This is a genomic window from Streptomyces sp. NPDC030838, from assembly GCF_055572035.1.
Genome location: NZ_JBVIED010000012.1, coordinates 57,672 through 115,342, shown reverse-complemented (window position 1 = coordinate 115,342; position 57,671 = coordinate 57,672). Strand labels below are relative to the sequence as shown.

53 protein-coding genes and 1 pseudogene (2 of these 54 cut by a window edge) are annotated in these 57,671 nt (G+C 70.2%); 14 read left to right on the top strand and 40 right to left on the bottom strand.

Features of this window, described 5'->3' with window-relative positions:
• The 3 genes from ACZ42A_RS27645 to ACZ42A_RS27635 all read right to left on the bottom strand — a co-directional run.
• A protein-coding gene (locus tag ACZ42A_RS27645; protein ID WP_468530101.1) for an amidohydrolase family protein crosses the window boundary here: on the bottom strand, window positions 1-256 show its beginning. Its footprint begins 2,957 nt before the window's first position; only the first 256 of its 3,213 coding nucleotides appear in the window; it begins with the start codon at window positions 254-256; the stop codon falls past the left edge of the window.
• Between the two features lie 115 nt (window positions 257-371).
• Complete coding sequence (locus ACZ42A_RS27640; protein WP_468529978.1) at window positions 372-1,013, bottom strand: Rid family hydrolase; 642 nt, start codon at window positions 1,011-1,013, stop codon at window positions 372-374.
• Window positions 1,010-2,617, bottom strand: a complete 1,608-nt coding sequence (locus tag ACZ42A_RS27635; RefSeq protein ID WP_468529977.1) for a flavin monoamine oxidase family protein — start codon at window positions 2,615-2,617, stop codon at window positions 1,010-1,012. Before ACZ42A_RS27635 ends, ACZ42A_RS27640 begins: the two co-directional genes overlap by 4 nt.
• A 217-nt stretch (window positions 2,618-2,834) precedes the next feature.
• On the opposite strand from ACZ42A_RS27635, the gene ACZ42A_RS27630 reads away from it, so the two are divergent.
• From ACZ42A_RS27630 to ACZ42A_RS27600, 7 genes are all read left to right on the top strand, one after another.
• Complete coding sequence (locus tag ACZ42A_RS27630; protein WP_468529976.1) at window positions 2,835-3,008, top strand: DUF397 domain-containing protein; 174 nt, start codon at window positions 2,835-2,837, stop codon at window positions 3,006-3,008.
• Window positions 3,009-3,330: 322 nt separating this feature from the next.
• Window positions 3,331-3,750, top strand: a complete 420-nt coding sequence (locus ACZ42A_RS27625; protein WP_468529975.1) for a hypothetical protein — start codon at window positions 3,331-3,333, stop codon at window positions 3,748-3,750.
• Window positions 3,743-4,396, top strand: a complete 654-nt coding sequence (locus ACZ42A_RS27620; RefSeq protein ID WP_468529974.1) for a hypothetical protein — start codon at window positions 3,743-3,745, stop codon at window positions 4,394-4,396. The genes ACZ42A_RS27625 and ACZ42A_RS27620 overlap by 8 nt, the downstream gene beginning before the upstream one ends.
• A gap of 2 nt (window positions 4,397-4,398) precedes the next feature.
• Window positions 4,399-9,111, top strand: a complete 4,713-nt coding sequence (locus ACZ42A_RS27615; protein ID WP_468529973.1) for a putative T7SS-secreted protein — start codon at window positions 4,399-4,401, stop codon at window positions 9,109-9,111.
• Entirely contained in the window at window positions 9,108-9,665 is a 558-nt protein-coding gene (locus ACZ42A_RS27610) for a hypothetical protein (protein ID WP_468529972.1), read from the top strand. Before ACZ42A_RS27615 ends, ACZ42A_RS27610 begins: the two co-directional genes overlap by 4 nt.
• A 131-nt stretch (window positions 9,666-9,796) precedes the next feature.
• Complete coding sequence (locus tag ACZ42A_RS27605; RefSeq protein ID WP_468529971.1) at window positions 9,797-10,549, top strand: hypothetical protein; 753 nt, start codon at window positions 9,797-9,799, stop codon at window positions 10,547-10,549.
• A gap of 1,140 nt (window positions 10,550-11,689) precedes the next feature.
• Window positions 11,690-12,919 (top strand): PIN domain-containing protein, encoded by a 1,230-nt coding sequence (locus tag ACZ42A_RS27600; RefSeq protein WP_468529970.1) that lies wholly within the window; start codon window positions 11,690-11,692, stop codon window positions 12,917-12,919.
• Between the two features lie 795 nt (window positions 12,920-13,714).
• On the opposite strand, the gene ACZ42A_RS27595 is transcribed toward ACZ42A_RS27600, so the two are convergent.
• The 21 genes and pseudogenes from ACZ42A_RS27595 to ACZ42A_RS27495 all read right to left on the bottom strand — a co-directional run bounded on the left by ACZ42A_RS27595 (window position 13,715) and on the right by ACZ42A_RS27495 (window position 34,516).
• The gene (locus ACZ42A_RS27595) at window positions 13,715-15,343 is read right to left on the bottom strand and encodes a DUF4189 domain-containing protein (RefSeq protein ID WP_468529969.1); all 1,629 of its coding nucleotides are present in this window, start codon (window positions 15,341-15,343) and stop codon (window positions 13,715-13,717) included.
• Complete coding sequence (locus ACZ42A_RS27590; protein WP_468529968.1) at window positions 15,340-16,419, bottom strand: protein phosphatase 2C domain-containing protein; 1,080 nt, start codon at window positions 16,417-16,419, stop codon at window positions 15,340-15,342. Before ACZ42A_RS27590 ends, ACZ42A_RS27595 begins: the two co-directional genes overlap by 4 nt.
• An 85-nt stretch (window positions 16,420-16,504) precedes the next feature.
• Window positions 16,505-17,185: a vWA domain-containing protein gene (locus ACZ42A_RS27585; RefSeq protein WP_468529967.1), complete on the bottom strand. Its 681-nt coding sequence runs from the start codon at window positions 17,183-17,185 to the stop codon at window positions 16,505-16,507.
• A gap of 226 nt (window positions 17,186-17,411) precedes the next feature.
• A complete protein-coding gene (locus ACZ42A_RS27580) occupies window positions 17,412-20,663 on the bottom strand; it encodes a CHAT domain-containing protein (protein WP_468529966.1) in 3,252 nt (1,083 codons plus the stop codon).
• Between the two features lie 349 nt (window positions 20,664-21,012).
• Window positions 21,013-21,276, bottom strand: a complete 264-nt coding sequence (locus ACZ42A_RS27575) for a hypothetical protein (protein ID WP_468529965.1) — start codon at window positions 21,274-21,276, stop codon at window positions 21,013-21,015.
• Window positions 21,277-21,658: 382 nt separating this feature from the next.
• Window positions 21,659-22,621 carry a PDR/VanB family oxidoreductase gene (locus ACZ42A_RS27570; protein ID WP_468529964.1) on the bottom strand — a complete coding sequence of 321 codons (963 nt, stop codon included), beginning with the start codon at window positions 22,619-22,621 and terminating at the stop codon, window positions 21,659-21,661.
• Window positions 22,622-22,680: 59 nt separating this feature from the next.
• On the bottom strand, window positions 22,681-24,030 hold the full coding sequence (locus ACZ42A_RS27565) for an SCP2 sterol-binding domain-containing protein (RefSeq protein WP_468529963.1): 1,350 nt from the start codon (window positions 24,028-24,030) through the stop codon (window positions 22,681-22,683).
• Between the two features lie 20 nt (window positions 24,031-24,050).
• On the bottom strand, window positions 24,051-24,734 hold the full coding sequence (gene lipB / locus ACZ42A_RS27560; protein WP_468529962.1) for a lipoyl(octanoyl) transferase LipB: 684 nt from the start codon (window positions 24,732-24,734) through the stop codon (window positions 24,051-24,053).
• Between the two features lie 47 nt (window positions 24,735-24,781).
• Window positions 24,782-25,915 carry an NmrA family NAD(P)-binding protein gene (locus ACZ42A_RS27555; RefSeq protein ID WP_468529961.1) on the bottom strand — a complete coding sequence of 378 codons (1,134 nt, stop codon included), beginning with the start codon at window positions 25,913-25,915 and terminating at the stop codon, window positions 24,782-24,784.
• 114 nt (window positions 25,916-26,029) lie between these two features.
• A complete protein-coding gene (locus ACZ42A_RS27550) occupies window positions 26,030-27,064 on the bottom strand; it encodes an alpha/beta fold hydrolase (protein ID WP_468529960.1) in 1,035 nt (344 codons plus the stop codon).
• 30 nt (window positions 27,065-27,094) lie between these two features.
• Window positions 27,095-27,796 carry an SDR family oxidoreductase gene (locus tag ACZ42A_RS27545; protein WP_468529959.1) on the bottom strand — a complete coding sequence of 234 codons (702 nt, stop codon included), beginning with the start codon at window positions 27,794-27,796 and terminating at the stop codon, window positions 27,095-27,097.
• Between the two features lie 346 nt (window positions 27,797-28,142).
• Window positions 28,143-28,319 (bottom strand): hypothetical protein, encoded by a 177-nt coding sequence (locus ACZ42A_RS27540; RefSeq protein WP_468529958.1) that lies wholly within the window; start codon window positions 28,317-28,319, stop codon window positions 28,143-28,145.
• Entirely contained in the window at window positions 28,309-28,644 is a 336-nt protein-coding gene (locus tag ACZ42A_RS27535; protein ID WP_468529957.1) for a hypothetical protein, read from the bottom strand. Before ACZ42A_RS27535 ends, ACZ42A_RS27540 begins: the two co-directional genes overlap by 11 nt.
• A 32-nt stretch (window positions 28,645-28,676) precedes the next feature.
• Window positions 28,677-29,036, bottom strand: a complete 360-nt coding sequence (locus ACZ42A_RS27530) for a CocE/NonD family hydrolase (RefSeq protein WP_468529956.1) — start codon at window positions 29,034-29,036, stop codon at window positions 28,677-28,679.
• Between the two features lie 30 nt (window positions 29,037-29,066).
• A complete protein-coding gene (locus tag ACZ42A_RS27525) occupies window positions 29,067-29,882 on the bottom strand; it encodes an oxidoreductase (protein WP_468529955.1) in 816 nt (271 codons plus the stop codon).
• The gene (locus ACZ42A_RS27520) at window positions 29,882-30,364 is read right to left on the bottom strand and encodes a hypothetical protein (protein WP_468529954.1); all 483 of its coding nucleotides are present in this window, start codon (window positions 30,362-30,364) and stop codon (window positions 29,882-29,884) included. Before ACZ42A_RS27520 ends, ACZ42A_RS27525 begins: the two co-directional genes overlap by 1 nt.
• Window positions 30,365-30,516: 152 nt before the next feature.
• On the bottom strand, window positions 30,517-31,086 hold the full coding sequence (locus ACZ42A_RS27515; RefSeq protein WP_468529953.1) for a TetR/AcrR family transcriptional regulator: 570 nt from the start codon (window positions 31,084-31,086) through the stop codon (window positions 30,517-30,519).
• Between the two features lie 170 nt (window positions 31,087-31,256).
• Window positions 31,257-31,457, bottom strand: a pseudogene (locus tag ACZ42A_RS27510) (ABC transporter); the annotation flags it as partial.
• A gap of 128 nt (window positions 31,458-31,585) precedes the next feature.
• Window positions 31,586-32,068 (bottom strand): hypothetical protein, encoded by a 483-nt coding sequence (locus ACZ42A_RS27505; RefSeq protein WP_468529952.1) that lies wholly within the window; start codon window positions 32,066-32,068, stop codon window positions 31,586-31,588.
• Window positions 32,065-33,924, bottom strand: coding sequence for a glycoside hydrolase family 15 protein (locus tag ACZ42A_RS27500; RefSeq protein WP_468529951.1), 1,860 nt, complete (start codon window positions 33,922-33,924; stop codon window positions 32,065-32,067). Before ACZ42A_RS27500 ends, ACZ42A_RS27505 begins: the two co-directional genes overlap by 4 nt.
• Before the next feature lie 154 nt (window positions 33,925-34,078).
• A complete protein-coding gene (locus ACZ42A_RS27495) occupies window positions 34,079-34,516 on the bottom strand; it encodes a hypothetical protein (protein WP_468529950.1) in 438 nt (145 codons plus the stop codon).
• Between the two features lie 85 nt (window positions 34,517-34,601).
• Between ACZ42A_RS27495 and ACZ42A_RS27490 the strand changes: the two genes are divergently transcribed.
• Window positions 34,602-35,309 carry a helix-turn-helix transcriptional regulator gene (locus ACZ42A_RS27490; RefSeq protein WP_468530100.1) on the top strand — a complete coding sequence of 236 codons (708 nt, stop codon included), beginning with the start codon at window positions 34,602-34,604 and terminating at the stop codon, window positions 35,307-35,309.
• A gap of 728 nt (window positions 35,310-36,037) precedes the next feature.
• Here the strand turns inward: ACZ42A_RS27490 and ACZ42A_RS27485 are convergent.
• Together ACZ42A_RS27485 and ACZ42A_RS27480 are read right to left on the bottom strand one after the other, a co-directional pair.
• A complete protein-coding gene (locus ACZ42A_RS27485) occupies window positions 36,038-37,378 on the bottom strand; it encodes a class I SAM-dependent RNA methyltransferase (protein WP_468529949.1) in 1,341 nt (446 codons plus the stop codon).
• 96 nt (window positions 37,379-37,474) lie between these two features.
• Window positions 37,475-39,532: an APC family permease gene (locus tag ACZ42A_RS27480; protein WP_468529948.1), complete on the bottom strand. Its 2,058-nt coding sequence runs from the start codon at window positions 39,530-39,532 to the stop codon at window positions 37,475-37,477.
• Between the two features lie 373 nt (window positions 39,533-39,905).
• Between ACZ42A_RS27480 and ACZ42A_RS27475 the strand changes: the two genes are divergently transcribed.
• The gene (locus tag ACZ42A_RS27475) at window positions 39,906-40,577 is read left to right on the top strand and encodes a potassium channel family protein (protein ID WP_468529947.1); all 672 of its coding nucleotides are present in this window, start codon (window positions 39,906-39,908) and stop codon (window positions 40,575-40,577) included.
• Window positions 40,577-41,254 carry a potassium channel family protein gene (locus ACZ42A_RS27470; protein ID WP_468529946.1) on the top strand — a complete coding sequence of 226 codons (678 nt, stop codon included), beginning with the start codon at window positions 40,577-40,579 and terminating at the stop codon, window positions 41,252-41,254. The genes ACZ42A_RS27475 and ACZ42A_RS27470 overlap by 1 nt, the downstream gene beginning before the upstream one ends.
• A 126-nt stretch (window positions 41,255-41,380) precedes the next feature.
• Here the strand turns inward: ACZ42A_RS27470 and ACZ42A_RS27465 are convergent, their stop codons facing one another.
• The 7 genes from ACZ42A_RS27465 to ACZ42A_RS27435 form a co-directional block, all read right to left on the bottom strand.
• Window positions 41,381-42,106 (bottom strand): DUF3159 domain-containing protein, encoded by a 726-nt coding sequence (locus ACZ42A_RS27465; RefSeq protein ID WP_468529945.1) that lies wholly within the window; start codon window positions 42,104-42,106, stop codon window positions 41,381-41,383.
• Window positions 42,107-42,109: 3 nt separating this feature from the next.
• Entirely contained in the window at window positions 42,110-42,508 is a 399-nt protein-coding gene (locus ACZ42A_RS27460) for an OB-fold nucleic acid binding domain-containing protein (RefSeq protein WP_086741644.1), read from the bottom strand.
• 79 nt (window positions 42,509-42,587) lie between these two features.
• Window positions 42,588-43,304, bottom strand: a complete 717-nt coding sequence (locus ACZ42A_RS27455; RefSeq protein WP_468529944.1) for a response regulator — start codon at window positions 43,302-43,304, stop codon at window positions 42,588-42,590.
• Window positions 43,298-45,856 (bottom strand): DUF4118 domain-containing protein, encoded by a 2,559-nt coding sequence (locus ACZ42A_RS27450; RefSeq protein ID WP_468529943.1) that lies wholly within the window; start codon window positions 45,854-45,856, stop codon window positions 43,298-43,300. Before ACZ42A_RS27450 ends, ACZ42A_RS27455 begins: the two co-directional genes overlap by 7 nt.
• A 194-nt stretch (window positions 45,857-46,050) precedes the next feature.
• Entirely contained in the window at window positions 46,051-46,812 is a 762-nt protein-coding gene (locus ACZ42A_RS27445; protein ID WP_468529942.1) for a DUF3710 domain-containing protein, read from the bottom strand.
• Between the two features lies 1 nt (window position 46,813).
• Complete coding sequence (gene dut, locus ACZ42A_RS27440) at window positions 46,814-47,365, bottom strand: dUTP diphosphatase (protein WP_468529941.1); 552 nt, start codon at window positions 47,363-47,365, stop codon at window positions 46,814-46,816.
• The gene (locus ACZ42A_RS27435; protein WP_468529940.1) at window positions 47,362-47,946 is read right to left on the bottom strand and encodes a PaaI family thioesterase; all 585 of its coding nucleotides are present in this window, start codon (window positions 47,944-47,946) and stop codon (window positions 47,362-47,364) included. Before ACZ42A_RS27435 ends, dut begins: the two co-directional genes overlap by 4 nt.
• A 58-nt stretch (window positions 47,947-48,004) precedes the next feature.
• Here ACZ42A_RS27435 and ACZ42A_RS27430 point away from each other — a divergent pair, with 58 nt between their 5' ends.
• Window positions 48,005-48,472, top strand: coding sequence for a DUF3093 domain-containing protein (locus ACZ42A_RS27430; RefSeq protein ID WP_468529939.1), 468 nt, complete (start codon window positions 48,005-48,007; stop codon window positions 48,470-48,472).
• A 16-nt stretch (window positions 48,473-48,488) separates the two neighbouring features.
• Here the strand turns inward: ACZ42A_RS27430 and ACZ42A_RS27425 are convergent, their stop codons facing one another.
• From ACZ42A_RS27425 to ACZ42A_RS27410, 4 genes are all read right to left on the bottom strand, one after another.
• Window positions 48,489-49,451, bottom strand: a complete 963-nt coding sequence (locus ACZ42A_RS27425) for a hypothetical protein (protein ID WP_468529938.1) — start codon at window positions 49,449-49,451, stop codon at window positions 48,489-48,491.
• 13 nt (window positions 49,452-49,464) lie between these two features.
• Entirely contained in the window at window positions 49,465-49,761 is a 297-nt protein-coding gene (locus tag ACZ42A_RS27420; protein WP_003993510.1) for a DUF4193 domain-containing protein, read from the bottom strand.
• 396 nt (window positions 49,762-50,157) lie between these two features.
• A complete protein-coding gene (locus ACZ42A_RS27415) occupies window positions 50,158-51,390 on the bottom strand; it encodes a sensor histidine kinase (RefSeq protein WP_468529937.1) in 1,233 nt (410 codons plus the stop codon).
• Window positions 51,391-51,394: 4 nt separating this feature from the next.
• Complete coding sequence (locus ACZ42A_RS27410) at window positions 51,395-52,048, bottom strand: response regulator transcription factor (RefSeq protein ID WP_003993508.1); 654 nt, start codon at window positions 52,046-52,048, stop codon at window positions 51,395-51,397.
• A gap of 474 nt (window positions 52,049-52,522) precedes the next feature.
• On the opposite strand from ACZ42A_RS27410, the gene ACZ42A_RS27405 reads away from it, so the two are divergent.
• Window positions 52,523-52,696 carry a hypothetical protein gene (locus ACZ42A_RS27405; RefSeq protein WP_468529936.1) on the top strand — a complete coding sequence of 58 codons (174 nt, stop codon included), beginning with the start codon at window positions 52,523-52,525 and terminating at the stop codon, window positions 52,694-52,696.
• Window positions 52,697-52,762: 66 nt separating this feature from the next.
• Here ACZ42A_RS27405 and ACZ42A_RS27400 read toward each other — a convergent pair whose 3' ends face one another.
• Window positions 52,763-53,578, bottom strand: a complete 816-nt coding sequence (locus tag ACZ42A_RS27400) for an inositol monophosphatase family protein (RefSeq protein WP_468529935.1) — start codon at window positions 53,576-53,578, stop codon at window positions 52,763-52,765.
• Window positions 53,579-53,586: 8 nt separating this feature from the next.
• Window positions 53,587-54,714, bottom strand: coding sequence for a ferrochelatase (locus ACZ42A_RS27395; RefSeq protein ID WP_468529934.1), 1,128 nt, complete (start codon window positions 54,712-54,714; stop codon window positions 53,587-53,589).
• A 212-nt stretch (window positions 54,715-54,926) separates the two neighbouring features.
• On the opposite strand from ACZ42A_RS27395, the gene ACZ42A_RS27390 reads away from it, so the two are divergent.
• Both ACZ42A_RS27390 and ACZ42A_RS27385 read left to right on the top strand, forming a co-directional pair.
• Window positions 54,927-56,168, top strand: coding sequence for an MFS transporter (locus ACZ42A_RS27390; protein WP_468529933.1), 1,242 nt, complete (start codon window positions 54,927-54,929; stop codon window positions 56,166-56,168).
• Window positions 56,128-57,447: a D-arabinono-1,4-lactone oxidase gene (locus ACZ42A_RS27385; RefSeq protein ID WP_468529932.1), complete on the top strand. Its 1,320-nt coding sequence runs from the start codon at window positions 56,128-56,130 to the stop codon at window positions 57,445-57,447. The genes ACZ42A_RS27390 and ACZ42A_RS27385 overlap by 41 nt, the downstream gene beginning before the upstream one ends.
• Here the strand turns inward: ACZ42A_RS27385 and ACZ42A_RS27380 are convergent.
• Window positions 57,371-57,671, bottom strand: partial view of a hypothetical protein gene (locus tag ACZ42A_RS27380; protein ID WP_468529931.1) — the final stretch only. The gene runs 551 nt beyond the window's last position; 301 of the gene's 852 nt are visible here — the last part of the coding sequence; its start codon lies beyond the right edge, outside the window; it ends in the stop codon at window positions 57,371-57,373. The genes ACZ42A_RS27385 and ACZ42A_RS27380 overlap by 77 nt on opposite strands.

Below are 57,671 nucleotides of genomic sequence, written 5' to 3'. Positions count from 1 at the left end.
CGCGCGGCACGGACCACAGCAGGTTCTGCGCCTCGACCACCAGCCGGTCACCGGCGGGGGCGAGGGTGGCGGAGCCGCCGGTGGCGGCGGTGAGCGTCACAGCCGTAGGAGAGGCGGCGGCTTCCGCGACCGGCGCACCAACCGCACCGATCGCCCCGGCCGCCGCGACGGCCGTCGCCGCCGCGGTGGCCTGGAGGAAGCCCCGGCGCGAGAGGGGATCGAAGGACGTGTCCTCTGTCGTGGCTTCGCGGTCCAGTTCGCGGTCCAGTTCGCGGTCCAGTTCGCGGTCCAAGGAGACTCCCTGTGCGCGTCGGGGGATGTGCCGGACAGAACAACAACTTCCGAGTGCGCCGATCCGTTCGCGTGGCGGCTCAGCGCTTCTTGTACACCGCCATGACCTCGACCTCCACAAGCCAGCCCCGGACGGCCAGCGAAGCGACCTCCATGGTGGCCCGCGCCGGGCGGGCGCTGTTGGCGACGAGGGGTTCCTTCGGCGCTGAGGTGCCCATGGGCACGGGCATCACCTGATGAGTGGTCAGGTCGACGTTGGCGAAGTACTGGCGGTAGGCCCGGTTCCAGCCCGCGTAGTCGGCGGTCGCGGCGCCGGGCGGCTTCATCAGATAGCACTTCATGGTGATGACGTCGGCCGGGCCGAGGCCCGCGGCCTCCAGGTTGGCCTTGATGTTGCGCAATACGACGAGCGCCTGGGCCTCGGTGACCGTGACGCCCTGGGCGCCCTCGGTGAGGGACGGGTCGGTCCAGCGCTCCGGACTCCCCTCCGGCGCCGCCGGGTTGAGCGCGGACGGCCCCAGGCCGCTGCTCTGGTACAGGGCGACCTCGCCGCCGGTCGCCACGCCGTTCGCGATCGCCGGGTTGGACTGCCCCTCGGGCAGCATGACCCGCACCTCCTTCGGGTCGGGCCACCAGCCGCGCGCCCCGGCCAGCGTGGTGCCGCCGGTCACCAGCGAGGTGGTCAGCAGTGTCCCGACGATCACCCGCGTACGCCGCCTCATGCGGCCATCACCCTCTCGTGGATGTCGGTCACGACCTTGCGGGCAGAGGTGAAGGCGCCATGCTGCCAGGCGATGACGTGGCTGAGCCAGTCCCCCGCGAAGTACACGTGTCCGGCCGGCTGGTTGAGCAGCTTGTATTCGGGGCCGTCCTGCGAGGGCCAGCCCACCCAGCCGCCCTCGATGTGCGGCGTGCGGTGCCAGGCCACGCTGAAGGAGTGGGCGAGTTCGGTGCGGTACTTCTCGCCGTGGATCTTCGTGCCCTGGCTCACGGCCCGTTTCAGGCGCTCCGCGTGCGGCAGGGCGCCGTAGGAGAGGGCGTTGGCGCCGAAGTTGTAGTAGCCGATGAGGGTGCCGCGGCGGCCGAGGTGGCCGTGCGACGGGTACCAGATGGTGGCCAGATCGAGGTCGGTGGGCGTGATGCCGCCGTAGATGTGCTCGTCGGTCTCCCACCAGCGGCTGCGGTACTCCAGGCCGATCTTTCCGACCGGTGCCGGGACCGGCTGCCGCAGCGCGGCGGTGACGGCCGCGCCCAGGTTGTGCTTGACGCGGGCCATCACCGTGGGCGGTACGGCGGCGACGACGAAGTCGGCGTGCCGGGTGCGGATACGGCCCCGGGCGTCCCGGTAGGTGACCTCGGCGCCGTCCGGCAGGTCCTTGACCTCGCGCACTTCGGCGCCGTAGACGATCCGTTCCGGCCCGATGGCCTTCGCCAGCGCGTAGGGGATGGCGTCCATGCCGCCGACCGGCTGGAACATGAGCATGGCCTGGTCGTAGCCGAACTCGAAGGAGAAGCGCTGTCCGACGCCGCTGGCGATGACGTCCGACAGCGAGGGCACGGGGCCGAGAACGGTCCCCGCCTCGAAGGCGGCGCCGGGCTCGACCGCGTACCCACGGCGGTCGGTGCCGGTGTAGGCGTAGCCGTCCTCCTTGCCCTTGAGGGCGCCGAAGTTCCGCAGGAAGGCGATCAGCCGCTCCTTGTCGGCGTCGGTCAGCCGCGCGTCCAGGGCGCCCTGGTCGGTGGCCTTGGCAAGCAGTTCGGAGACGTAGCCGTAGACGTCGGCCTTCGCGGTACGCCAGCGGATCGGCCGGCCCGCGAGGGCCGCGCTGTTCTCGTGGTAGATGTACGCGCTGGCGTTCTGGTTGGTGAACACCTCGACGGGGACGCCGAGTTCGCGGCAGTAGTCGAGAGTGACGTGCGACTGGGGCAGCCGAGCCGGGCCCGCGTTCATGTACTCGCCCTCGGAGAACGTCGCGGTCTGCGTACGTCCGTCCAGATCCGTCAGCGACGTGCCGCCCCGCACGGTCCAGTTGCGCCCGCCGGGCCGGTCCTTGGCCTCCAGGACACGGCAGTCGTAGCCGGCCTTGCCGAGTTCGTACGCCGTGGCCAGTCCGGCGATGCCGCCGCCCAGCACCAGGACCTTCCTGGCCGCGCGCCCGGTGAGCGCGAAGTCGCCGCCGCGCGGCGCCCGGTACGCCTCGGCCCGTACGTCGGGCACCGGCGCGAGGCCCAGTGCGCCCATCGCCGAGTAGAGCACTCCCGCCCCGCCCGCGACGCCGACCGACCGCAGGAAATCACGCCGCGATCCCGTGACTGTCTCCGCCATCCACTCCTCCTGACCCGCGCCCGCGCCATGCGTGCGCGACGTGCGATCAACCCGGCCACGTGGGGGGGGTGAGTTGCTGCTGAGACCGGAGGTGCGAGACGAGCCTCCGTCAGGGGTGTTACAGCGCCATACCAGTGACGTATCTGTGACATGAGCATGCACTCGGCCGGCAAAAGGGGGCCCTTTGCCCCGGCGGCGGACCGTTGACAACGGTTCCATGCAGGAGTGGTTCAAGAGCAGCTACAGCGCGAACGACGGCCCGGAGTGCGTGGAGGTCGCCTTCACCCCCGAGACCGTTCACGTACGGGACTCGAAGCGCGCGCAGGGCCCTCAGCTCGCCTTCGAGCCCCAGCAGTGGGCCGCCTTCGTCTCGTACGCCGCCGGTCACTGACGTACGACCTGCTGACGCCCCGCGTCCGGTTCCCACCCGGCGCGGGGCGAGGATCAACCCGAAAACGATGACTCTCGCGTGCCACCATGTGCCTACAGGCCTGAGTTGCACGGCCCTCAGAGGAGTCGTGGAGCTACTGCTGCACATGGCCGGGTTGGGGATGACGTCGTACGGCACGGGGCACGCCTTGCCGACGCATGGGCCTGTACCGCACGTTCTGCACGGGGGTCTGCACCTCCCGCGAGCCCTCATGAGAACCACCGACACCTTCCTGAGCGTCTGTCCTACGGTTCCATCACTGACCGAGGACGAGGGAGGGACCGTGGAGCAGCCCAGGACGGCGTTGGCCGAGCGGATCGCCGAGCGGAGGGCGGGGGTCGGTGACCCTCGGGCGTTGGTGGGTGAGATGCGGCGCTCGATCCTGCTGGTGCCCACCTCTGACGGGGGCCTGTGGTCGGCGCGTTCGGGTGGGGTGCGGTGGATCTGCGGCTTCACAGACGAGACGGCGCTGGCCCGGTTCGCCCTGCATCACGGGCCGGGTGACCGGCCGATGGACTACGCGGCGCTCCTGGGCGCCCGCATCGTCGACGAGGTGGTGCCCTCGCTGGGTGAACCCGCCGGTCTCGCGGTGGACATCGCCACCGAGGACGGATCGATGTTCTTCCCGCCGGTCACCGGGATCGTCCCGGACGGCGCCGCCGTCGACGCCGGGACGGCGCGAGAGGGAGGCGACCGTGGCTGACGGGAACGACCTGAACTTCGACCAGGCGTCGGTCGCGAAGTTCACGCGCGGTGTGGGCGCCACCATCGACGGGCTGGGCGACCTGGGCGGCGCGACCGGTTCGGTGATGGGCAAGGGCTTTTCCGAGCTGTCGATGACGGGGATGGAGGCCGGGCACCACGGCCTGTCGGTCGATTTCGAGGACTTCTGCGAGCGCTGGGAGTGGGGCGTACGGGCCCTGGTGAGCGACGCCAGCGAGATCGCCAACCGGCTGGGACTGGCGGCGGGCACCCAGTGGGAGCACGACCAGTACGTCGAGGGCGCGCTGAAGGTGGGCGTGAACGCCGTGATGGGCGGCAACCCGCACGCCTCGGAGGACGAGATCACCCGGCAGAACTGGGGCGATGTCTTCACACCCGACGCCCTCGATCCGGACTGGAGCGCCGAGTCGTTCGACCGGGCCGGTCAGGAGATGGCACAGACCTGGAAGGACACCGGCCGCACGGTTCTGACCGAGGGGCAGGGCGGCCGGCAGTCGCAGATGCTCAACGACGCGCTCGGCATATCCGACGACCAGTGGAACCAGGCGCTGGACGACACCTTCGGCCCGTCGCCGGAGGAACGGGCCAGGCAAGCGCAGCAGCAGGGTGACAACGGGGGCAACTGATCATGGGTATCGGCGACTTCATCAGTGACATCACGCCCGACTCGGTGGAGAACGCGGTCGAGGACGGTGTCGAGTGGGTCGGCAACCGGGTCGAGGACGCCGGGAAGTGGACCGCCGACCGGCTGGACGATGTCGGCTGGGAGTCCGGCGCGGACTGGGTGCGTGAGCAGTCCCGTTCGGTCGCCAACCGGATGGGCGCCGAGGTCGACGAGATGGACCTCGGGCAGACCGAGGACAAGACCAAGCTGATCTACGGCAGCCCGGACAAGCTGCGTTCCACCGCCCAGAAGCTGCGCGGTTTCCAGAAGGCGTTCGATGACGCCGGCGGCGGTCTCAAGGGGCTGGACTCCTCGCGGTTGAAGGGCGAGGCGGCCGAGGCGCTGCGCAAGGCGGTGAGCACCCAGCCGCCGAAGTGGTTCACCGGTGCGGACGCGTGCGAGAAGGCGGCCGCCGCTCTGGAGGCGTTCGCCGGAACCGTGACGTGGGCGCAGGGGCAGGCGCAGACGGCGATCGACAAGTGGAAGGAGGGCGTGAAGGCGTCCGAGGACGCCGCCGACGCGCACCGCAAGAAGGTCGACGACTACAACAAGGCCGTCGACCGCTACAACGCCCAGCCCGCCGACCAGCGCGACCCCGCCACGCTCCCGCCGCGCCCCGCCTCGACGTTCGACGACCCCGGCAAGAAGCTGATGCAGGAGGCGCAGGACATCCTCGCCGACGCCCGCAAGCAGCGGAACACGGCCGCGGAGACCGCCCGCAGCGCGGTCCGCGCCGCGCGCGACCTGGCTCCCGAGAAGCCGTCGTACGCGCAGCAGGCGAGCGACGGTCTGCAGGAACTGCAGATCATGGGCGACCACGTCGGCGGCGGCCTCATCAAGGGCACCGCGGGCCTGGTGAACTTCGTCCGAGGCATCAACCCCTTGGACCCGTACAACCTCACCCACCCCGCCGAGTACGCCACCAACCTCAACAGCCTCGCCGCCGGACTGGTGGTCGCCGCCAACGACCCGGTCGGCACCGGCAAGCAGATGGTCAGCGACTTCATGAAGGACCCTTACGAGGGCTTCGGCCGTCTGCTGCCGGATGCCGCACTGGCCGCGGCCACCGGAGGAGGCGGTGCCGCGGTCAAGGGCGTGCGGATCGCCGCGGACGCCGCCGACGCCGCACGCGCGCGCAAGCTGATCGACGACGCCCCCGACGGCACCCACAACCGCCCGGACGGCGAGCGCACCACCGACGGCACCGACCCCGTCGACCTCGCCTCCGGCCGGATGTTCCTGCCCCAGACCGATCTGACGATCCCCGGCATCCTCCCCCTGGTCTTCACCCGCCGCACCGAGTCCGGCTGCACGGCCGGCCGCTTCCTCGGCCCCTCCTGGACGTCCACCGTCGACGAGCGCCTGGAGATCGACCCGGTCGGCGTCGTCCACGTCACCGCCGACGGCCTCCTCATCCCCTACCCCCACCCCGTCCCCGGCGCCCCCACCCGTCCCGAGTCCGGCACCGCGCACACCCTCCTGGCCCGCGACGCGGACGGCGACTACACCATCACCGACCCCGACACCGGCCTGACCCGCCACTTCACCGCCCCGCCCGGCGGCGAACCCGGCGGCGACGGCACCGCCTGGCTGACGTCCGTCACCGAACGCAACGGCCACACGATCACCGTCGACCGCACCGAGGACGGCCTGCCCCTGGCCCTGGTCCACTCGGCCGGCCACCACGTGAAACTGACCACCGCCGACGGCCGGATCACCGCACTCTCCCTGACCGGCGCGGGCGAGGCGGGCACGGACCTGTCCCTGATGCGCTACGGCTACCAGGACGGCAACCTCACCACCGTCACCAAACCCTCCGGCGCCACCACCACCTTCGTCTACGACGACCGCCGCCGCGTCACCGCCTGGATCGACTCCAACGGAAGCCGCTACGACTACGTCTACGACGACCGGGACCGCGTCGTCGCCGAGGGCGGCGAGGCCGGACACATCCAGATCACCCTCACCTACACCGAACCCGACCCCGAGACCGGCCACCGCACCACCACCCTGACCACCGCCGACGGCCACACCACCCGCCACCTCATCGACCACCGCTGCCGGATTCTCGCCACGACCGACCCACTCGGCCACACCACCCGCTACACCTACGACACCCACGGCAACGTCCTCACCCGCACCGACCCTCTCGGCCGTACCACCGCCCACTCCTACGACGAGGACGGCCGGCCGGTCGTCGTCACCCGACCGGACGGTGGCGAACTGCGTGCTGTCCGAGGGGCCTTGGGGTTGCCGACCGAACTCCGCGGCCCGGACGGCGCTCGCTGGCTCCAAGAGTTCGACGACCGGGGCAACCGGATCGCTGTCACCGACCCGGCTGGAAACACCACCAGGCTCGCCTATGACGACGCCGGCCGCCTGGTTTCCGTCACCGATCCACTGGGCGCCACCACGACCGTGCGGTGCGACGCCGCCGGGCGCCCCGTGGAGGTCGCCGACCCCGACGGCGGCGTCACCCGCATCGAACGCGATGCCCTCGGCCGGGAGGTACGCGTTACCGACCCGGCCGGCGCCGTCACTCGTCTCTCATGGACTCCCGACGGCCAACTCGCCCACCGGACCGGACCGGACGGATCCAGCGAGTCGTGGACGTACGACGGCGAGGGCAACTGCCTCACCCACACCGATCCGGCCGGCGGTGTCTCCCGGTTCGAGTACACCCACTTCGATCTCCTGTCCGCCCGCACCAGGCCGGACGGCGCCCGCTACGAGTTCGAGCACGACGCCGGTCTGCGGCTCACCCGCGTGACCGCGCCACAGGGGCTGACCTGGACCTATGAGTACGACGCGGCCGGGCGGCTCGTCTCCGAGACGGACTTCGACGACCGGACCGTCTCCTACCGTCTGGACGCCGCCGGACAGCTCGTCACCCGGACCGGCCACCTCGGCGGCACCATCGCGTACAGCTACGACGAGGCCGGACGAATGGTCCGCAAGGACGCCGAAGGCCGCGTCACCTCCTACGCCTACGACCGGGCAGGGCGCCTGGTCCAGGCGTCGGGCCCGGACAGCGAACTGGTCCGCCGCTACGACCGGCGCGGTCTGCTCAAGACCGAACTCGTCGACGGCCGCGCCCTCGACCAGGCCTACGACGCCGCCGGCCGCCGGGTCCGCCGTACGACGCCCACCGGCGTGGTCACCACCTACGCCTACGACGCCGCTGGTCGCCCGACTCAGGTGATGTCCGGCGATCACGAAATCCGCTTCACGCACGACGAGGCCGGGCGGGAACTGGAACGCGTCTTCGGTGGTGTCCTCACCCTGTCCTCCGCCTGGGACGAGGCCGGCAGGCTCTCCGCCCAGCACCTCGTCGCCGGCTCCCGCACCCTCAACAGCCGTACCTATGCCTACCGCGCCGACGGCCATCTCACCGCGGTCCACGACCGGTTGTCGGGCACCCGCACCTTCGAACTCGACCCCGTCGGCAGGGTCACCGCCGTCCACGCGCAAGGCTGGACCGAGCAATACGCCTACGACGCCTCCGGCAACCAGACCGAAGCGTCCTGGCCCTCCTCCCACCCCGGCCACGAGGCCACCGGTCCCCGTACCTACACCGGCACCACCATCGCCCGGGCCGGAAACGTCCGCTTCGAACACGACGCCCTCGGCCGTGTCGTCCTCCGCCAGAAGACCCGGCTCTCCCGCAAGCCCGACACCTGGCGCTACGAATGGGACGCCGAGGACCGTCTCACCGCGGTGGTCACCCCTGACGGCTCCCGGTGGCGCTACCTCTACGACCCGCTGGGCCGCCGCACCGCCAAGCAGCGGCTGGCGGACGACGGCGAATCCGTGGTCGAGGAGATCCGTTTCAGCTGGGACGGTATGACACTCTGCGAACAGACCACCGTCGCCGAGGACCTGCCGAACCCGGTGGCCCTCACCTGGGACCACCGCGGCCTCATACCCCTTGCCCAGACGGAACGCATCCTCTCCCCAGACGTCCGCCAGGAGGAGATCGACCGGCGCTTCTTCGCCATCGCCACCGACCTGATCGGCGCCCCCACCGAACTGGTCGACGAGACCGGTGAGATCGTCTGGCGTACCCGCACCACGCTCTGGGGCACCACCGCCTGGGCACGGTCCAGTACGGCCTACACCCCGCTGCGCTTCCCCGGTCAGTACTACGACCCGGAAACCGGGCTCCACTACAACCTGTTCCGCCACTACGACCCGGAGACCGGGCGGTACACGGCCCCGGACCCCCTGGGGATCGACCCGGCACCGAACCCGGTGACGTACGTCGACAATCCGTACAGTGCCGGCGACCCGCTCGGGCTCTCTCCATACCCTCGGCGGCTCACCTACGAGGAGGCGTCGCAGAGAGCCAACCAGGCGCTCTCCGACAAGCTCGACGAGATGCACGAGACGATGTCCCGAAGCAAGATCAGGGAGTACGCCATGGGTTCGGCGGGCGTCGACGTGCGCACCGGAGAAGTCGCGGTCGGCCTGAAGAAGACCGGAGCCGGTGACTTCTGTGCGGAGGATCTGGTTCGGGACGAACTCGTCCGTAAGGGGGCAAGGCCGGAAGATATCATTTACAGCGTGCCCCTCAGACCTTTGAAACGGGTGCCGGAAGCAGTGTGCGTGCGATGTGAAGGCCGTACTCTGCGCGAGCAGTTCGCACCTGGCACGACATGGGAGAGTGACCTGCAATGATTTTCTCGCGGACGTGGGACTGGGACTCCCTGGAGACGCTGAGCATTCCGGCGGCCGAGATTCAAACACACCTCGAACGCCTTGTCGGGCAGGACCCCGACGAGCGAACCCGTGCAGGCCGGCTGCTCTACTGCGAGGTCGCCAATCAAGGACACCTGTACAGCGCCGCCGCCCCCTGCGTCGACGCCCTCACGACGCGGGCCAGAGCGGGCACGCCGCTGACGCCGCAATCCGTGAGTCTCCTCGAGTCCATTCTGAACGCCAGGAATGCCGGTGTGCGCGCCGGGCTGGAGGACGGGTCCGTCGACGTCACGAGCTACTGCAGGAGCGAGATCCTGGCAGCGCTCCCTCAGTTGCTGAGCCACGCCGACGGGACGGATGACGAGTATTTTCGCGAGGTCTGCTATCTGATCCCCCAGCTGGCCGACTCCTCCGACGAGGTGGTCGCCTTCCTGCGCAAGTCCGTTTCGACGCTCGAGGGAGAGCTGCGCCAGGCGGCGGCCGACGCGCTGGAGGAGGCCGAAGAGGTGGCCGAGGAAGGCCACATGCAATAGAGCCGCCGCTCTCCGACGTGGCGGGGCGAGCCAGGCGACCATGGGCTGGCTCCCGGACAGCCCAGGCCATCACGGCGTACTGACCTCCGGGCATCAACTCTGGAACCAGGCAGTGGCGATGGACACCGACCATGAGACTGACGTTCGACGGCGACTGGCACGCCACGGTGACGGACGACCCGCTGCCCGTCACGCCCCGCCTCGTAGGCACCTCGCTGGACATCGGGCCCTACACGGACGCGGGACAACGTGAGCGGTTTCTGGCGCAGACATTCGGCAGCCAGGACCGGCTCTGGGATGCGCCCGACGTCCTCCGCTTCGACCCGGCCAGCAGGCAACTGGTCGGGGCGCAGTTCCGGATGCCGGAAGAGTCCGCCTCCGCCGAGGACCGTGCCCGCCTCCCTCTCACACCCTCCGCGCGTCCCGGCGGGCTCCGTGCGGATGAGGTCCGCGACTTCCGGCAGGAGATGTGCACGGTGCTGTGCCGCGCTCCCGGGGACGCCGTACTGACGTGTCTGCGCGACCTCGACGTCCTCGACGAGCCCCTGGAAGCCCGCATCGGCATCGCCCCCGACGTGGCACTCCTCGTCCAGCACGGCACCGTCGTCGGCTGGAGCCTGACCGACCCGGCCCGCTACCTGACCACCGGGTTCAACACCCCCGACCCCACACCGCCCTCCCCCGCCACCCACCGCCTGCTCACCGAGTGCCTGGACCTGATCACCACCCCGGTGATCGACGACCTGGTGGACGGCGAACCGACCGCCCTTGCCCGGCTCCGCGCCGCCGACGAAGCCCTGCGCGCCCAGCACGATGACCGGCACCGGGCCGACGCCCTGCGCACGCTCATCACCACACTGGTCGACGACTACGCGAACCAATGAATCAACAAAGGCGAGTAGTTCGCACCGGAACGCGGAGCATCGCATTCCTAGGTATGGAGGACCGGGGCCGTACCGCACGTGCCGCAGGCCAAGCCGGCTGCGGAGTACATGGCTCTGGTACAGCCGGTGTGGCTCTACACCGTCATCCCCGGCCCGCCCGAACTGGCCCTGCACCGAGCCGCAACGGCGGCCCCGAAGGGCACGGCTGGACATCACATCTGTGGCCCCACGGGGACCAGAAACTCCCTCAGCCGGCCCGGACCACGGGCGGCTCGCCCCACTGCGGCCAGACCAGGGCACCGAGTGCCTCAGGGCTGCGAGGGAGGTCATTGTTGAGCCAGTCGACAATCACGCCGAGCAGTGCCCCCGCCACGAGGGCAGACGGCGGATCGTAGTCCGGGGAGCCATCCGCGCCGTCGAGGCGGGCGCGGCCCCCTCGACGGACCAGTGATTACCAGCCGACTCAGGAAAGACGCGACCCGGTCCTCACGATCGACTTCCTGCCCCGCGCCGGCACCCTCTGGGCCCGGGACGTCCCGATCGGTGCCCCTAAGGTCAGCCCGCTGTTCGGCGACCACACCGGCTTGTCGCCGATGATCGTCTTCAGCGGCACCGCGATATCCTGGACTCCGATGCACTCCGCCTCGTGCCCCGCAACTCCGGCACTACCCGGCGATGATGCACCTCTCGCCCGCAGCCCCATGCCCGAGGGCCGCCAGGCACTCGACGAGGCCACAGCCTTCATCCGGCAACACACAACGGTCACAGCGCTGCCGCCCCTGCTCCCCTGTCTCGTGACCACGCGTCTGTCATCACCCACGCCACCCCACGAAGCTGCAGGTCACCCGCGCTCACCGGTTCGCGGAAAGTTCTACGTCGTGTAGCCACGGAAACATGTCGGCGCGACCCGCCCGGAACCCGGGAAATGAGAAAAGCAGCAGGTCAGAGGTGCTTTTGGGTCCCGAATGAGGTCTCCCGGTACAGAGCCTCACGTCGGTGGAGTCGCGTCGGTGCGCCCAGTGTGTACGAGAGGCCCGCCGCCGAAACGGCAGTGTGATTGAAATTCGCTGACGAGGCCGCTCCGGGCCTGGGAGGCTTGTCCCGCCTGTTGCACGCCGCTCGGGGACGGAGCCACCTAGTTTGATCATCCTGGACACGAACATGTTGTGGGGTGTCTCCCCTGACAACGCGAGCGTCGACCTCCTCAAGACCATCCGGGCGACGGGGGTGCAAGGCGTCGCCGTCCCGTGGACAGTCATGGAGGAGCTGGCCGCGCAACGGGCGCTGAAGTACCAGGAGAAGTACGACGCTGCCTTCGACGCGCACAAGGCGTTGCGCATGATCACGCCCTGGGAGACCAACGCCCGTATGCAGCCTCTCCAAACCGAGAAGGTGCGGCAATACTGGCGGGATGCGTTCGCCGCCATCCTGGAGGTGTTGCCTCCGAGCGCGTCGGTACTGCAAGAGGCCGCCTACCGGGAGGCCAACGTCATCCCGCCATGCAAGCAGCTGGAGATGAAGGGGGTGAACAAGCCGGTGAAGACCGGCTCGCGTGATGCCGCGATATGGCTGACCGCCGTCGAGTACGCGCGCGAGCACCCAGACGAGACGGTGTACTTCGTCAGCAAGAACACGAACGACTTCGGTGACGGCTCCTCATACAAGGGGCGGGCGAGACTGTGGCTGGACATCCAGGAGCTGGGGGATCGTTTCAAGCACTACGCATCCCTTGACCCCGTTGTCGCCGAGTTCACTCAGCCTACCGAGGTGGACGATGCCTTGGTGCAGGAGCAGGTGGGCACCCCCGAGGCGGCATTGATCATCGCCCGGGAGGCGGGAGCCAAGTGGGGTGCCGACGTGGAGAGCGTGCACGCGTTCGACGCCCCCACCTTTCTGGGAGCGCTCTGGCCCGACTCGGACGACAGCAAACGCCCCCTTATGGGCGGTGTCGGCCCCTGGATCACGACGCCCCACGCCCAGGTGGACCTCGTCAGCGATGTAAGCGCCTACCGGATCGGCGACCACGTTTGGTGCACAGCAACGGTGCGCTGGCTCCTCACCGGCCTGGCCCTACTTGGCAGGCAATCGGGGATCGGACGAGTGGGATGTGCCTGGGAGACACGCCTGCTGTTGAGCCCAACCAAGGGTGAGTCACAGCTCACTATCCTGCGCAGCAGCGCTCCGATGCCCCTCACCACAGAGGACTTCCAGCGGCTTCCGGACCCTGGTGCATCCGCCGCTCTTCCCGGCTACTCGGCGGAGGTGTGGCAACAGCTCGCGAAGTGGCAGGAAGCCGAGAAACCGACTCTCTTGCAGAGCGCTCTGATGGCTATGGCCCTGTGGGCCGGTAGCCGGCGTAAGGACGAGTAGGGCAGCCTCCGGCTGCTCGTCACCGGCCGCCGCACCTGCGGGCGGCCGGGGCCAGGTCTAGGTGAACTTGAAAGGCGGCAGGCCCTGTCCACCGGACATCTCCGCCTTGACGACATTTCCCCGCTGCGCGAGATCGCCCTCGACGACCTTCCCCCTCAGCTCTGCGAATACGTCAGCGATCTGCTGGAAGGATGAAGCCGAAGCCGGGCAGCCAGGACCGTCCGACCCCAGAACACCGCCACGTCGCCGAACTCGGCGAGAGGATCGTGCCCCGGTCGGACAGATCGCCGTACTACACTCCGACCCCTTATCAGACGTACATCGTGGTGGAGACTGGCAGATGAGCAACACCACGGTGGCTGGGCAATGGCACCGATGCGGCTGGACCGAAGGTGACACAAGCCGACGGTGAGTGCGGCGCCAAGGCCGTCGGCCAGTAGCGGGTCCTCCCATGGCTTCGGCCTGGCGGCCGAAGTGCCAGGTGCGGGTCAGGTCGGCCTGCTGATCCGTTGCACGCCACGGCTCCAGGGGGCGCGTGCAGGTGATGGGTTGCAGCGAGGTCGGGAAGGACCGAGGAAGGCGGAGGTCGGGCCTGTCCCATCGGCCTGGCGCAGCACGAGCCCTGAGAAACCTGGGAAAACGGCAGGTCAGGGCCCATATTCCGGCTCGCTGCCTGGGTGTCCAGTTCGCCAACCGAGCAGGACGATGCTCGCTCAGGTGCCGTCCTGACCCAGTTATCTGGCCCGCAACCAGCCGACCTGACCAGCGACTTCCAGGATGGCGTCAGCTGACTGCTCAGGAGGTATACCGCGTGGTGCATACCACGGTGATCCAATCCCCGCCGCCTGCATTGCTTATCGCGTTGTTCTTGGCTTCGGCCTGACTGGCGCCGTGACCACCCCAGTAGCGATGGGCGCTGGGGTTGTAGGCCACAGCGCCACAGCTGTTGGTGAACGACACGAGGACCTTGCAGCTGCCTGGGCAGCTGTTCAGTGCGGCTTGCTGGGCAGCACTGGCGGATTTGTAGTCCCAAGCTCGGCCGTAGGCGCCGTTGCTCGCCACGGCTATGGCGCCGTGATAGTTCGGCCGTGGAGCCGGCTCAGGTGACGGGGCCGGGGCTTCCGTCGTTTCGGGGGCGGGATCGTCGGTCAGCGGATCGGGGTCGGGTTCCTCCGTCGACGGGTCTTCGGTCACCGTGTCGTCCGGATCGTCTGGATCGACGGGATCGACGGCGGAGTCGCCATACGTTGGATCGTCGGGCACGTACGGATCGGCGGAAACAGTGGGGATCGCGGAGGAGTCGGAGTCGTCGCCCGACGTGCTGCGGCCGTCCGCGAGCGCGAACACCAGCATCACTGCCGCGATGGCGGCGGCGACACCTGCGGCGGCCTTGCCCGGCGACTTACCACCCGTGTTTCCTGCCGGGCCTGTTCCGGCCCCGGGGGAAGCGGGTGCAGCGGGCCGTGCGGGGCGCGGCGCTGCGGGCCGTGGGGGGCGCGGCGTCGACGGCCTCGGGGCGTTGACCTTGGTGCGCTTGCCCGGCTGCGTCCGGTTGCGCGCCTGCTCCAGTGGATGGAGCCACTCCGCCAGCGCCGGTCGCCGGGCCGGGTCGCTCTGTGTGCTCCGCTGCGCAAGATCCGCCAATTCGGGCGCGACACCACGCAGCGGCCCCAGATCCGTACTGACCTGGTCCTGGTTGAAGAGTCTTGCGGCGATCAGTCCGAACTTGTACGTGTCGGAGGCCGGCGTGGCCTTCGCCGACTCCGGCACACTCCAGCCGATGGTCTCGACCTGGGGCAGTACATCCTGGGTGCGATACCGCATCGAATCGCAGTCGATCAGCAGGACGCGGGGCGCACCGTCCAGGGTGAACAGGACGTTCTTCGGCGAGAGGTCGCCCACCACGACGCCCCCCTTGTGCAGCCGGCTGAGCGTCGAGGCGAGATCGGTGAGCAGGTCCAGCCTGGTGCGGTCGTCGAGCGTCAGCCCGATGGTCTGCAGGAACGCTTCCGGATTGAGCAGAAACTCCAGGCCCTGCTGTTTGACACCGCCGATCGCAGCGCTGTTCAACTCGAACTCGCTCCCCACGCGCCGCATGAGGAATCCGGCCACGGTGGTGCCGGAGTGCGCCGAGAGCGGCAGTTGCGAGGGCGCACTGCCCCTGTAGACGATCGCGATCGGCCAGGCCAGCCGCTCGGACAGAAAGGACTGGTCGGCCGGGTCAAGCGTGAAGAGCGAGGCGGCGAGCGCCTGCAGCGCGACGGGGTCCGGGCGCACCTGTGGCCGGTACTCCTTGTAGGCCAGCTGTCCGCTCAGCTTGGCCGGTGCCCAGGGCACCCCGTAGACGATGCCCTGCCCGCCGTCGCCGAGGCGGTGCGCCTGGTACTGCCCCAGTTGGTCGGGCCGGACCCACGGGACCTTCACCGGGGGGCTCCCGGTGCCGTCTCACGCGGCCACAGCGCGATCAGGGTGCGGTCGTCCCCGAACGTCTCCCGGGAGAAGTCCAGCAGGTGCGCAAACCTCAACGGCGTTACGGGGCGTCGGAGCTCAGAGCGGAACAGGTGCCCCACGGCTCCCTCACCGTCACCTAGCGGGTCGCCGAAACCGTCGGTGCCGATGAGCAGGACAGTGCCCGGTTCGAGGACGGAGGAAAGGGGGCGGACGACCGCCGGGACGAGGGGCAGCGGGTCCACCGCGGACGACAGGAGCCCATCCGGCCCCGTCTTCTTGCCGCCGCCCATCGCGTGGAAGCGGTCGTTCCTGAGCTGCCACACGCCGGAGTCGCCCACCCAGACCACGGAGACCTCCACCCCTCGTTCGGTGGGTGTGGCTGTGCCGGCGACCAGGGTCGTACCCAGCAGCTCGGCCGTCTCCTGCACCCCTGCCTCGTCTTGCCGGTGCAGAAGACGGCGCGCCTGCTCGCGCAGTTGCCAGTGCACGGTGGACAGCAGCTTGTGCCAGTCGCCGACGAAGCCGCCCCCGTTCCTCACCTGCGACAGCATCTCGTCGACCGCACTGCGGCACGCCAACTGCGCACCGATGTGCGGCTGGTGGGCCTCGGACACGCCGTCGGCGACGGCGAACGCCACGGTGCCGGTGCCCTGGTCCCACGCGATCGCCGCGTCGTCCTCACGCGGCGTGCCGTCGTGCCGGTGCTCGTAGCCGCGTACGGACGCCAGCCGTACGTCCAGTGCCGCCGTCGACCAGCCGTCGCAGACGGTGTCGGGGCGGTAGGACATCCCCGTGGGCGGCACCGGGTCAAAGGCCATGACGGCTCTGTCCACGACGACAGGACCCCACTGGTCCGCGGGGGCGTTCGGCGGGTACGGGATACTGCCCGGGTGCTGGAGCGGCGCTGGGGCGGAACCGTATCCGGCCACGTCCGGCCGCACGTCCCACGGCGCGTCACCGGCCATGCCGTCGGGCAGGTCACGGGGCGCACCCCGTGACGCCTCGCCGAACCGCTGGTCCTCCGATGTCTCCGGCGGCCATGGTGGCATCGGCGGTGGTCCTGGTGGCGGTGGCACGTACCGGGCGGGTTCACTCGGCGTCTCCTCCCGGCGGCGGTTGAAAGGCGGCGCCATGTCAGATCACGTCGATCGCTACGGTGAAACCCTCCGGCTTGTCGACCTGCAGGTGTGGGTTTGACGAATCGAGTGAGCGGCCCGAGGCGATCACGCTCTTGGTGAGGGCGGCGCAGAACTTCGCGATGGCCGCGCCGACATCGACCCCCTTGTCGGCGACGAAGGCGAACTCCGGTCGCGTGGCGACCTTGTTGATGGTCTCCGCGTCCGCGTCACCTATGCCGCAGGCGATGATGTTCGGTGCGGCGGGTGTCACCGAACGGTCGGTGAGCCGGCGCAGCGTTTCCTGCCAGTTCTCCCCGCCGTTCGGGACTCCGTCGCTGAGGAAGAACACCGCAGGCCTGTGCACCTGGTAGCCCTGGCTCTTGAGGTCCTTGACGTCGGCCGGGATACGGTCGGCGAGGTCCTGGAACGCCGCGGCGTAACTCGTCGATCCGCGGGTGTGCAGTTTCGGGAACTCGTTCGCGCTGCGCAGGTCCACCTGGTGCACCCGCTCGATGACATCGTCGGAGAATCCGAGTACCGAGAAGCGCACCTTGGCCGCGGCCATCGGCTCTCCCAGCAGTGCCTGGTGCAGGGACTTCAGCCCATCGTTGAGATCATCGATGTGCCCGTACATCGAACCCGACTCGTCGGCGAGGACGTAGATGGGGAGCAGATGCCCCCGGTTGCTTTCCTTCATCGTCAGTGTGCCCTCTCGTCTCGGCTGTGACTGCTTGTTGGGTGCCGCGCGTTCGGGCTGGCGGACCCCATGCGGCCCGGCGCGCGATCAGGTGGAGGTCCCAGTCGGCTCCACGGGCCAGTTCCGCCTCGACGGGCGCCCAGAGGGCGTGGAGGCTCTGCTGGTACGAGAGGCCGCCCCGCCCGGAACCGATCAGGGGCAGGCAGACCGAACGCAGCGGCGGGATTCACGTGGCCCCCTCCATGGCCACAGCGGTGGCGTGCAGCCCAGGTTGCCCCGGATGTCCCTGATGAATGAAGGCGGCCCACACCGACAGACGGTCCAGGCCCGGCAGTTGGGCCTCACGCGCCAGCGCGCCGCCGACACTGCCGGGAACCTCGCGTTGTGGATCGAGCATCCACAACTGCGCCGACCGCAGGGCGTTCGCCGGGGCCTGGCCCTCGACCGCCACGAAATGGTGGAACACCGCCATCATCAGTGCCGAGGCGCTGTCGATCGTCCTCCATCGCGATCCCACCACGTTCCGCGCACCGCGTGCCACGAACGCCGTGGTCAGCGTCAACGCCTCGTCGTGATCACGGGTACTCAGGTCCGTCTCGCAGGCGCTCAGCACGACCAGCGGCCCGGCGCGACGGCGAGCGGAGGGGGCGGCTCCGGCGGCGGCGCTGTCGTCCGTGACATCCAGCAGCCGGGTCACGGTCAGCATGCCCAGGTCCGGCACCGCGCCCGGGCCGCCTCGCTCGGCCGGCCACGCCTCACTGTCGCCGGGGAACGCCAGGCTGAGGGCCGACACGGTCGGCCGTGGTCCGGCGGACCCGTGCGACGCCACATGAAGCAACGACGCCTGACCCAGTACGGCCAGCACCTCGTCCGGCGTTCCCGGCGCCTGGGGCGGAACCGGCGCCTCGTAGAACTCCCCGTAGAGCCGCGCCCCCGGGTAGAACGCACGGTGCAGTGCGCTGACCTCGCGTTCGGCGTGCGTGAGGTCCATCCGCGGATCGGCCACGAGCACCGGTGCCGCATCCACCCGGAGCCGATCGCGGCCCACCGCCGCGAGGAACTGGCTGCCCGACGCCGCGTAGGTGACCACCAGGTCCTGGCAGGCGTAGCGGTAGTCGCCCCGCTCACGATGGCGCGCGGCGTGCCACGGCACGACGCCGAGGTTCCCGCAGGGCACCAGCACGAGGCGGAGGGGGCCGCGCCGGGCGGTGGTCCGCGCCGTGGTCCGCCCGGCGTAAGCGGCGAGGCGGTCTTCGAGCTGCTCGGTCAGCGGTCCCATGACCGCGTACCAGGCCCAGTCGCACAGGCGGCCAAGAGCCCTCTCCCACCTGCGCTCGCCAACCTCGCCGCCCACCCGGGAGCGGGCCACCGCGGCGTTCAGGTACTCCGCGAGCGGTCCGCTCGGCGTGGCGAGCAGCGACGGCAGGTCGAGCACCTCCGGCTCCATGTCCGGTCCCAGGGCGATCGCCATCCCGTGGGCCTCTCCCTGCCCGGGCAGCAGGTAGACCAGTACGTCGGCGTCGCCCGCCGCGACCCCCGCCCGCAGTTCGGTCGTGCTCGGGGTGGCGAACAGCGTCATCCGGCTGTCGTGCTGCCGGTAGCCGAGCGCTTCCAGGGCCTGGCGGCGCAGGCTGCTGGGAAGGAGCCGGCCGCCCTCCGCGTGCGTCGCGGATGCCGCCTTCCGCCAGGCGTCGGCGAGTTCCCGGTGCCCGCGCGCCGCAAGCAGCTCGGGCACTCCTGCGGAGGCCGAGGCGGCGTGGAGCACCAGCGCCCGGCCCAGCTCCAGGGCCGTGACCGCCGCCTCCAGACGGCCGCAGCCGATCGCCGTGCGGGTGGTCATGAGTGCTCGGTTGGCCGCGGACCGGGCCGTCTGCAGGCCATGTTCGGAGCCGACCTGCAGGAGTACGTCCGCCGAGACGGCGTGCAAGGCGTCCAGCCCCGCGTTCGTGGCGGCGTGCACTTCCTCCGGGTTCTGCGTCCGGAACCACCGCAGCCAGTACGCCGTGACGAGGTGCCACAGCGCGTCCGCCGCGAAGGCCGTTTCCTGGCCCTGCCGGGCGCGTTCACGTATCCGCTCCAGGCTCGCGATGGCACGGTTCAGGTCGGCAGGGTCATCGGTGTGCTGGTACCGCTCCATCAGGGCGAGCGCCGTACGCAGCTCTTCGAGCTGGCGCTGCATGGGCAGGGCAGGAGTCACTCGGCCCGCCCCGTGCAGGCTCTCCTCGACCAGGGCGGGATCGCTCTCGTAGTGCCCGCGCAGGAGCTTCGCCTGCCTGGTCAGCTCGCCCAACATCTCGTCCCACGGCGGCGGCGCCGACCGTGTGCACTCCTCCAGGTGCGCGAGCCCGCGCAGGATCTCCGACTCGTCCTCCAGCAGCGAGCCACGGGCCTGATACGCCAGGCTCAGGGCCAGGGGAACGAGAATCCAAGAGGCCTGTTCCCTCGGCACGGTCGCATGGAGGCCCCGCAGTTCGTCCAGGACCTCGTCCAATCTGCCCAGATCCTCGGCTCGTTCGGCGCGCGAGATCCGGGAGAACACTGAGAGGAGACGAATCGCGTTGAGGGCGTCGGCGTCCGTGCCCGAGGCGGGCGCTGCCTCCTCCAGCCCCAGACCGGCCTTCATCTCCTCGGTCACGCGGTGCGCGAAGTCATCGTCCTGGCCGCTGCCGATCATGCTGCCCGCGCCGTGCAGCAGGACGGCACGCATGGCCTTCATGGTGAGGGTCATCGGGTGCCCCGGCGGAAGCCGGTCCGTGACCTCGGCCATCTGGCGCACGGCTGTGTCAAGCAGCGCCGGATCTCCCGTCCCGATCGCTGCCGCTGCCGCGAGCAGCGCGGCGGAGATCTCGGCGTCGACCTCGCTGGAGACCTGACGGACGGAACCACCGGCTGCCGGCTCTCGGGGCGGGTCGTCGTCGCGACCGGCTGCCCCGTGCGGTGGCGACGAGGGCATCCCAGGAGCGTTCCACAGTCCCATGGAGTGGGCCAGCTCGCCGAGTTGGGCTTTGTAGGGGAAGTCCTCAGGCATGACGTCTTTCAGGCGCTGCTGCATCGTGTCGCTGACGCCGCCCGTCCGCAGCAGTTCCTCGAGCAGAGGCATCATCGAAGCCAACTTCTGTAGCTTCACGTGCAGTTGGGGCGGCATCGGTAAGTCCTGGACGTCGCAGAGGAGCGCGGGCAGTTCGGCCATTTCGTCGCGGCCGATCTGTGTCAGGTACCAGCTCAGGGCGGCCGGGAAGTCAGGTGCCAGGCCGATACCACCGCCGAGTTGTGGTGGCGGCGCCATCAGAAGCAGCAGGCACAGCGCCACACACTGCCGCTCCCATGTGGGGGCCTGCGGCTCCGCCTCGCGGACGCGGCGCAGGTGCACGAGCGCCCGGCCCCGGTCCTCTGCCGGGCCGCCGTTCATGTGCCGCAGGGCGAGCAGGACCCCCAGCCGGGCCACCACGGCGGTGCGCCGCTGCCCATCCGAGCCCAACAGCCGTTCCAGTTCCGTCAGTTCATCCAGAGTCCGGTCGAAGAAGGCCTGGTCAACGACAACCCCGCGCGGTACCCGCGGCGGCACCCGGTGGAAGGGGATCAGCAGATCGGCCGCTTGGCGGCGTCCCGCGCCCAGGCCCGCAGCCTCCGTGTCCCGCCGCTGCCATGGTCCATCGCGCCCCCGCTCCGCTCGTCCCGGTGTTCACAGGGTGCCCGATCCTCCGGGCCCCAGGAGGCCGGATCACAGGGATCGGACGGAAGCCGACCCGGAAGCGACCGGCAGCCGACCGGTTCAGCTGTCCTCGCCAGGGCCCGAATCCGAGGACAACGCGCATGAACCGCGGGTGTCAAATGGGTCGCGTCGTGGCTGTGGTGCCAGCGAGCTCGGTATGCCTTCGCGAGCTCCCACAGAGCTTCGCCCGCGAACCGGGGTCCTGGCCGATCCGCATGCCGTCGCGCACCTGCTCCAGTTCATCGATGGCCGCTTTGAGATCCGCCGGGTTGTGCGTGAGGCCGTACGGGATCAGGGCCATGAGGCGCAACGTGTGGTGGTGCGGGGTATCTGCCTCACGTGCGGCGAGATCGGTAACGAGGGCTCGCAGCTTCGTCACCTCCTCTGAATCCAGTCCGTTCAACCCTCGCGCTGGTCGCTGCGGGTGTGCGCCTCCGCGACACGGGCGCCGCGCGGCTCGGCCAGGCTCGTCAAACTCCGCGCGAGGGTGCGGCATCCACTCGCAGCCAACCACCGAGCGGGTGGAAGTCGGTGAAAGCGACCTGATGTTCCCCCGCTGTGCGGGAGGTACTGATCAGCTCAGGCACCCTTCGCCACCGGCTCCAGACTCGTCACGCACTCCACATGATGCGTCATCGAAAAGTGTCACATGAGGCACGTGACGAAGAAATCCCAGTTCAGACCGCGTTTGCCAGCTCTTCTGGCGGGCACTCAGGTCCTCGGAACGTCAAACAAGCATCATGATCGGGCGACAAGGAGTTTCAGAGGTCGAGGACCAGGCGGTCGCCCTTGGCTCGGGAGACGCAGATCATCATGGTGTCGCCTGCGGCGCGCTCCTGGTCGTTCAGGACCGAGTCGCGGTGGTCGATCTCCCCGGACAACACCTTCGTCTCGCAGGTTCCGCAGATTCCCTCCTCGCAGGAGGTCATCACCGGCACACCGGCAGCTTCGACGGCCTCAAGAATGGACATGTCCTCAGAGACCAGCAGCGTCCTGCCGGACTGGGCCAGCTCGACCTCGAAGCTGCTCTGCGGCCCGGCGGTGACGTCTCTCTTCGGGGCGAAGCGCTCCAGGTGCAGAGATCCGCTCGGCCACTTCTCGCAGCCGGCCTCGACCGCCGCGAGCAGCGGTTCCGGACCGCAGGCGTAGACGGCTGTCTTCCGTTGCGGCTTGCCGAGGAGCGAAGGCAGGTCCAGCAGCCCGTATTCATCCTGTGGCCGCAGGCTCACCCGCTCTCCGTAGGCCCGCTGCAACGTCTCACCGAACGCCATCGAAGCTCGGGTGCGGCCCCCGTAGACGAGGCGCCAGTCGGCGCGGGTCGCGTTGACGGCTGCCACCATGGGCAGGATGGGGGTGATCCCGATTCCGCCTGCGATGAACAGATAGTTTTTGGCCTTCACGAGCGGAAAGTGGTTGCGTGGCCCGCGGATGCGTACGGACTCGCCTTCCTTGAGTACGTCGTGCACGTGGCTCGACCCGCCCCGGCTTTCCGGTTCACGCAGCACCGCGACCTGAAGCCGGGATCGATCCGCTGGGTCTCCGCACAGTGAATACTGCCTGACGAGGTCGGCTCGCAGTATCAGATCGATGTGGGCCCCCGGCTGCCATTCCGGCAGCGGACGGCCTTCCGGGTCGCGCAGCGTCAGCAGCACAACACCTTCGGCTATCGATTCCTTGCGTTCCAATACGAGGTCGAGTTCGACCTCGGTGCCGAGAGTGCTCATGATCGGCCTTTCATTTTTTACGGGTGATGATTCGGTGGTCCGCGTTCTTTCCTGACCGATCAGGACGGGAAGCAACGGCCGAAGTCGCGCAGCAGTCGAGGAGAGCCCTGCAACTTGATCTGGCGACGGACCAGTGCCCACGCCAGCAGCGTCGGTTTGGTGAGGAAGCGCAGCCAGGTGGCCGTGTCGGCGGTGATCTTGAGATCCGGCTCACCATGATGTCCGTCGGCGATATCGAGTTCGCGGTCGCGGATGGTCACGGTGATCTGCCTGGACTCGTCGCCGGTGAAGGTGAAGTGGTAGGTGGCGGACATGTCCTTGGCCTGTTCGCGCTGAAAGATCAGCGGCAGGCCTTCCATCAGACCGTCGATGCTGTTCGCTCGCAGGCTCATCGCCACGTGCTTCGTCCGCTTGTTCGGGAACTGTTTGGCCACGTGTTGCTCGGCGTCGGAACCCGGGACGACGTAGACGGTCTCTTCCTTGTCCACCAGTGGGCGCACGACCTGGGTCAGGTGTGACTTGCGGTTTTCCAGCCAGGGGCCGATGACGTCCTCGCCGGCCGGGCACACCGACATGCAGTAGGCCGCTTTGTAGTTGGCGCCGAAGGACAGGCTCTGCCACATCGACGCACTCTCGCTGTCGCTCACTCGCGACCGGTAGTCGTGGGCGTTGCGGCTTTCAGCGACCTGTTCGGCCCAGTCGCCGAAGCCACCCATGAACTCTCGGTAGTTGTGCGTGTAGCAGGCGGAGAAGTTGAAGTGACCGTCGGACGCGATCGCCCCGGTCGGGCAGGCTGTCACGCACAGCTTGCATTCCAGGCAGGGGTTGTACTCGATGGGCTGGGAGAGGTCGCTGACCTCGGCGTCGATGAGGATGGTGCCCAGCAGGATGAAGTTGCCGAATTTGGGGTGGATGACGTTGCGGTGGATGCCCATCTTGCCGAGTCCGGCCGCCACGGCGACCGGCTTGTGCCCGACGACCCACGTCTTCCTGGGGAACTTGTCCATCTCCATCGGAAAGCCCATCGCGGGGTTGATGGCGCGCACGCCCATCGCTTCCAGCTTGCCGACCACTTGCCGGCCGACCTCGTTGGAGTGGTAGCCGGTGTGATGGAATTCCAGGTTGGCCACCGAGCGCGCCGGGGTGCGGATGTTCTCCCGGTTCATCCGGGTCACGAAGCTGATCAGCACTCGGACACCCGGCAGCGCGGCTTCCAGGTCCGCTCGCTGGTCGGCGATTTCCGGCCGGTCGATCTCCACGAAACCAACATCGTCCGCACCCGCGTCGAGACACAGCTGCCGCAGCCAGGACGCATCCAGCGGCTCGGCGGGACGGGTGACGGCGCGATCTTGCCGCTGACGAACTTTGACGACTGTGGGATGGTCGGCGAGCTTGTTCTTGCTGGCCATCGGGCATCCTTTCCTGTTTTCTAGCGTGGTGTCAGGTGCGTCGTGACCGCTCGTGCGACCGCGTCGCGCACCTCTGTGTGGGTGGGGGCCGGCAGGCCGCGTTCGGCGGCGAGTTCGGTCAGCGAAGTCATCCGGACGCCGGGCAGGGCACATGCGGTGAAAGTGGTGTAGACGCTCAGGTCGGGGTCGATGTTGAGGGCGAAGCCGTGACTGGAGACGCTTCCGCTGATGCGCATGCCGATCGAGGCGAGTTTGCGGTGATCGGGGGTCCACACGCCCACCAGGCTCTCCGACCCCGGCCGCGTCTCGCGGCGGACCGCTGGGAAACCGAGGGTGTCCAGCGCGTCGATCAGCGCCTGCTCCACGCGGCGGACCAGGCCACGGGGACCGAGCTCGCGCACGTTGAGCACGAGGTAGCCGATCAGCTGGCCGGGACCGTGGTAGGTGGCATGTCCGCCGCGGTCTGTCTGCACCAGGGCTATGGCTGAGTCAGCGTCGGGCAGTTGGTCGTTCGGCGTCCGGGCGGTGTAGGTGATCACCGCCGGGTGCGTGAGCAGGAAGAGCCGGTTGGCGGCGAGTCCCTGTTTGCGCTCCTCAACCCAGCGGGCCATGTCCGCCTGCGCCGCGGCGTAGGGTACTTCTCCCAAGTCGACGCGTTCCAACTGCCAGTGTGCCGGTTGTTCCTCCATGGATCCCGGCGACATCACCGCTCGTCTCCTCGCTCATGACCGCAGTTCGACCGCTCCGCGACTCAGCCAGTCACCAGCTTCTGGATGCGGGGATGGTTCTCCAGCGCCCACCGCACGGTCTTCGGCGGCCGCCCGAGCAGGGTTTGGAGCTGGTCGCTGACACCGCGGTATCCGCCGCCGCCCATCAGCCGGGTCAGGGTCTTCATGTGCTCCGCGGTGTGCGGAAACTCGGCCAGGGCAGGGTCCACGTAGGTCTCGTTCCAGGCTTCGACCTCTTCGGGAACGTAGGTGACCCGGCGCCCCAGCACGGCCGCGAAGTCCTCCGCGAACCCGTGCATGTCCTTCACTTCCGGACCGTTGAGCTCGTAGGACTTCGAGATGTGCGGCGCGGGGTCGGCCAGGATCTTCGCGCACGCCTCCCCCACGTCGTAGCCCGCGATGGGCGCGAGCCGGTGGTCGCCGAAGGGAAGGCGCAGTTCACCCTTGCTCAGTGGCTCCAGCGCCAGCCAGGTCATCAGGGGGTTCTCGACGAACATGGCCGCCCGGATGTTGACGGTCGGGAGGCCGGACCACTCCAGCACCCGTTCGGCGATCCAGTGGGCCCGCTGCTGCGGCGACCAGTCCGCGACGAGTCCGCCGAGCCACGCACGCCGCTCTTCCTCCGGTCCGGTCACCTTCTCGAACGTCATGAACGACTGCTCGAACTCGGACATGTTGACGAAGACCTCGATGTCGCCCTGGGCCCGCGCCGCCGCGGCCATCAGGCTTACGGCGTCGGTGTAGTACGGCGACAGGCTCATGCTGAAGTAGATGCGCCGGACGCCCTTCAGCGAGGCGGTCACGTCGGCGATGTTGAGCAGGTCTCCGACGAAGACCTCGGCGCCGGCCTGGCGGAGTGCCTGCGCGCGGTCGTCGTCCTGCCGCACGAACGCGCGCACCGGGTGCCCTTGGTCAAGCAGCATGTCGACGATCGTTCGGCTCACACCGCCGATATGGCCGGCTGCTCCGGTGATCAGGATGGGATTGCGCTCTGACATCGATGATTCCTCTTTCTGGTTGCGGTGAGTCAGCTGTACGGAAAGCCACGGGATGTGGCCGGGGATCGTTATGCGCCGCTCCGGTCGCCTGGGGCGTCTATGCCGTTGCTCGGCCAGGTGGCAGGCCAGGGTCTCGGTCGCACTCGCGGACGTGACCATGTCCGCCGGAAGCGGTCGATGGCGGCGAGGCGGCCTGGCTCAATGGCCGCCTCCACGCGGGCCTTGGGCCCTCCTCCCGCCGAACCGTGCCGGCCAGGCGGATTCTGCGCAGTGTCATCGGGGCGTGAGGCCGTCGATGTGGGCGAGGAAGTCCAGGAGTGCGGCGTTGGTCTCCGCCGGACGCTCCTGCTGCGTCCAGTGCCCACAGCCCGAGAGCACCACTACGTCGTGAAGTTGAGGCACGACGGCGGTCAGCGGGTTGCCCGACCCGCCCTGGCCGCGGAGCATGTCGCTCAGCGAGGGGCCCCCGTCCGGGCCGCGCAGCGAGGTGACCATGTCGCGGTCTCCCACCACGTACAGCGCGGGGACGTCGATCCCGCGCCCCCGGAAGGCCGCGAGCAGTTCGTTGTTGCGTTCGATGTTCCGGTACCAGTTGAAGGCTCCGGTGAACGCCTGCTCGCCGTGGAGGGCGAAGTCCTCGGCGTACGCCTGGATGTCCTCCTCGGTCAGCCAGGCCGGGAGGTCGGGCGACTGCGGCATGGTGTCCAGCAGGCCCAGGCCGTCGGGTATGACCAGCGGGCGGGGCTCTTTGCCGAGCGGGTTGTCGCCCGAGGCACCGACCAGGAGGCGGCGGAAGGATTCCGGGACGTCCTTGGCGAACTCGGCGTCAGCGACTCCCGGCTGCTGGAAGTAGACCTGGTAGAAGCCGTCGCCGTACTGGGTGCGGGTGATGGAGGGCGGGACCATCCCGCCGGGCAGGATCGGCGGAATACTGAGCCCTGCCACCGCACGGACCTTGTCGGGGCGCAGCATCGCGGCGGTCCAGGCGACGGGTGCGCCCCAGTCGTGACCCACGACGACCGCCTGTTCCTCGCCGAGTTCCTCGATCAGGGCGATCACGTCGCCGACGAGGTGGAGCAGGGTGTACGAGGAGACGTCCGGCGGCTGCTCACTGCGGGCGTAGCCGCGCTGGTCCGGGGCGACGACCCGGTACCCGGCCGCTGCCAGCGCCCCGAACTGGTGACGCCAGGAGTACCAGCTCTCCGGCCAGCCGTGCAGTAGCAGGACCAGCGGTCCCTGCCCCTGCTCGGCGATGTGCAGTCTGACCCCGTTCACGTCGACGAAGCGGTGGGTGAGCGAACTTTCCATGAGAATTACCTTGGAATCGGTGCGTGCGTACTAGTTGTTCAACTGCGGGTACAGGGCTTCCAGATCGGCGGACAGCTGCGACTTGACCCAGCGGGTGGTGTCGTCGGCCAGCACCTCGTGCGCCCCCGCTTCGATGCCGTCGAGTGCGGCTACGGCGACGTCGCGGGGGTCGGCCTTGGGTGCGTCGATGCCCGACGTCATGTCGGTGTCCACGTAGGCCACGTGGAGCCCGGTCACCGCGATGCCGCGCGGCTGCAGCTCCAGGCGCAGGGAGTTGGTCTGCGACCACAGGGCGGCCTTGGAGGCGCCGTATGGCGTGCCGTCGGCCAGCCAGGACAGAGCGGAGTGGACGTTGAGGATGTGGCCCCCGCCGTTGCGCTCGATGACCGGAACGAAGGCCCGGGTGACCAGCAGGGGCCCGTAGAAGTTGGTCTCCATGTCCCGGCGGACGTCCTCCATCGAGGAGTCGAGATATGAGGCGCGGACCGAGGCGCCGGCGTTGTTGATCAGGATGGTGACGTCCTGGGCCTGCTCGGCGGCGGCCGTCACAGATGCGGGGTCGGTGACCTCAAGAGCCAGCGGAACGGCACGGGGGTGGGTCACCGTGCGCGGGTCACGGGCCGTGGCGTAGACCTTGCCGGCTCCGCGTCCGTAGAGCTCCTCGACGAGCATCTTGCCGATACCCCGGCCGCCTCCGGTGACGAGAACGGTGGCGCCTTCGATTGCTGTCACGACTACCTCCAAGAGCTTGGAAACCGATCGGTTTCACTCACCGTAAACCGATCGGTTTCCTCGCGCAAGCCGGGTCATGGTTGTGTTTCTCGTCAGCAGTGACGGGGAGCGATGACCTGGTCCGGAGTCCGGCGGCGAATGAGGGGTGGCTGCCCTACGGCTCGGCCAGCGGCTTTACGGGCCCACCCGGGTCGGCGATCAGGGGCGACCAGCTTCCGGCAGCAGGGGGAAGTCAGGGGCGGCAGCCACTCGGGCGGCCGTGACGGCCTCGGCACCGACGGGGACTCGGGGCACTGGGTCACCGCTGCAGGGATCGGTTCGGCGGTTGGCCCACCGCCTCGGGTGACTATCGCCACTGGTTGATCCCCATGACGAACAGCAGCACCTTGCCCGTGTCCGGCTCCAGAGCCTGACCGTCGCCGATCGTGCGCCGGAACCAGTCGAACTGCAGGTCGTGCAGGCGTCCCCGCATGCCCATGAAATCGGAGTTCGCGCCGAACCCGAAGTGGACGTCACCGACCACGTGCTGCCAGTTGGTGTGGGCTCAGGGTCCACACGATCAGCGTGGCGGACCGGCCGGCCCCGCGCATGGCGGTGAAGTTGTCGAGCGTGCCCTGGCCGAAGATGTCGTACCAGCCGCCGACCTGGAAGGTGGGCAGGTCTGCCTCGTCGTGACACCCCGCGACGCGGCAGGACCGCGCCCGGTCGGGCTCCCGCCGGGAACGCTCGTGGCCGAGCTCGGGCAGGTCGTGCCGGGCGAACGCGGGGAACATTCCGGCGGGCAACTCCCCGTAACCGGCGGTCGCGAGGCCGTCGAGTTCCTGCACGAGCCCGGTGATGCTGCTCACGAGCCCGTCGCGGTCGGTGCAGTGACGGCGCGTTAGGTGTCGGCGCCGTGCCTGAGGGACCAGGGAGCGATGATGCCGAGTTCGATCGCGCCGCCGCGCGTCCACAGTCCGTCGTCCGGATCCGACCATGTGATCATCGGTGTGATCGCCTTCAGCTCCGGCGGCTTCGAGAGCGCCGCCATCCACCGGGTGTTGCCGAAGTAGCTGCCGCCGATCATGCCGACGGAGCCGTTGGAGCCGGGCAGGGCAGCGGCCCACCCACTCCCCCCGGAGGGGGAACGCCGCGCCGCGCCGCCGCCACGCTGCCGCTGGGCCGGTAGACGTCCGCGCGGCAGCCCCGTGCCGTCACGCATCTGCGCCGGAACGTCGAAGTCGATGCGGATCTCCGCCATGTGCCGCCCCTGTGCCGGGTGCGGGCAGGATCAGCCGGCCAGCCGGTTGAGCTTGCGGATCTGCTTGTCGAAGACCCCGGCAGGCGCGAGGCGGCGCAGTGCGCTGGCACGTCCGGCCAGGGGGCCGGCGGTGTAGCGCAGCTTCGGCTTCGGGTCGGTCGCCGCCGCGACGATCACCCTGGCGACGACGGCGGGGTCGTCGCCGTCCTTGATCGCTGTTTGCATCATGCGGTCAAAGGTGCGCCGCTGGTCCGCGTAGACCTGCAGGGGCGTGTCGGGTCGCGGGCTGCTGGCCTCGAACCCGGTGCTGGTGTAGGCGGGTTCGACGAGAAGCGCGCGGACGCCGTGCCCGCGGATCTCATGGTCCAGGGACTCGGAGTACCCCTCGATCGCGTGCTTGGACGCGGCGTAGACGGCCATGTAAGGCGAAGGGAGGAAGCCGACCACGGAAGAGAGGTTGATGATGCGTCCGCGTCCACGGGCGCGCATGTGCGGCAGGACCGCCTGCACCATGCGCATCACGCCGAAGACGTTGACGTCGAAGACGTCCTGGGCCTGCGCGACCGAGTTCTCCTCGGCCGCCCCCATCAAGCCCACGCCGGCATTGTTGACCAGGACATCGATCCGCCCGAACCGGTCGACCACACGCTGGACCACGGCGGTGGCCGACGCGTCACTGGTCACGTCGAGGTCGAGGAAGGTCACGCCGTCGAGCGGGGTGACGCGGGAGGTGTCACGGCTTGTGCCGACCACGTCGAACCCCGCTTCGACCAGCGCGAGCGCGGCTGCCTTCCCGATGCCGGATGATGCACCCGTCACGAGTGCCACCGGCCGATGTGTGCTCATCATGGACTCCCGGACTCACTGAGAAACCGATCGGTTTCTACTACCGTAAACCGATCGGTTTCCGACTGCAAGTCCGGGGAGCACCCCGACCGGCACCCGGCGGGAATGGCGGCATGGGCAGGATCAGCGCACAGGAGAGACATCAGAGCGTCATCCGCGCGGCCATCGCCGAGTTCGCATTCATCGCAGCCTTGACGCGGAGCATGGAAGACCCCCGGCCGGCTTTCGAGCGCGCAGCCGAAGGGGTGGAGGGCGGCGAGCAGGCGCTCCACGCCATGGTGAACGCCTACGCGCGACTGGTCTCCGCGCACCCGGAAAAGCTGTTGATGCGGATGCAGGGATACGCCCTCGTGGCAGCCGCCGAGGCGCAGGGCGATGACCAGATCGGCGAGCTCGTCCGCGCCGGCTGGATGAGCCTTTGGGAAACCGTGCGCCTGCCGCTGGGCGCACATGCCGAGGAGGCCACGGCCTTCCTCGCGCACGGCATGCTCATCGACACCCTTACGGCCATCGGGCTTCCTCCCCGACTGCCGGGAAGCACAGCCGTGATCCGTCGGACCTGCTCCGACTGCCGGAGACAGGCGTCAGCCCTGAGAGCGCATCGGCCGCCGGGCCTGCCCGAAAAGGTGGTGCGTCAGCGCACGCCTGCCGCATCGAGCAGAGTGGCCACCGTGGGGGCGATGAGCCCGGTGAGGGTGTCGGCTCCGATCCCCGCGCGGGCGCTGGCGCCGTCGAAGACCAGGCTGAGCTGTCGGGCCAGCAGGTCGGGATCGCTCGCTCCGCCCTGTTCGGCCTCACCCCGGAAGAAGGCCGTCAGGTTTCCCTTGACGCGGTGGGCCACCCGGCTCGCGGGGTGGCTCTGGTCCTTGAGTTCGATCTGGACGGCCAGGTACTGACAGCCCCGGAACTCGGGCGCACCCGCCTGCAGTTCCACCTGTTCGAAGACGTGGAGGATCCGCTCGCGGGGTGAGCGGCCATCGTCCGCCGCGGGCAGCAGTGTCGCCACGAAGGCGGAAGCGCGTTGCTCCAGGCTCGCCGCCAGCAGTTCGTCCTTGCTCTCGAACAGCTGATACATGGACCGCTTCGACACCCCCGCCGCCTTGCACAGCGCCTCGATGCCGATGCCGACGCCGTCTCGGTAGGTGAGTGTGGCCGCCGCCTCCAGGAGTCGCTCTCGGGGACTTGCCTTCACTTCGGTGCTCATAGTGTGAGGTTAACTCGATTCCGGCGAAATATAAACCGATCGGTTTCCGCGGTAGGCCGGGAAAGGTACCGTCGCCGAGCCCTGATGGTGTGCGCGCCTGCCGTCCAGCAGGGCGACGCACACCGGGGCCACTGCGCACCGCAGCCCCGTTCGGGTGGGTCACGGGTCCGCTACGCCAGGGCGGCGGTCTTCCCGGGCTTCGTCTCGCCGGGGATGCGGTGTAGCCCCCTGCGGTCGTACCAGCCCGTCACGCCGAAGCCGAACAGCGCGGCCGCCACGAGGCCGACGGCCATCATCACCCAGCCCCGGGTCAGACCCGCGTCGGCCTGGGCGTCGTAGTAGAGGATCGAGCGGACGCCGCCGATGATCTGCCCCTGGCGCCTCGCCAACTGGCTCCCCGCACCGCAGCGGTCGCCCCGCACATCGGACGATACGCCCGCCATGCTGCGACGGGACCCGGTCCCGGGGACGCACCCTGCTCCCCCCGGCCCCTCCCGCATCAAGCTGCGGAATCCGTGAATCCGCCGATGATCGCTCCGTAGCCGATGTGGGCGAGGACGGTGACCACCGGCGTGCCGGGCCCGTAATTGCGCATGAGGAAGCCGGGCGGTTCCAGCAGCGCCACGTGTGGGGCGCTGGTCAGGGGGCTGCCCATGCGTGGGTGGACGAGCGGCAGCAGGAGGTTGACCAGTGCGGTACCGGCGAACAGGCCGTGGGCGAGCCCGAACAGGGCACCCAGCCACCAGCCCGCCTCGCCGATGGAGGTGAAGACGGCGAAGTAGACGAACGCGAAGATCTGCCCGTTGAGGAAGTGCATCAGGTAGCCGATGGCCTTGGCGCGGGCGCGGTTGGCGGTCACCGCTGTGCCCAGGAGGAACGGCAGATCCATGCGGGTCAGTCTCAGCTCGCTGGCGGCGCGCAGCGCGGTTGTCAGTGCGAGGGTGCCGACGAAGGCCCCTGCGGCGGTTCCCCACGCGTTCACCGTGCTGCGTCCTTGCTCGCGGCGGTGATGGCGCAGGCGGCGCTGATCAGTGCCAGGTGGCTGAGGCCCTGGGGCAGGTTTCCCAGGAAGTCGCCGGTGGCGGGGGCGATCTCCTCGCTGTAGAGGCCGACGTCGTTGGCCAGGCCGACCAGCTCGTCCATCAACTCGATGGCCTGCGGCAGGCGGCCGGTGCGGCCGAGGGATTCGGCGAGCCAGAAGGAGCAGGCGAGGAAGGCTCCTTCGCCGCCGGCGAGGCCGTCTTCCCCCGAGTACCGGTCCACGTAGGGGCCGTGCCGCAAGCGGCGGTCCAGCGTGCTGATCGTGGCGCGCATCCGGTGTTCACTGCCGCCGTATCCGTAGAGGTGGCCCAGCAGGACAGCGGCGTCCAGGTCCTCGGCGTCGGCGGCGCGTACGTAGCTGTTGCGGCCGGGTGAGAAGCAGCGGGACTCGATGAACTCTGTGATCTCGTCGCGTGCGGCGTGCCAGCGCTCGAGGTGCCGGTCGGGGATCAGGCCGCGTTCGGCGAGGTCGGCGGCGCGGTCGAGTGCCACCCAACACATCATTTTGGACTGGGTGAAGTGCCGGGGCGGGCTGCGGACCTCCCAGATGCCCGCGTCCGGTTGCTGCCAGGCCGTGCAGACGAGGTCGGCCAGCTCGGCGAGACGGCGGGCAACGTCGGCGTCGAGATGACCGGTCGCCAGCGCATACTGCCAGGCCGTCTGCATCAGCTCGCCATAGGTGTCCAGCTGAACCTGGCCCACGGCGGCGTTGCCGACGCGGACCGGCCCCGAGCCGCGGTAGCCGTCCCAGGGCAGGGTCTTCTCCGGGGCACGGTGCCCGCCGTCCAGCCGGTACAGCACCTTCAGCTCGGGGTGGGTGAGCTGGGAGGCGTGCATCAGCCACCAGAAGTAGGCCTGTGCCTCCGCCGGGCAGCCCAGCCGCAGGAACACGCCCAGAGTGAAGGCGGAGTCGCGCACCCAGGAAAAGCGGTAGTCCCAGTTGCGTTCTCCGCCGATCTCCTCCGGCAGCGAGGTCGTCACCGCCGCCGCGACCGCACCGGAAGGGGCGTAGACCAGCAGCTTCAGCGCCAGCAGGCTGCGCATCACCGCCTGATGCCACCGCCCGGTGTACGGGCGGTCGTGCGCCCAGCTCCGCCAGGCCGCACACGTGGCGTCCAGGCGGCCCTCGCATTCGGAGCGGGCCGGCAGGACGAGAGGCTCCTGATGGGCGAACGGCATCGCGATCAGCGCGCGTCGGCCCTGGCCGATTTCGAAGCTGCCGCTGATCGCCTTGTTGTGGCATGCGGGTTCGCCGGCATCCCAGGCGCAGACCGCCAGCGCGTCCCTTCCGGCTGTTGCCACCGGGAAACCCACGCGCCGGGCAAGCCTCGTCGGAGCGGTGCCGTAGGCGAAGCGGGGCTCGACGCTCCAGTGCAGCGGCACGGATCCGGACAGCCCGTCGATACGCCGCAGCAGCTCGCGCATCGGTGTGAGCGTCACGTCGTCATGCAAGGTGAGCGCGTCGATGACCCGGACCGTTCCACGGCCGGTGACGAAGGTCGTCTCCAGGACGTTGGTGCCGGGCAGGTAGCGGCGCTCGGTCCGGTAGGGCAGGGACGGTGCGAGCGTGAACCGGCCGCCGCGGGCGGCGTCCAGCACGGCGCCGAACACCGCCGGCGAGTCCAGGTCGGGCAGGCCCAGCCAGTCCACCGACCCGTCCCGGGCGACCAGCGCGGCGGTACGGCCGTCACCGATCACCGCGTACCCCCGCAGCGGAGCATAGCCACCAAGGCGCACGTCCCCGGCCGACGGGATCGGATCAGTGGCCTTTGCCGGAGAACCGCTGGTGGTTCCCATGAGACCACCTTCCCATCCACCCCGGCGTGCCGCCCGCGCGCCGGTTCTCCTACGGCCGGTATGCCACGGGGGCGAGGCGTCGGGCACGCGTGAGGTGGGTGAGCCCCGCCGGCGCTCACCCACCTCGTTGCCGTCTGTGCCCGCGTGGGAGCTGTCAGCGCGGCTGCCGCCTGCCGTGGTAGCGCTGAGCGAGCCGGGCCAGGGCCACCGCGCCGAGCAGCAGCCCGAAGTCGCGCAGCGCGATGTCGTAATGCCCGGGGATGGTCAGCAGGTTGACGATGATGCCGGCCAGCCATCCGGCCACCAGCCATCCCCCGAAGCGCGGAGCGAGGGCGACGACAAGGCCCGCGACGATCTCGATGACGCCGACCGCGTACATGGCCGCCTGGGCGCTGCCCGGGACGATGTCGTTGATCCACGGCGCGAGGTAGACGGGCCAGTCCACGAGCAGGTTCGTGAACTTGTCCAGCCCGAACAGGATCGGCGCCACGGTGAACCCCGTGCGCAGGATGACGAACGCCTGGTAGCCGGGGTCGGCGAGAGCGGCCCGCCGGGGGGCGGCGGGTGTGGAGGTTGTGGTTGGGGACGACATGACACCCACTCCTTCTATCGGCAACTCTCACTGACAATAGAAGCGCGCAAACCTTCTTTAGTCAATGGCTTTGGGTTTTACAATGGTGTTCGTGGACCGCCCGAAAGAAGCACCCCACCCCGACGTCTCCGCCGTCGCCGCGCTCGACGAGCCGACCCGCAGGAGGCTGTACGACCACGTCGTGCGCCAGCCGGGACCGGTCAGCCGCGACGAAGCCGCCGAGACTCTCGGCCTTGCCCGGAAGACCGCGGCCTTCCACCTGGACCGCCTGGCCGACGAATCACTGCTCGACGTCGTCTACGAGCGGCGCAGCGGACGCACCGGTCCGGGAGCCGGCCGGCCCGCCAAGCTCTACAAGCGCTCCACCAAGCAGATCACCGTCAGCCTGCCCGAGCGGCACTACGAACTGGCCGGACGGCTCCTCGCCCAGGCCATGGAGGAATCCGAGGCCACCGGCGAACCGGTACGGACCGTCCTGCACCGAAAGGCCCAAGAGCTGGGCACACAGATCGCCGGACAAAAGCCGGCGGGTGTCTTCGAGCTGCTGGAAGACAACGGGTTCGAACCACGCTACGACGGTGGGGCCATCGTCCTGGGCAACTGCCCCTTCCACGCGCTCGCCCGCGACCACCCCGAGACCGTGTGTGGCATGAATCTCCACCTGCTCCGCGGCATGCTGGAAGGACTCGACGAACAGACGCTCCAGGCGTGCCTGGCACCCAGCCCCGGCCACTGTTGCGTCCGCCTGCAGCCGGCTTCCTCACCACCCGCGAGCGTCGCGCGGCGCCCCTGAGACCTGCCGTCACCCGCCGGAGGCAGGGATGCGGCCACCCTGGTCACCGGCGTGCTGCAGGCGCTGGGGCGGCGTGGGGGGCTTGTTCCGCCACTACTGGGTGATCACCAAGCTGCTGATCACGGCGGCGGCCAGGGCACGCCATGGCACTCCTGCCGGTGCACATGCGGCCGGTCGGACACCTGGCCGACGCGGGGGCCGCGATCGTGGTCCTGCTGACGGCGGTCGGCCTGTTGTTCAAGCCGAGCGGAACGACCCGCTACGGGCTGCGGAAGCGCCGCACACAACAGCCGGCACTTGATGCAGGTGCCGTGATGGCCGCCGCCCTCCGCCCTGTCACCCCGGCCCCCGGCTGGTCGGCACCGTCCTGCCCGTCCACGACCGCGAAGGCGACAACCTCGCCAGCCACCGGGCCCTGGACAACGCCCGCCCCGCCCGCGACATCGACGAACTCGCAGACCAGGGACTCGCCGTCTACGCCCGCGGCATCCCCCCACCGAGTGGCATGCCCCGCCCGCCGAGCTGAACTGACAGCACATCAGGACGGGCGTCATCTGAGCGTCAGGACGCCTGGCGCCGTGCGGGCATGCAGAAAGCGGACGCATCGCACCATGCGCGAACAGCAAGTCAACGGCCGTTCGCGAGCACGACTACAGTGCACGTCGTGCACTTCGGGAAACAGGTCGAGCACATCCGGCCACGCCTGGGAAACCCGCGAGAACTCCAGGTCAGAGCCCCTTTGTAACGGGCTCCAAAATCGCCACGCACTCCACATGATGCGTCATCGGAAAAAGATCGAACACCCGCAGAGTCCGCACCCGATACCCCCCATCCCGGAAGTACGCGATATCCCGCGCCAACGCCGCCGGATCACACGCCACATACGCGATCCGCCGCGCCCCCAGCGACGCCAGATGCGCCACCGTCTTGCGGCCGGCGCCCGCGCGGGGCGGGTCGAGGACGATGAGGTCGACCTCCGTGATGCCCGTGCGCGGGAGCACCGACTCGACCTTGCCCTGTTCGATCCGGACGCGGGGGAAGTCGGCGAGGTTGTGCCGGGCGTCCTCCACCGCGCGCTTGCCCGACTCGATGCCGAGGACCGCGCCCTGTTCACCGAGGCGGTCGGCGAGGGCGCCGGCGAAGAGGCCGACGCCGCAGTACAGGTCCAGCGCCATCTCGCCCTTGCGGGGCAGCAGGCCCTGCATGACGGCGGTGACCAGGGTGTCGGCCGCCTTCGGGTGGACCTGCCAGAAGCCTCCGCTGCCGACCCGGTACGTACGGCCGTCCGCGCGCTCGCGGACGAAGGGGCGGCCGTGGACGCGGTGGACGCCGCCGTCCTTCTCCCCGACCCGCATCACGGAGACCGGGCGGTCGAGTTCGACGATCGGCAGGCGGGCGCCCGGCTTCGGGGTGAGGATGACCTGGCGGTCCTGGGAGCCGGTCGCCGCGATCGCCTCCACCGACTCCATGCCGGTCCAGTCACGCTTCTCGATGCCCAGCTCGCTGACGCCCTCGGCGGCGATCATGCAGTGGTCGATGCGCTCCACCTCGTGCGAGCGGTGCTTGCGCAGTCCCGCGTGGCCTTCGGAGTCGACGGCGTACTGGACGCGGGTCCGCCACTGCGGCACCTGGCCGGCGGGCAGCTTGTCGCCCTCGGCCGGCATCACCGTGCCGTCCCAGCCGGCCTCCTCGGGCGTGAGGCCCGCGAGCCGCTGCAGCTGCTCGGCGACGACCTCGCCCTTCATCCGGCGCTGGGCGCCCGGCTTGGCGTGCTGCCAGTCGCAGCCGCCGCAGCGGCCGGGACCGGCGAAGGGGCAGGGAGCCTCGATACGGTCCTTGGACGCCGAGAGGATCTCGACCGCGTCGGCCCGCAGGAAGCGCGCGCCCTCCTCGCCCTCGGTCACCCGCGCCACGACCCGCTCGCCGGGGAGCGCGTGCCGGACGAAGAGCACCTGGCCCTCGGCGGTCCGGGCGATGCAGTGGCCGCCGTGCGCGACGGGCCCGATCTCGACCTCGTACTCCGCGCCGACCAGCGACCCCGCCTGCGTGTTCTTCGGTTCTGCCTGCATGGCGGGGTGACTCCAGATCGGGAAGGGGGACGGCGGCCTGGGCGGCCTGTCCATGGCCGGACAACAGCCCACCAGTCTACGTCGTCCCCACCCCTGTCACTCCCGGACGCCGGTCTCCTTCGCCCGCTCCCCGGCGGAACCGGCGGGGCCACGCCGCACCGCACCCGGCGCGTTCCACTCCTGCCGCTTGCGGGCGCGCTTCTTCGCCACCTCGGAGGAGGCGAGCTGGTACGGCACCGAGGTCACCATCACACCGGGCGTGAACAGCAGCCGGCCCTTGAGCCGGAGCGCGCTCTGGTTGTGCAGCAGATGCTCGTACCAGTGGCCGACGACGTACTCGGGAATGATCACCGACACCGCGTCCCGCGGCGACTCCCGGCGCAGGCTCTTGACGTATTCGATGACCGGCCGGGTGATCTCGCGGTACGGCGAGTCCAGCACCTTCAGCGGTACGTCGATCCCGCGCCGCTCCCACTCGTCGCGCAGCGCCTTGGTCTCGGCCGGGTCCACGTTGACGCTCAGCGCCTCCAGGGTGTCCGAGCGCAGCAGCTTGGCGTAGGCCAGGGCGCGCAGGGCGGGCCGGTGGATCTTGGAGACCAGGACCACCGAGTGGACGCGGGACGGGCGGACGCTGTCGTCGCTGGGGCCCTCGGGGGCGGCGAGTTCCTTGGCGACGTGGTCGTAGTGGCGGCGGATCGAGGTCATCGTCACGTAGAAGATGACCATGCCGAGCAGTGCGACCCAGGCGCCGTGGCTGAACTTGGTGACGAGGACGACGACCAGCACCGTGAAGGTGAAGAAGGCGCCGAAGGCGTTGATCGCGCGGGAGCGGATCATGTGGCGGCGCTTGGCGGAGTCCGTCTCGGTGGCCAGGTGGCGGTTCCAGTGGCGGACCATGCCGGTCTGGCTGAGCGTGAAGGAGACGAAGACGCCGACGATGTACAGCTGGATCAGGCGGGTGGAGTCGGCCTCGTAGATCCACACCAGCAGCGCCGCCGCGCCGGCCAGCAGCACGATGCCGTTGGAGAAGGCGAGCCGGTCGCCGCGGGTGTGCAGCTGGCGGGGCAGGTAGCGGTCCTGCGCGAGGATCGAGCCGAGGACCGGGAAGCCGTTGTAGGCGGTGTTCGCGGCCAGGAACAGCACCAGCGCGGTGGCCGCGGCCAGCACGAGGAACAGGAAGCTGCCGGAGCCGAAGACGGCCTCGGCGACCTGGGAGATCACCGGGTGCTGGACGTAGTCCGGGCCGACCGGGACGCCGTTGTCGAGCAGGTCGTGCGCCGGGTTCTCGGCCATACGGACCTTGGAGATCATGGCCAGGCCGATGATTCCGCAGAACATGGTGACGGCCAGCAGGCCCATCAGCGCCAGCGTGGACGCCGCGTTCTTCGACTTGGGCTTGCGGAAGGCCGGGACGCCGTTGGAGATCGCCTCGACGCCGGTGAGGGCGGCACAGCCGGAGGAGAAGGCGCGCAGCAGCAGGAAGACCAGGGCGAAACCGGCCAGGCCCTCGTGCTCCGGCTTGATCTCGTATCCGGCCGTCGGCGCCCGCATGGTCTCGTCCAGCACCAGTCCGCGGAACGCACCCCACGCGATCATGATGAAGACGCCCGCGACGAAGACGTACGTCGGAATCGCGAAGAGCGAGCCGGACTCCTTCACGCCGCGCAGGTTCATCAGCGTCAGCAGCAGGATCACGGCCATCGCGCAGAACACCTTGTGCTCGACGACGAAGGGGATCGCGGAGCCGAGGTTCTCGATGCCGGAGGAGATGGAGACGGCGACGGTGAGGACGTAGTCGACGAGCAGGGCGCTGGCGACGGTGAGGCCGGCCTTGGGGCCGAGGTTGGTGGTCGCCACCTCGTAGTCGCCGCCACCGCTGGGGTAGGCGTGCACGTTCTGCCGGTAGGACGCGACGACGGTGAACATCAGGACGACGACCGCGAGCGCGATCCACGGGCTGAAGTGGTAGGCCGACACACCCGCGATGGACAGGACCAGCAGTACCTCCCCGGGCGCGTACGCCACGGAGGACAGCGGGTCGGAGGCGAAGACGGGGAGTGCGATGCGCTTGGGCAGGAGCGTTTCACCCAGCCGGTCGCTGCGCAGAGCGCGCCCGATCAGGATCCGTTTGGGCACGTCGGTCAGTTTGGACACAACAGAGGATCGTAAGCCTTCGAACAGGGGGCCGCCCACCTGCCACCCTCGATCTGCCCCCCGAGTGAAATCGGCGGGGGCTCGCCGCGTGTGCCACAACCCTCGGCGCCCACCATGCCTATATGACAAAACACCTTGTCGCCGCCCTTCCGGAGGACCCATGCCCACCGCCGCAGAGCTGATCGGCGCCACGGCCGCACTCGTCGGCCTCGGAATCCTCACCATTGTGAGCGTCTGGAGCATCAGCCGCCGCTGACCTCGACGCGAACCGTGCACGGGGGTGCCGTCCACGGACCGCGCGTGTGTAGCTTGGTCGGCGGTCTGAGACCCTGTTAAAGCCAGGTCAGCAACTCTTGACATCGGAAGGACGGTCGTGCACATCGTCATCATGGGCTGCGGCAGAGTGGGTTCCGCTCTCGCCCAGACCTTGGAGCAACAGGGGCACACGGTCGCCGTGATCGACCAGGACCCCACCGCCTTCCGACGCCTGGGCTCCTCGTTCGGCGGCCGCCGGGTCACCGGGGTCGGCTTCGACCAGGACACCCTGCGCGAGGCGGGCATCGAAGAGGCCGGCGCCTTCGCCGCCGTCTCCAGCGGCGACAACTCCAACATCATCGCCGCGCGGGTGGCCCGCGAGATGTTCGGAGTGGAGAACGTCGCGGCCCGCATCTACGACCCCCGGCGCGCCGAGGTCTACCAGCGCCTGGGCATCCCGACCGTGGCCACGGTCCGCTGGACGGCGGACCAGATGCTGCGCCGGCTGCTGCCGTCCGGCTCGGAGCCGCTGTGGCGCGACCCCACGGGCGGCGTCCAGCTGGCCGAGGTGCACGCCTCCACCGCCTGGGTCGGTCACAAGATCAGCAAGCTTCAGGAGGAGACGGGCGTCCGGGTGGCGTTCCTGACCCGGCTCGGCGAAGCCATCCTGCCCACCTCGCAGACGGTGTTGCAGGAGGGTGACCTGGTGCACGTGATGATGCGCTCGGACGAGGTCGAGAAGGTCGAGGCGGCGTTCGCCGAGGGTCCCGAGAAGGAGGGCGGTCACTGATGAGGGTCGCCATTGCCGGTGCCGGCGCGGTGGGCCGCTCGATCGCGGGCGAGCTGCTGGAGAACGGCCACGAGGTCCTGCTGATCGACAAGGCGCCGACCGCGATCTCGGTCGAGCGTGTGCCACAGGCGGAGTGGCTGCTCGCCGACGCCTGTGAGATCACGTCCCTGGACGAGGCGGCGCTGCAGCGCTGCAACGTCGTCATCGCCGCCACGGGCGACGACAAGGTGAACCTGGTCGTCTCCCTGCTGGCGAAGACGGAGTACGGCGTTCCGCGCGTCGTCGCCCGGGTGAACAACCCCAAGAACGAGTGGCTCTTCAACGAGGCCTGGGGCGTGGACGTCGCCGTCTCCACGCCGCGCCTGATGTCGGCCCTGGTCGAGGAGGCGGTGAGCGTCGGCGACCTGGTCCGGCTGCTGCGCTTCAGCCACGGCGACGCCAACCTCGTCGAGCTGACCCTGCCGGAGGAGTCGGCCCTGGCCGGCACCCAGGTCGGCGACGTGGAGTGGCCCGAGGACACCTCGCTGGTCACCATCATCCGCGGCACCCGCGTCCTCACCCCCACCCAGGAGGACTCCCTGGAGGCGGGCGACGAGCTGCTCTTCGTCGCCGCGCAGGCGCGCGAGGAACAGCTGGAGGACCTGCTGTCGGTGCGCCGGGAGGACGCGGCGGGCTGACGGCCGTAGGCGATACGACGAGGCCGTAGGCCGTCCGCCGAGTACGCAGGCGATACGCCGAGAGAGGGCGCCCGGAGATCTCCGGGCGCCCTCTCTCGGCGCTGGTCACCGCTCGGCGCCGGGCGCCTACTCGGCGGAGGCCGACTTCCCCGCCGCCTCCCGCTCCTTGGCGGCAGCCTCTTCCGCCTCCATCTCGGCGAAGACATCGATCGGCGGCGGCGCCTTCGCCAGGAAGACCCAGGTCAGCCACACGGCCAGCAGGAAGGGCGGGATCTTCAGCGTGACCAGCACCCAGCCGAGCTGGGTGGTGTCGGCCCACCAGTACAGCGGGAAGAGGATCGCGCACTTGGCGAGCAGGATGAGCCCCCACGCCCAGCTGGCCTTGGTGTACGCCTTCTTGCGCCCGGGGTTGCGGGTGCGCCAGGAGAGGTTCTCCTTGAACACCGGCCCGAGGATCAGCCCGATCAGCGGCACACCGGCCATCGCCGTGATGATGTACGCCAGCGCGAGGCCCAGCGTGTAGAGCATGCCGGGCAGATAGAAGTCCTTGGCGTTGCCGGTCATCATCGCGAAGACGACACCGAAGGCCACGCCGAACACACCGCTGAACGCGTGCTTGACGGTGTCCCGCATGACCAGGCGCACCACCACCAGCAACAGGGACACACCCAGCGCGGCGATCGCCGAGAGGTGCAGGTCCTTGTTGATGGTGTAGATCGTGACGAAGAGCAGTCCGGGGAGCACTGTCTCGACCGTGCCCCGCACACCGCCGAACGCCTCGAAGAGCGCGGCCTCCGTCACCGCCCTCGAATCCTTAGGGGCGTCTTCGGTCGGCTTGTCGAGCGACGTCACCGGCTACTCCCGTCCGAGGGGTCTCAGTTCGTACTTCGGATTGAACAGCACCCGTCGGCCCCGGCTCATCGAGACCCGGCCCGACGCGATCAGCTTGCGCCCCGGTTCAATGCCCGTGATGGACCGCCTGCCGAGCCACACCACGTCCAGCGCGGCGGAGCCGTCGAACAGTTCGGCCTCCAGGGCCGGGACTCCCGCGCGCGGGCGCAGGGTGACCGTGCGCAAGGTACCAGTAACGGTGACGATCTGCCGGTCGTGGCAGTCACCTATGCGCGTGCAGCCGGCAGTGGCGGCGTCTTCCCGCAGCTCCTCGGACTCCAGGTCCTCCTGCGACGAGGAGAGCCGGTCGAGCATGCGCCGGAACCGGCCCACCGGCTTTTCGGAACGAGGAACAGCACTCATGCTTGCAGCGTACCGGGGCCCACCGACACAGTCGTAGCCCCTGCTCGTTTCTCGGAGCCCCGGCCGCCGGTCACTTCGCTCACTTCTCGAACCGGTATCCCATCCCGGGCTCGGTGACGAAGTGCCTCGGGCGGGACGGGTCCGCCTCCAGTTTCCGCCGCAGCTGCGCCATGTACACCCGCAGATAGTTGGTCTCCGTGCCGTAGGACGGCCCCCACACCTCCTGGAGCAACTGCTTCTGGCCGACCAGCCGGCCGCTGTTGCGCACCAGCACCTCCAGCAGATGCCATTCGGTGGGGGTGAGCCGTACGTCCTTCCCGTCGCGGTTGACCTTCTTGGCGGCCAGGTCGACGGTGAACGCCTCGGTCTCCACCACCGCGTCGCCCTCGCCGGCCCCGACGGGCTCGGCCCGGCGGACGGCGGCGCGCAGCCGGGCCAGCAGCTCGTCCATGCCGAACGGCTTGGTGACGTAGTCGTCGGCGCCCGCGTCCAGGGCCTCGACCTTCTCGTCGGAGGTGTGCCGCGCGGACAGCACGATGACCGGCACCCGGGTCCAGCCGCGCAGCCCCCTGATCACGTCGACGCCGTCCATGTCGGGCAGCCCGAGGTCGAGCAGGACCACGTCGGGGTGGCGCGCGGCGGCGAGTTCCAGGGCGCCGGCCCCGTCGTGGGCCGCGTCGACCTCGTACTTGCGCGCCTTGAGGTTGATCACGAGCGCGCGCACGATCTGCGGCTCGTCGTCGACCACGAGCACCCTCGTGGGCGTCCGGGGTGCCGCCCCTGCTGGGCTCACCATGAGACCTGCCTTTCCGGTTCTGCGGGGGGTTCGGCGGCGGGGGGCGGCCCGGGGCGCGTGCCTGCCGCGCGGAGGGCGAGGACCATGGTGAGGCCGCCGCCGGGGGTGTCCTCGGCGTGGAGAGTGCCGCCCATGGCCTCGGCGAAGCCGCGGGCGACCGCGAGGCCGAGCCCGACCCCGGCACCGCGCGGGGCGTCGCCGTGGCGCTGGAAGGGGGCGAAGATCCGCTCCTTGGCCTCGTCGGGCACCCCGGGCCCGCGGTCGACGATCCGCAGCTCGACGCGGTCGGCGATGGCGCTCGCCGAGACCAGCACGGGCGTACCGTCCGGGCTGTACTTCACGGCGTTCTCGACCAGGTTCGCCACCGACCGCTCCAGCAGGCCGGCGTCGACGGCGACGATGGGCAGCGTCTCCGGGATGTCCAGCTCCACGCTGCCCTCGGGGACGCCGCCCAGTGCCATCGGGACCACCTCGTCGAGGTCGGTGTCGCGGATGATCGGCGTGACCGTGCCGGTCTGCAGCCGGGACATGTCCAGGAGGTTGCCGACCAGGTGGTCGAGCCGGTCGGCGCCCTCCTCGATGCCCGCCAGCAGCTCCGCGCGGTCCTCCTCGGACCATTCGACGTCGTCGGACCGCAACGAGGACACGGCCGCCTTGATGCCGGCCAGCGGGGTCCGCAGATCGTGGCTCACGGCGGCCAGCAGCGCGGTGCGGATGCGGTTGCCCTCGGCGAGCCCGCGGGCCCGGTCGGCCTCCTCCTGGAGCCGTCTGCGGTCCAGGACGACGGCGGCCTGGGCGGCGAACGCGGCCAGCACCCGCCGGTCCTCGGCGGGCAGCACCCGGCCGGTCAGCGCGAGCGCCATGTGGTCGCCGACCGGCATGTCCACATCGGCGTCCTCCGGCCGGCCCACGGGTCCGCCGGGGCCGACCCGGCCGACGCAGGTCCACGGGTCGACATCGCTCTTGCGCTCGAGGAGCACGGCGGACTCCATGCCGAAGGTCTCGCGGACCCGTTCCAGCAGCGCCTCCAGGCTGGTCTCGCCGCGCAGCACGTTGCCGGCGAGGAAGGACAGGATCTCGGACTCGGCGCGCAGCCGGGCCGCCTGGTGGGTGCGCCGGGCCGCGAGATCGACCACCGAGGCCACGGACACCGCGACGCCGACGAAGATCACGAGCGCGACGATGTTCTTCGGGTCGCTGATGGTCAGCCGGTGCAGCGGCGGGGTGTAGAAGTAGTTCAGCAGGAACGAGCCGAAGGCCGCCGAGACAAGCGCCGGGTAGAGCCCGCCGAGCAGCGCCGCCGCCACCGTCACCGCCAGGAACAGCAGCATGTCGTTGGCGAGGCCGAGGTGGACGGCGTTCAGCAGCAGCGCCAGCAGCGCCGGACCGGCCAGCCCGACCAGCCAGCCCCAGACGATCCGGGCCCGCCCGAGTCGCGCCCCGCGCGGCACCGGCAGCCCGCGCCCCCTGGCCACCTCCTCGTGGGTGACGATGTGCACGTCGAGGTCGGGGCCGGAGTCCCGGGCGACCGTCGCGCCGACGCCGGGTCCGAAGACGTACTGCCAGCCCCTGCGCCGCGACGAGCCCAGCACGATCTGGGTGGCGTTCACGCCGCGCGCGAACTCCAGCAGCGCCGCCGGTATGTCGTCGCCGACCACGTGGTGGAACGTTCCGCCCAGGTCCTCGACCAGGGTTCGCTGCACCGCCAGTTCCTTCGGCGAGGCCGCGGTCAGGCCATCGCTGCGCGCTATGTAGACGGCGAGGACCTCGCCGCCGGCCCCCTTCTCCGCCAGCCGGGCCGCCCGCCGGATCAAGGTCCGCCCCTCCGGACCGCCGGTCAGCCCGACCACGATCCGCTCCCGGGAGCCCCAGATCGCCGACACGTGGTGCTCGCTGCGGTACTGCTTCAGGTAGGCGTCGACCCGGTCCGCCACCCACAGCAGCGCCAGCTCGCGCAGGGCGGTGAGGTTGCCCGGGCGGAAGTAGTTCGACAGCGCGGCGTCGACCTTGTCCGGCTGGTAGATGTTCCCGTGCGCCATCCGCCGGCGCAGCGCCTCGGGCGACATGTCGACCAGCTCGATCTGGTCCGCCCGCCGCACCACCTCATCCGGCACCGTCTCCTGCTGCCGTACCCCGGTGATCGACTCGACGACGTCGCCCAGTGACTCCAGGTGCTGGATGTTGACGGTGGAGACCACGTCGATGCCGGCCGCCAGCAGCTCCTCCACGTCCTGCCACCGCTTGGCGTTGCGCGAGCCCGGCACATTCGTGTGCGCCAGCTCGTCCACCAGGGCCACCCGCGGACGGCGGGCCAGCACCGCGTCCAGGTCCATCTCGCCGAACACGCCGCCGCGGTACTCCAGCTCCCGCCGCGGGATCTGCTCCAGCCCGTGCAGCATCACCTCGGTGCGCGGCCGCCCGTGACACTCCACGAAGGCCACCACGCAGTCCGTACCCCGCTCCACGCGGCGGTGCGCCTCGGCCAGCATCGCGTACGTCTTGCCGACACCCGGTGCCGCACCGAGATAGATCCGAAGCCTGCCGCGCGCCATGCCCTCATCGTCTTCCGGTCACTTCCACCACGCAGCGTCGACCTTACGGCCGACAATCCCCACAAAGCGCCCCGGGTGCGATCCTCGGCCCACTCTTTGACGCAACCCTGACGCGTGGGCACGCGCCGCGGTGCGCACGGCAAAGGGCCGTACCCTCGCGGGATACGGCCCCTCTCGCGCTCTCGCGTCCGGCCTCAGCGGACCTCGGTGATCTCCGGGCCCCGCTGGAGCTGCCCCATGCCGCCGGAGAAGCGGGAGCTGCTCTGGTCCTCCTGCTGGACGCCCTCGGGGACCATCTGCGCGTCGTTCGGGAGCTTCAGGACGATCGGGTCGCGGGGCGCCATCGGGCCCTCGCCGCGGACCACGACCGTGTCACGGAAGATCTGCTCCAGCAGCCCGGCCGCCTGCGGCTGGACCGCGCCCTGGCCGGAGATCACACCGCGCAGGAACCAGCGGGGACCGTCCACACCCACGAACCGCACGACCTGGAAGCCGCCGGTGCCGTCCGGCAGCTGCACCGGCACCTGGGCGCGCAGCTCCCAGCCCAGCGGACCCTCGACCTCGTCGACGATGCCGCCCTGCTGGGTGATGCCGGCCGCGATCTCCTCGCGCACCTCGCCCCAGATGCCCTCACGCTTGGGAGCCGCGAAGGCCTGCAGCTGGATGGCGCTGTCGCGCAGCACGACGGTCGCCGCGACGATCGCGTCGCCCGCGACCTCGACCCGCAGCTCCATGCCGTCGACGCCCGGCACGAACAGACCACCCAGGTCCACCCGGCCCTCGGCCGGGTCCCGGACCTCACTGCTGTCCCAGGGGCCGTCGGGCCGGGGTTCCGGCTCCAGCCGTACCCGCTCCCGCGGTCCCTCGTCCGACTTGGTCTCGACGCTGTCGACGACCTGCTCGGCCTCGCCGGCCGCGTCCTCGGCGGCACCCTTCTTCTTGCGACGTCCGAACACGTCACTGTCCTTCCCGGTCGGATACGACCGAAGCGTATCGATACCCACCCGTCGTGCCGCCCATGGCGGCCTGACCGCTTGTGCCGCTCCCGTCGTCCACCGCGGCGTGGCCGCCGGTGGAACCGAAGCCCCCCTCGGCCCGCACGGAGTCGGGAAGCTCCGCCACCTCCTGGAAGCGAACCCTCTCGACCTGCTGGACGACCAGTTGGGCAATCCGGTCGAAGCGCTCGAACCGCACGGACTCGCGCGGGTCGAGATTCACCACGATCACCTTGATCTCCCCACGGTACCCGGCATCAACCGTCCCCGGGGCATTCACGAGGGCTACACCGCACCGGGCGGCGAGCCCCGAACGCGGGTGCACGAAGGCCGCGTACCCCTCAGGGAGCGCGATCGACACCCCCGTGGGCAGCACGGCCCGTTCGCCGGGCGCCAGCTCGCATGCCTCGGTGGTGCGCAGATCCGCCCCCGCGTCGCCGGGGTGCGCGTACGCCGGCAGCGGTACGTCGGGGTCGACGCGCCGGATCAGGACGTTCAGCGGTTCACGGCTCACGGGTTCACCTCGAAGGCGCGGGCCCGCCGGATCTGGTCGGGGTCGCTCATGGCGGCCTGGATCTCTTCCTCCCGGCCGTGGTTGACGAAGTGCTCGACCTTGACCTCGATGAAGAGCGCGTCGGCGCGCACGGCGACCGGCCCGTCGGGGCCGCCCACACGTCCGGTGGCGGTGGAGTAGATCTTCCGCCCGGCCACCGCGGTCACCTCGGCCTCCAGGTGGAGCGTGGTCCCCACCGGCACGGGCCGCACGAAGTCGGTCTCCAGCCGGCCGGTCACGGCGATGGTGCGCAGCAGCCAGTTCAGCGAGCCCAGCGTCTCGTCCAGCGCCGTGGCCAGGACCCCGCCGTGCGCGAGGCCGGGAGCGCCCTGGTGTTCGGGGCGGACCGTGAACTCGGCAGTGATCGACACGCCTTCGCCCGCCCGCGCCTCCAGGTGCAGGCCGTGCGGCTGCTCGCCGCCGCAGCCGAAACACTGGCCGTAGTGCGCGCCGAGGAGCTCGCCGGGTGCGGGCGCGTCGGGGTGCCGCACCGGTTGCCCGGCGTCGGCGGGAGGCTGAAGAGCTGCGGATGTACCACTCACAGGCGCAGACCTTACCCGCGCGTCGGCCCGCCGCGGACACCGTGCCAAGCTTGGTTCCATGCAGCTCTCCGCCACCTCGTACGACGAACGCCTCACCGCCCCCCGCTCCTGGTGGCTGATCAGCTTCCTCGTGGGGCTCTCGATGGCCCTGATCCTGCTGCCCTTCGGCATCCTGCCGATGCTGGGTGGCCTGGCCGGCGGTACGGCGGTGGCGGCGGTCGCGGCCAGTGCGTACGGCTCGCTGCGCATCCGTGTGGTGAACGGTTCGCTGATCGCCGGCGAGGCGAGGATCCCGGTGACGGCGCTGGGCGAGGCACAGGTCCTGGAGCCGGAGGAGGCCCGGGCCTGGCGGACGTACAAGGCCGACACCCGTGCCTTCCTGCTGCTGCGCGCCTACATCCCGACGGCGCTGCGGGTGGAGGTCACGGATCCGGAGGACCCGACGCCGTACCTGTACCTGTCGACGCGGGAGCCGGAGCGGCTGGCGGCGGCCATCGAGGCGGCCAGGACGGCCGCGGCCTCCTGAAGGGCGGGCCCGTCCGTCAGCGGCCCGGCTCTCTGAACTTCCCGGGGTCGAACTCCTTGGGGTCCTGCCCCACCGGCAGCGGCTCGGCCGGCTGTTCCAGCGGCGGCAGTCCGGCCAGCGCGTCCCACGGCACCTGCGACTTGCGCAGGTCGGCCCGGATCCGCGCGGCGAGCTTGCGGGTGTCGCGGCGGTTCATGACCGCGCCGACCGCCGCGCCCACCATGAACGGCATCAGGTTCGGCAGATTCCGGACCATGCGCTTCATGATCTGCTGGCGCAGTTCGCGCTTCATCTGACCGCCGAGCGCGGCGTTGACCGTGGTCGGCTTCAGCGGGTCGATCCCGCGCTCCTCCGACCATGACCTCAGATAGGCGCTGCTGCGCTCCTTGAGGGTGCCGGGCGGCCGTACGCCGTACACCTCGTGCAGTTCGGCGATGAGCTTGAGCTCGATCGCGGCGACGCCGGTGACCTCGGCGGCCAGCTCCGTCGGCATCGCGGGCGGGACGGGCAGCATCGCGGCGGCTCCCACGCCCGCTCCGACGGTCGCGGAGGCCTTCGAGGCGCCCGCCACGAGCTTGTCGGCGAGTTCTTCGGGCCCGAGGCCGGGGAACTGCCGGCGTAGCGTCGCCAGGTCCCGCACGGGGATCCGCGGCGCCATCTCGATGAGCCGGTCGGCGAGATATCCGAGACCCGCGCGGGCGCGCTCTCCGCCCTTGCGAGCCCCTTCCCTGGCCAGCTCCCGGGCCCTGTCCCGGAACGCCGCAGCGCGGCGCCTGGCGACGGGCGCGGGGCTCTGCGCCGGCACCGGGAGGCCGTCCCGGTCGCCGGCCGGTTCGAGCGAGGCCGACCCCGCAGGGACGTGCCCCATGCCGGATGAGCCTCGCTCGTCGTCACGCGCGCCATGGGGGCCGTCGGACGGCCCCGTGTCCGCTCCCCGGCCGGGGAAGCGGCGCTTCCAGGGTGGGGTCGAGCCAGTCACGGCCGACCCCGCCTCAGTCGCAGTCGCGGCAGATCGGCTGACCGTTCTTCTCGCGGGCCAGCTGGCTGCGGTGGTGCACCAGGAAGCAGCTCATGCAGGTGAACTCGTCCTGCTGCTTCGGCAGCACACGGACCGCCAGTTCCTCGTTCGAGAGGTCGGCGCCGGGCAGCTCGAGGCCCTCGGCGGCCTCGAACTCGTCGACGTCGACGGCCGAGGCGGACTTGTCGTTCCGCCGAGCCTTCAGCTCTTCGAGGCTGTCCGAGTCGACGTCGTCGTCGGTCTTGCGTGGAGTGTCGTAATCGGTTGCCATGGTCGCTCTCCCCCTCCGGGTGTCTGCGGTGTCTCCAGCGCACGTAACGCGTGAGAGGCCGGACTTGTGCCCGACCCGAGGCGGAGATTTTGCCTCACATCAAGGTCTGTTACTCAATCGACACCCAACCGGACCCCTCACGAGTGATCGGGTTGGATGGCGATCGGGACCGTACACGGTCCGAATGTCGCACTTCAAAGGCGTCTCACCGTGTACTTCCCGTGATCAAGCCACTGGAAAACCCGGATTTTCCCGGCTTTCCGGCGGTCCGAATGATCACGGAGAGTAGATGGCCTGAAAATCGCCTTTGTGATCGATCACACATGGGACACCCGGACGGGTGCCCCGAAAATTCCGCGCAAAGCGAACATTCCCCGGGTGTGTCGGCCCATGATCTCAGAGCGGCAGGGTGACCCGCATGACGAGCCCCCCTCCCTCGCGCGGCTGGGCCGCGATATGCCCCCCGTGCGCCCGGGCCACGGACCGCGCGATGGACAGGCCGAGGCCCACGCCCTTGTCGCTGCCGGTGCGCTCGGTGCGCAGCCGCCGGAACGGCTCGAAGAGGTTGTCGATCTCGTACGCCGGCACCAGCGGGCCGGTGTTGGAGACCACCAGCACCGCCTGGCCGTGCTGGGTCTCGGTGGTGACCTCGACCCAGCCGCCCTCGGGCACGTTGTACCGGACCGCGTTCTGGACCAGGTTCAGGGCGATCCGCTCCAGCAGGACGCCGTTGCCCTGGACCACCGCCGGCTCCCGCTTGCCGCGTATCTCCACGCCCTTGGCCTCGGCCTCGGCGTGCACCTGGTCGAGGGCCTGCGAGGCCACCTCCGCGAGGTCCACCGGCTTGCGCTCGACGATCTGGTTGTCGCTGCGGGCGAGCAGCAGCAGGCCCTCCACCAGCTGCTCGCTGCGCTCGTTGGTGGCCAGCAGCGTCTTGCCGAGCTGCTGGAGCTCCACCGGCGCGTTCGGGTCGGACAGATGCACTTCCAGCAGCGTGCGGTTGATCGCCAGCGGGGTGCGCAGCTCGTGCGAGGCGTTGCCGACGAACCGCTGCTGGGCGGTGAAGGCCCGCTGGAGCCGCTCCAGCATGTCGTCGAAGGTGTCGGCCAGCTCCTTGAGCTCGTCGTCCGGGCCGTCCAGCTCGATCCGGCGGGACAGGTCCGAGCCGGCCACCGCGCGCGCGGTCCGGGTGATCCGGCCGAGCGGCGAGAGCACGCGGCCGGCCATCGCGTAGCCGAAGGCGAAGGCGATCACGGCGAGGCCGAGCAGGGCGAGCAGGGAGCGGCTGAGCAGGTCGTCCAGGGCGTGCCGGCGCTGCTCGTTCACACAGGCGTTCATCGCGTCGTTGAACGTGCTGGGCGAGGCCTGGTCCGGGAGGTTGCAGATCTCGCTTGTGACCTTCCCCTCCACGATCCGGAAGGGGAGGTCGCTGCCCACGTTCAGCGCCTGGGCCGCCAGCAGATAGATGATCGACAGCAGCAGGATGCCGGCGATCAGGAACATGCCGCCGTACAGCAGCGTGAGCCGTATCCGGATGGTCGGGCGCAGCCACGGGAAGGGCGGCTCCGGCTTGCGCGGGTCCCAGGTGGGCTTGGGCGGCGCCGCTGGGGGCGCGGGGGTGGCGGCCACGGGATCAGATCCGATAGCCGGAGCCGGGCACGGTGACGATGACGGGCGGCTCGCCCAGCTTGCGGCGCAGGGTCATGACGGTCACGCGCACCACGTTGGTGAACGGGTCGGTGTTCTCGTCCCAGGCCTTCTCCAGCAGCTGCTCGGCGGAGACGACGGCGCCCTCGCTGCGCATCAGCACCTCCAGGACGGCGAACTCCTTGGGCGCGAGCTGCACCTCCTTGCCGTCGCGGAAGACCTCGCGGCGGTTGGGGTCCAGCTTGATCCCGGCGCGCTCCAGGACCGGCGGCAGCGGCACGCTGGTGCGCCGGCCGAGGGCGCGCACGCGGGCGATCAGCTCGCTGAACGCGAAGGGCTTGGGCAGGTAGTCGTCGGCGCCGATCTCGAGGCCCTCGACACGGTCGCTGACGTCGCCGGAGGCCGTGAGCATCAGCACGCGCGTGGGCATGCCGAGCTCGACGATCTTGCGGCAGACGTCGTCGCCGTGCACGAGCGGGAGGTCGCGGTCGAGGACGACCACGTCGTAGTCGTTGACGCCGATGCGTTCCAGGGCGGCCGCACCGTCGTACACGACGTCGACGGCCATGGCCTCCCGGCGCAGCCCGGTGGCCACCGCATCGGCGAGCAGCTGCTCGTCCTCGACGACGAGTACGCGCACGTCGCTTGTCCTTCCTGTGTCCACCCGCGTAGCGCCGATGGGCGCGCGCGGGCGGGGTCTGGGTGGGTGTGTTGACCTCCATCCTGCCCTTTTCGGCCATAAGTCGGCGGTAAGCCGGTGAGAGGGGGCCCGCTCCAGGGCCCGGGGAACGGTGCGGCGACACCCCGGCGAACGGTCGGCGGCGGCCCGGTGAGAACGCGCCTCGCGCCCCGGGAATGCGAGATTTTCTCCGTCGGTTGAGGTTTCCGCGGAAGGGAGCGGGGGGAGGACGGTTTACACCCCGCGATCACGCTCTGCTTGTGCCGCAGCACCATGCGGTACGCCGCGGTCCGCTTGACGCAGAGTGGGCGTGGGTGTCCGGCGCCGTCGCCGCCCAGCAGGGCAGCGCTGGGCACTCATGGGAGACGTGATCGCCCCTTCCGAACGGCACACCCCCGTGCCACCGACCCACGACCCAGGACGAGGGGGCGCAGCATGGACGCATTCACCGCAGGACTTCTGCAGCGCATAAAGGCGACCGAGTCCGACCTGACGCGGGCTCGTGACGAGGGCGACGACTTCCTCGTCGAGGTGGAGCAGGGCGAGCTCGACGACCTGCGCCGCCTCGCCGCCGAACATGGCGTGGAAGTCGGCGCGTACGGCGTCTGACCGGCACACGTGCGAGGCGGGCCCCGGCGAATCCATCGCCGGGGCCCGCCTCGTCGTCGTAGGACGTCAGTCGTGCCAGGCGCCGAAGTCCTCCAGGAGCCGCTGGAGGGGCTCGAAGACGCCCGGGGTACCCGCGACCGTCAGCTCCCGTGACGGGCGCTCTCCGGGCCGTCCACCGGTCAGCGCGCCCGCCTCCCGGGCGATCAGGTCCCCGGCGGCGAGGTCCCACGGGTGCAGCCCGCGCTCGTAGTAGCCGTCGAGGCGGCCCGCGGCGACGTCGCACAGGTCGACCGCGGCCGAGCCACTGCGCCGGATGTCGCGCAGCCGCGGGATCAGCCGCTGGGCGATGTCGGCCTGGCGGGCGCGGACCTCGGCGACGTAGTTGAAGCCGGTGGAGACCAGCGCCTGGTCCAGCGGCGGCGCCGGGCGGCAGCGCAGCTCCCGCTCGCCGTCCCAGGAGCCGGTGGCGTGCGCGCCGCGGCCGCGGACGGCGCTGTAGGTCTCGCCGCGCATCGGCGCCAGGACGACGCCGACGACGGTCTCGCCGTCCTGCTCCGCCGCGATGGAGACGGCCCAGGTGGGCAGCCCGTAGAGGTAGTTCACGGTGCCGTCGAGCGGGTCGATCACCCAGCGGATGCCGCTGGTGCCCTCGGTCGAGGCGCCCTCCTCGCCGAGGAAGCCGTCGTCGGGGCGGCGCTCGGCGAGGAAGCCGGTGATCAGCTTCTCCGCGGCGATGTCCATCTCCGTCACCACGTCGATGGGGCTCGACTTGGTGGCGGCCACCCCGAGGTCGGCCGGGCGGCCGTCGCGCAGCAGCTCGCCGGCCCGGCGGGCGGCCTCCTGGGCGAGCGCGAGCAGGTCCGTGTGCAGGGGGTCGGTCACGGTGGTCCTCACGCGTAGGGGCTGTCGGCGCCCGCGGCGGCGGGGCGGGGGGCACGGGCCGGGCAGCAGCCGACCGGGCACAGGTTGTGGCTGGGGCCGAGCGCCCCGAGGGCGCAGGGCGTCACCCGCTGCCCGCGCTCGGTGGCGGCGCGCTCCAGGATCAGGTCGCGGATCGCGGCGGCGAACCGCGGGTCGGCGCCGACGGTGGCCGAGCGGCGCACCGGCAGGCCCAGCTCCTCGGCCTTGGCCTTGGCCTCGGTGTCGAGGTCGTACAGGACCTCCATGTGGTCGGAGACGAACCCGATGGGGGCCATCACGACGGCCGGGACGCCGGCGGCGTGCCGCTCCTCCAGGTGGTCGCAGATGTCGGGCTCGAGCCACGGGATGTGCGGGGCGCCGGAGCGGGACTGATAGACGAGCTGCCAGGGGTGGTCGACCCCGGTGCGCTCGCGGACGGCGTCGGCGATCAGCCGGGCGACGTCCAGGTGCTGCCTGACGTAGGCGCCGCCGTCGCCGTGCTCCTCGACCGGGCCGGAGGTGTCGGCCGCGGAGTTCGGGATGGAGTGGGTGGTGAAGGCGATGTGGGCGCCGTCGCGGACCTCCTCGGGGAGGTCGGCGAGGGAGCGCAGCACGCCGTCGATCATGGGCTCGACGAAGCCCAGGTGGTTGAAGTAGTGCCGCAGCTTGTCGATCTTCGGCAGCTCCAGGCCCTCGGCCTCCAGGGTGGCGAGCGCGTCGGCGAGGTTCTCGCGGTACTGCCGGCAGCCGGAGTAGGAGGCGTAGGCGCTGGTGGCGAGGACCAGGACGCGGCGGCGGCCGTCGCGGACCATCTCGCGCAGGGTGTCCGTGAGGTACGGCGCCCAGTTGCGGTTGCCCCAGTAGACCGGCAGGTTCAGGCCGTGGTCGGCGAAGTCCTTGTGCAGGGCGTCCAGCAGGGCGCGGTTCTGGTCGTTGATCGGGCTGACCCCGCCGAACAGGAAGTAGTGCTGCCCGACTTCCTTCAGTCGTTCCTTGGGGATGCCGCGCCCACGCGTCACGTTCTCCAGGAACGGAACCACGTCGTCCGGCCCTTCCGGGCCGCCGAAGGAGAGCAGGAGCAGGGCGTCGTAGGGGGTGGGATCGAGCGCGTCTGGCATGGGGTCGATCCTGCCACCCGCCACTGACAGCGCGGCAACGGCGGGGTGGCGGGCGCGGTGGGGGCTGGTCCGAGGGGGTGCGTTAGGGTTGCCTAACTCGTAAGCTGTATCAACCATCTTCACGCCTTACGGGCGCGTCCGTGCCGTACGTCGTCGCACGTGCCGTACGTCCGCGTCCGCCCCGCCCGCCTGACCGAGCCGCCGGAGAGCCCGTGCCCAGCCCCTATCGCGCCCTGTTCGCCGCCCCCGGCTCCAAGGCGTTCTCCGCCGCCGGCTTCCTCGGCCGGATGCCGCTGTCGATGATGGGCATCGGCGTCGTCACCATGATCTCCCAGCTCACCGGGCGGTACGGCCTGGCGGGGGCGCTGTCGGCGACGATCGCGCTGGCGGCGGCGGTGGTCGGCCCGCAGGTCTCCCGGATGGTGGACCAGTACGGGCAGCGGCGGGTGCTGCGTCCGGCGACGCTGCTCTCGCTGGCCGCGGGCGCCCTGCTGCTGTTCGCCGCGCACTACGGGTGGCCGGACTGGGTGCTGTTCGTGGCCTGCGCCGGCATCGGCTGTGTGCCGAGCGTCGGCGCGATGATCCGGGCCCGCTGGGCCGCCGTGTACCGGGGCACTCCGCAGCTGCACACCGCGTACTCGTTCGAGTCCGTGGTGGACGAGATCTGCTTCATCTTCGGGCCGATCATCTCCATCGGCCTGTCCACGGCCTGGTTCCCGGAGGCCGGGCCCCTGCTGGCCGGCTGCTTCCTGGCCGTCGGCGTCTTCTGGCTGACCGCGCAGCGCGCCACCGAGCCCGAGCCGCACCCGCGCGCGGAGCACGGCGGCGGCCGCAGCGCCCTGCGCTCCCCCGGACTCCAGGTCCTGGTGACCACGTTCGTGGCGACCGGCGCGATCTTCGGGGCGGTCGACGTGGTCACCGTGGCCTTCGCCGACGAGCAGGGGCACAAGGGCGCGGCGAGCGTCGTGCTCGCGCTGTACGCGGCGGGCTCCTGTGTGGCGGGGGCCGTGTTCGGGCTGCTGCGCTTCAAGGGAGCGCCCGAACCTCGCTGGCTGCTGGGCGTTTGTGCGATGGCCGTGAGTATGATCCCCCTCCTACTGGTCGGAAACCTGCCGTTTCTGGCCGTGGCGCTCTTCGTCGCGGGCCTCGCCATCGCTCCCACGATGATCACGACGATGTCCCTCATCGAAGAGCACGTACCACGCGCGCAGTTGACCGAGGGCATGACCTGGGTGAGCACCGGTCTCGCGGTGGGGGTCGCCCTCGGCTCCTCGGTGGCCGGCTGGGTGATCGACGCGGCCGGTGCGCGCGCGGGGTACGGGGTTCCGGCCGTGTCCGGGGCCGTCGCGGTCGCGGTCGGTTTCCTCGGTTACCGCCGGCTCAAGCGGCCGGCTCCGGGTCGGGGAGGCACCGTTGAGCAGCACAGCGAGCGGGAAGAACGGCACGTGGCGTAACTGGGGCGGCAATGTCGCCGCGCGTCCCGCGCGGGAGGTCACTCCGGCGTCCGTGGAGGAGCTGGCGGCGGCGGTGCGCAGAGCGGCGGAGGACGGCCTGCGGGTGAAGGCCGTCGGCACCGGACACTCCTTCACGTCGATAGCCGCCACCGACGGCGTGCTGATACGCCCCCAGCTGCTCACCGGCATACGCGCCGTGGACCGCGAGGCCGGCACCGTCACGGTCGAGGCCGGCACCCCGCTCAAGCGGCTCAACATGGCCCTGGCCCGCGAGGGTCTGTCGCTGACCAACATGGGCGACATCATGGAGCAGACCGTCTCCGGGGCCACCAGCACCGGTACGCACGGCACCGGCCGCGACTCCGGCTCGATCGCCGCCCAGATCAAGGCGCTCGAGCTGGTCACGGCCGACGGCTCCGTGCTCACCTGCTCCGAGCGGGAGAATCCCGAGATCTTCGCGGCGGCCCGCATCGGCCTGGGCGCCCTGGGCATCGTCACCGCGATCACCTTCGCCGTGGAGCCCGTTTTCCTGCTCCACGCGCGCGAGGAGCCGATGCCGCTGGACCGAGTGCTCGCCGAGTTCGACGAACTCTGGGCGGAGAACGAGCACTTCGAGTTCTACTGGTTCCCGCACACCGGCAGCACCAACACCAAGCGCAACAACCGCAGCGCCGGTCCGGAGCGGCCGGTGAGCCGACTCAAGGGCTGGTTCGAGGACGAGTTCCTGTCCAACGGCGTCTTCCAGGCGGCCAACTGGGTCGGCCGCGCGGCGCCGGCCACCATCCCCGCCATCGCCCGGATCTCCAGCAGGGCACTGTCCGCGCGGACCTACACCGACATCCCTTACAAGGTCTTCACCTCGCCGCGCCGGGTGCGCTTCGTGGAGATGGAGTACGCCGTCCCGCGCGAGGCCGTGGTGGACACCCTGCGTGAGCTGAAGGCCATGGTCGACCGCTCGCCGCTGCGGATCAGCTTCCCGGTCGAGGTGCGCACCGCCCCGGCCGACGACATCACGCTGTCCACGGCGTCCGGCCGGGACAGCGCGTACATCGCGGTCCACATGTTCCGCGGCACGCCCTACCAGCGGTACTTCACCGCCGCCGAGCGGATCTTCACAGCGCACGAGGGGCGGCCGCACTGGGGCAAGGTGCACACGCGCGACGCGGAGTACTTCGCGAAGGTCTACCCGCGCTTCGCCGAGTTCACGGCGCTGCGGGACCGGCTGGATCCGGAACGGCGCTTTCAGAACGACTACTTGCGCCGGGTTCTGGGGGCGTAGCGGACGGACTCGGCTCGGTCTCCGGGGTCGCACCGCCGTCGGTCTCCCGGCTCGGCGAGGCGCTGGGAGCGGGCGTCGGGCTGCCGGCTGTACCACCGTCGTCGCCCGGGGAGGCACCGCCGGAGCCGGAGGGTGTGGGGACGACCTGCCGGCCCGGCGTCGCGGACGGCGGAGCGGAGGACGGGTCGGTGCCGGAGCCGTCCGGGTCCGCCGGCTGCCCCGCG

Excerpts from the sequence above, each read along its gene's own strand:
- ACZ42A_RS27640 (WP_468529978.1), bottom strand. The coding sequence starts at position 1,013 with ATGAGGCGGCGTACGCGGGTGATCGTCGGGACACTGCTGACCACCTCG.
- ACZ42A_RS27635 (WP_468529977.1), bottom strand. The coding sequence starts at position 2,617 with ATGGCGGAGACAGTCACGGGATCGCGGCGTGATTTCCTGCGGTCGGTC.
- ACZ42A_RS27630 (WP_468529976.1), top strand. The coding sequence starts at position 2,835 with ATGCAGGAGTGGTTCAAGAGCAGCTACAGCGCGAACGACGGCCCGGAG.
- ACZ42A_RS27615 (WP_468529973.1), top strand. The coding sequence starts at position 4,399 with ATGGGTATCGGCGACTTCATCAGTGACATCACGCCCGACTCGGTGGAG.
- ACZ42A_RS27610 (WP_468529972.1), top strand. The coding sequence starts at position 9,108 with ATGATTTTCTCGCGGACGTGGGACTGGGACTCCCTGGAGACGCTGAGC.
- ACZ42A_RS27605 (WP_468529971.1), top strand. The coding sequence starts at position 9,797 with ATGAGACTGACGTTCGACGGCGACTGGCACGCCACGGTGACGGACGAC.
- ACZ42A_RS27590 (WP_468529968.1), bottom strand. The coding sequence starts at position 16,419 with ATGCCACCATGGCCGCCGGAGACATCGGAGGACCAGCGGTTCGGCGAG.
- ACZ42A_RS27585 (WP_468529967.1), bottom strand. The coding sequence starts at position 17,185 with ATGAAGGAAAGCAACCGGGGGCATCTGCTCCCCATCTACGTCCTCGCC.
- ACZ42A_RS27570 (WP_468529964.1), bottom strand. The coding sequence starts at position 22,621 with ATGAGCACTCTCGGCACCGAGGTCGAACTCGACCTCGTATTGGAACGC.
- ACZ42A_RS27565 (WP_468529963.1), bottom strand. The coding sequence starts at position 24,030 with ATGGCCAGCAAGAACAAGCTCGCCGACCATCCCACAGTCGTCAAAGTT.
- lipB (WP_468529962.1), bottom strand. The coding sequence starts at position 24,734 with ATGTCGCCGGGATCCATGGAGGAACAACCGGCACACTGGCAGTTGGAA.
- ACZ42A_RS27555 (WP_468529961.1), bottom strand. The coding sequence starts at position 25,915 with ATGGTCACGTCCGCGAGTGCGACCGAGACCCTGGCCTGCCACCTGGCC.
- ACZ42A_RS27550 (WP_468529960.1), bottom strand. The coding sequence starts at position 27,064 with ATGGAAAGTTCGCTCACCCACCGCTTCGTCGACGTGAACGGGGTCAGA.
- ACZ42A_RS27530 (WP_468529956.1), bottom strand. The coding sequence starts at position 29,036 with ATGGCGGAGATCCGCATCGACTTCGACGTTCCGGCGCAGATGCGTGAC.
- ACZ42A_RS27525 (WP_468529955.1), bottom strand. The coding sequence starts at position 29,882 with ATGAGCACACATCGGCCGGTGGCACTCGTGACGGGTGCATCATCCGGC.
- ACZ42A_RS27515 (WP_468529953.1), bottom strand. The coding sequence starts at position 31,086 with ATGAGCACCGAAGTGAAGGCAAGTCCCCGAGAGCGACTCCTGGAGGCG.
- ACZ42A_RS27500 (WP_468529951.1), bottom strand. The coding sequence starts at position 33,924 with ATGGGAACCACCAGCGGTTCTCCGGCAAAGGCCACTGATCCGATCCCG.
- ACZ42A_RS27495 (WP_468529950.1), bottom strand. The coding sequence starts at position 34,516 with ATGTCGTCCCCAACCACAACCTCCACACCCGCCGCCCCCCGGCGGGCC.
- ACZ42A_RS27485 (WP_468529949.1), bottom strand. The coding sequence starts at position 37,378 with ATGCAGGCAGAACCGAAGAACACGCAGGCGGGGTCGCTGGTCGGCGCG.
- ACZ42A_RS27470 (WP_468529946.1), top strand. The coding sequence starts at position 40,577 with ATGAGGGTCGCCATTGCCGGTGCCGGCGCGGTGGGCCGCTCGATCGCG.
- ACZ42A_RS27460 (WP_086741644.1), bottom strand. The coding sequence starts at position 42,508 with ATGAGTGCTGTTCCTCGTTCCGAAAAGCCGGTGGGCCGGTTCCGGCGC.
- ACZ42A_RS27455 (WP_468529944.1), bottom strand. The coding sequence starts at position 43,304 with ATGGTGAGCCCAGCAGGGGCGGCACCCCGGACGCCCACGAGGGTGCTC.
- ACZ42A_RS27450 (WP_468529943.1), bottom strand. The coding sequence starts at position 45,856 with ATGGCGCGCGGCAGGCTTCGGATCTATCTCGGTGCGGCACCGGGTGTC.
- ACZ42A_RS27430 (WP_468529939.1), top strand. The coding sequence starts at position 48,005 with ATGCAGCTCTCCGCCACCTCGTACGACGAACGCCTCACCGCCCCCCGC.
- ACZ42A_RS27420 (WP_003993510.1), bottom strand. The coding sequence starts at position 49,761 with ATGGCAACCGATTACGACACTCCACGCAAGACCGACGACGACGTCGAC.
- ACZ42A_RS27405 (WP_468529936.1), top strand. The coding sequence starts at position 52,523 with ATGGACGCATTCACCGCAGGACTTCTGCAGCGCATAAAGGCGACCGAG.
- ACZ42A_RS27395 (WP_468529934.1), bottom strand. The coding sequence starts at position 54,714 with ATGCCAGACGCGCTCGATCCCACCCCCTACGACGCCCTGCTCCTGCTC.